39 protein-coding genes and 8 pseudogenes are annotated in these 51,982 nt (G+C 51.4%); 25 read left to right on the forward strand and 22 right to left on the reverse strand.

Annotated features, from left to right (window positions below; all coding sequences use genetic code 11):
* On the forward strand, positions 1 to 270 hold a 270-nt coding region (locus tag DO97_RS10965; protein WP_204368577.1), incomplete at its 5' end, for a transposase.
* A 266-nt stretch (positions 271 to 536) separates the two neighbouring features.
* Here DO97_RS10965 and DO97_RS10970 read toward each other — a convergent pair.
* Together DO97_RS10970 and fmt are read right to left on the reverse strand one after the other, a co-directional pair.
* Positions 537 to 827, reverse strand: coding sequence for a hypothetical protein (locus DO97_RS10970; protein WP_156120534.1), 291 nt, complete (start codon positions 825 to 827; stop codon positions 537 to 539).
* A gap of 409 nt (positions 828 to 1,236) precedes the next feature.
* Positions 1,237 to 2,259 carry a methionyl-tRNA formyltransferase gene (gene fmt / locus DO97_RS10975; protein WP_036533336.1) on the reverse strand — a complete coding sequence of 341 codons (1,023 nt, stop codon included), beginning with the start codon at positions 2,257 to 2,259 and terminating at the stop codon, positions 1,237 to 1,239.
* A 159-nt stretch (positions 2,260 to 2,418) separates the two neighbouring features.
* Here fmt and DO97_RS10980 point away from each other — a divergent pair, with 159 nt between their 5' ends.
* Positions 2,419 to 3,105, forward strand: coding sequence for a hypothetical protein (locus DO97_RS10980; protein ID WP_036533384.1), 687 nt, complete (start codon positions 2,419 to 2,421; stop codon positions 3,103 to 3,105).
* Here the strand turns inward: DO97_RS10980 and DO97_RS23160 are convergent, their stop codons facing one another.
* From DO97_RS23160 to DO97_RS31115, 4 genes and pseudogenes are all read right to left on the reverse strand, one after another.
* On the reverse strand, positions 3,106 to 3,423 hold the full coding sequence (locus DO97_RS23160; RefSeq protein ID WP_036533338.1) for a hypothetical protein: 318 nt from the start codon (positions 3,421 to 3,423) through the stop codon (positions 3,106 to 3,108).
* Positions 3,424 to 3,492: 69 nt separating this feature from the next.
* Positions 3,493 to 4,269: pseudogene (locus tag DO97_RS25070) on the reverse strand (DUF4335 domain-containing protein).
* The gene (locus DO97_RS25075; RefSeq protein WP_052128638.1) at positions 4,266 to 4,448 is read right to left on the reverse strand and encodes a DUF4335 domain-containing protein; all 183 of its coding nucleotides are present in this window, start codon (positions 4,446 to 4,448) and stop codon (positions 4,266 to 4,268) included. Before DO97_RS25075 ends, DO97_RS25070 begins: the two are co-directional and overlap by 4 nt.
* Positions 4,445 to 5,051, reverse strand: a pseudogene (locus DO97_RS31115) (DUF3038 domain-containing protein). The gene DO97_RS25075 and the pseudogene DO97_RS31115 overlap by 4 nt, the downstream one beginning before the upstream one ends.
* A gap of 545 nt (positions 5,052 to 5,596) precedes the next feature.
* Between DO97_RS31115 and DO97_RS11000 the strand changes: the two are divergent.
* The gene (locus DO97_RS11000) at positions 5,597 to 6,109 is read left to right on the forward strand and encodes an adenine phosphoribosyltransferase (RefSeq protein WP_036533340.1); all 513 of its coding nucleotides are present in this window, start codon (positions 5,597 to 5,599) and stop codon (positions 6,107 to 6,109) included.
* 9 nt (positions 6,110 to 6,118) lie between these two features.
* Positions 6,119 to 7,181, forward strand: a pseudogene (locus tag DO97_RS11005) (ABC transporter permease).
* 93 nt (positions 7,182 to 7,274) lie between these two features.
* On the opposite strand, the gene ispF reads toward DO97_RS11005, so the two are convergent.
* Positions 7,275 to 7,763 (reverse strand): 2-C-methyl-D-erythritol 2,4-cyclodiphosphate synthase, encoded by a 489-nt coding sequence (gene ispF / locus DO97_RS11010; protein ID WP_036533342.1) that lies wholly within the window; start codon positions 7,761 to 7,763, stop codon positions 7,275 to 7,277.
* Between the two features lie 229 nt (positions 7,764 to 7,992).
* Between ispF and DO97_RS11015 the strand changes: the two genes are divergently transcribed.
* Together DO97_RS11015 and DO97_RS21000 are read left to right on the forward strand one after the other, a co-directional pair.
* On the forward strand, positions 7,993 to 8,367 hold the full coding sequence (locus tag DO97_RS11015) for a hypothetical protein (RefSeq protein WP_036533344.1): 375 nt from the start codon (positions 7,993 to 7,995) through the stop codon (positions 8,365 to 8,367).
* A 189-nt stretch (positions 8,368 to 8,556) separates the two neighbouring features.
* Entirely contained in the window at positions 8,557 to 11,526 is a 2,970-nt protein-coding gene (locus DO97_RS21000) for a GAF domain-containing protein (RefSeq protein ID WP_052128639.1), read from the forward strand.
* Here the strand turns inward: DO97_RS21000 and DO97_RS11025 are convergent.
* Positions 11,516 to 12,517: a phosphoribulokinase gene (locus DO97_RS11025; RefSeq protein ID WP_036533346.1), complete on the reverse strand. Its 1,002-nt coding sequence runs from the start codon at positions 12,515 to 12,517 to the stop codon at positions 11,516 to 11,518. The two genes, DO97_RS21000 and DO97_RS11025, sit on opposite strands and share 11 nt — an antisense overlap.
* A 507-nt stretch (positions 12,518 to 13,024) precedes the next feature.
* Between DO97_RS11025 and petH the strand changes: the two genes are divergently transcribed.
* Positions 13,025 to 14,224 (forward strand): ferredoxin--NADP reductase, encoded by a 1,200-nt coding sequence (petH, locus tag DO97_RS11030; protein WP_036533347.1) that lies wholly within the window; start codon positions 13,025 to 13,027, stop codon positions 14,222 to 14,224.
* A gap of 85 nt (positions 14,225 to 14,309) precedes the next feature.
* Here the strand turns inward: petH and DO97_RS11035 are convergent, their stop codons facing one another.
* Entirely contained in the window at positions 14,310 to 15,632 is a 1,323-nt protein-coding gene (locus DO97_RS11035) for a proton extrusion protein PcxA (RefSeq protein WP_036533348.1), read from the reverse strand.
* 139 nt (positions 15,633 to 15,771) lie between these two features.
* On the opposite strand from DO97_RS11035, the pseudogene DO97_RS31120 reads away from it, so the two are divergent.
* Positions 15,772 to 17,831: pseudogene (locus DO97_RS31120) on the forward strand (recombinase family protein).
* A gap of 42 nt (positions 17,832 to 17,873) precedes the next feature.
* Here the strand turns inward: DO97_RS31120 and DO97_RS11045 are convergent.
* Positions 17,874 to 18,566 carry a hypothetical protein gene (locus DO97_RS11045; protein ID WP_052128640.1) on the reverse strand — a complete coding sequence of 231 codons (693 nt, stop codon included), beginning with the start codon at positions 18,564 to 18,566 and terminating at the stop codon, positions 17,874 to 17,876.
* Between the two features lie 134 nt (positions 18,567 to 18,700).
* On the opposite strand from DO97_RS11045, the gene dxs reads away from it, so the two are divergent.
* On the forward strand, positions 18,701 to 20,608 hold the full coding sequence (gene dxs / locus DO97_RS11050) for a 1-deoxy-D-xylulose-5-phosphate synthase (protein WP_036533350.1): 1,908 nt from the start codon (positions 18,701 to 18,703) through the stop codon (positions 20,606 to 20,608).
* 53 nt (positions 20,609 to 20,661) lie between these two features.
* Positions 20,662 to 21,429 carry a photosystem II repair protein Psb32 gene (gene psb32 / locus DO97_RS11055; RefSeq protein ID WP_239651659.1) on the forward strand — a complete coding sequence of 256 codons (768 nt, stop codon included), beginning with the start codon at positions 20,662 to 20,664 and terminating at the stop codon, positions 21,427 to 21,429.
* Positions 21,430 to 21,445: 16 nt separating this feature from the next.
* Here psb32 and DO97_RS11060 read toward each other — a convergent pair whose 3' ends face one another.
* Complete coding sequence (locus tag DO97_RS11060; RefSeq protein WP_036533393.1) at positions 21,446 to 21,841, reverse strand: DUF4346 domain-containing protein; 396 nt, start codon at positions 21,839 to 21,841, stop codon at positions 21,446 to 21,448.
* On the opposite strand from DO97_RS11060, the gene DO97_RS24400 reads away from it, so the two are divergent.
* Positions 21,833 to 22,012 carry a hypothetical protein gene (locus DO97_RS24400; protein ID WP_204368578.1) on the forward strand — a complete coding sequence of 60 codons (180 nt, stop codon included), beginning with the start codon at positions 21,833 to 21,835 and terminating at the stop codon, positions 22,010 to 22,012. The two genes, DO97_RS11060 and DO97_RS24400, sit on opposite strands and share 9 nt — an antisense overlap.
* Here DO97_RS24400 and DO97_RS11065 read toward each other — a convergent pair.
* The 4 genes and pseudogenes from DO97_RS11065 to DO97_RS11080 form a co-directional block, all read right to left on the reverse strand.
* Positions 22,009 to 22,272: a YggT family protein gene (locus DO97_RS11065; RefSeq protein WP_036533353.1), complete on the reverse strand. Its 264-nt coding sequence runs from the start codon at positions 22,270 to 22,272 to the stop codon at positions 22,009 to 22,011. The two genes, DO97_RS24400 and DO97_RS11065, sit on opposite strands and share 4 nt — an antisense overlap.
* A 138-nt stretch (positions 22,273 to 22,410) precedes the next feature.
* Positions 22,411 to 22,782: a ssl2009 family thylakoid membrane protein gene (locus DO97_RS11070; protein ID WP_036533355.1), complete on the reverse strand. Its 372-nt coding sequence runs from the start codon at positions 22,780 to 22,782 to the stop codon at positions 22,411 to 22,413.
* A 150-nt stretch (positions 22,783 to 22,932) separates the two neighbouring features.
* A pseudogene (locus DO97_RS31125) lies at positions 22,933 to 24,655 on the reverse strand (ATP-binding response regulator); the annotation flags it as partial.
* Between the two features lie 7 nt (positions 24,656 to 24,662).
* On the reverse strand, positions 24,663 to 25,751 hold the full coding sequence (locus DO97_RS11080; protein ID WP_204368579.1) for a hypothetical protein: 1,089 nt from the start codon (positions 25,749 to 25,751) through the stop codon (positions 24,663 to 24,665).
* A 560-nt stretch (positions 25,752 to 26,311) separates the two neighbouring features.
* On the opposite strand from DO97_RS11080, the gene DO97_RS26490 reads away from it, so the two are divergent.
* The 7 genes from DO97_RS26490 (at position 26,312) to DO97_RS22180 (ending at position 34,508) form a co-directional block, all read left to right on the forward strand.
* Positions 26,312 to 27,220 carry a circadian clock protein KaiA gene (locus DO97_RS26490; RefSeq protein WP_052128643.1) on the forward strand — a complete coding sequence of 303 codons (909 nt, stop codon included), beginning with the start codon at positions 26,312 to 26,314 and terminating at the stop codon, positions 27,218 to 27,220.
* A 64-nt stretch (positions 27,221 to 27,284) separates the two neighbouring features.
* Positions 27,285 to 27,614, forward strand: a complete 330-nt coding sequence (gene kaiB / locus DO97_RS11090; protein ID WP_036533360.1) for a circadian clock protein KaiB — start codon at positions 27,285 to 27,287, stop codon at positions 27,612 to 27,614.
* Positions 27,615 to 27,796: 182 nt separating this feature from the next.
* Positions 27,797 to 29,332, forward strand: coding sequence for a circadian clock protein KaiC (kaiC, locus tag DO97_RS11095; protein ID WP_338038579.1), 1,536 nt, complete (start codon positions 27,797 to 27,799; stop codon positions 29,330 to 29,332).
* Between the two features lie 157 nt (positions 29,333 to 29,489).
* Positions 29,490 to 31,112 carry a beta-propeller fold lactonase family protein gene (locus tag DO97_RS11100; protein WP_036533363.1) on the forward strand — a complete coding sequence of 541 codons (1,623 nt, stop codon included), beginning with the start codon at positions 29,490 to 29,492 and terminating at the stop codon, positions 31,110 to 31,112.
* Between the two features lie 208 nt (positions 31,113 to 31,320).
* A complete protein-coding gene (locus DO97_RS11105; protein ID WP_036533366.1) occupies positions 31,321 to 31,848 on the forward strand; it encodes a DUF2721 domain-containing protein in 528 nt (175 codons plus the stop codon).
* The gene (locus DO97_RS11110; RefSeq protein WP_204368580.1) at positions 31,817 to 33,058 is read left to right on the forward strand and encodes an ABC transporter permease; all 1,242 of its coding nucleotides are present in this window, start codon (positions 31,817 to 31,819) and stop codon (positions 33,056 to 33,058) included. Before DO97_RS11105 ends, DO97_RS11110 begins: the two co-directional genes overlap by 32 nt.
* A 22-nt stretch (positions 33,059 to 33,080) precedes the next feature.
* Positions 33,081 to 34,508 carry an ABC transporter ATP-binding protein gene (locus DO97_RS22180; protein WP_036533368.1) on the forward strand — a complete coding sequence of 476 codons (1,428 nt, stop codon included), beginning with the start codon at positions 33,081 to 33,083 and terminating at the stop codon, positions 34,506 to 34,508.
* Between the two features lie 131 nt (positions 34,509 to 34,639).
* On the opposite strand, the pseudogene carB reads toward DO97_RS22180, so the two are convergent.
* The 6 genes and pseudogenes from carB to DO97_RS11145 form a co-directional block, all read right to left on the reverse strand.
* Positions 34,640 to 37,937: pseudogene (gene carB / locus DO97_RS11120) on the reverse strand (carbamoyl-phosphate synthase large subunit).
* Positions 37,938 to 38,602: 665 nt separating this feature from the next.
* Positions 38,603 to 39,259: a hypothetical protein gene (locus DO97_RS11125; protein ID WP_036533370.1), complete on the reverse strand. Its 657-nt coding sequence runs from the start codon at positions 39,257 to 39,259 to the stop codon at positions 38,603 to 38,605.
* 322 nt (positions 39,260 to 39,581) lie between these two features.
* On the reverse strand, positions 39,582 to 40,979 hold the full coding sequence (locus DO97_RS11130; protein ID WP_081980721.1) for a TldD/PmbA family protein: 1,398 nt from the start codon (positions 40,977 to 40,979) through the stop codon (positions 39,582 to 39,584).
* Between the two features lie 55 nt (positions 40,980 to 41,034).
* Positions 41,035 to 42,532: pseudogene (locus tag DO97_RS11135) on the reverse strand (TldD/PmbA family protein).
* Positions 42,533 to 42,990: 458 nt separating this feature from the next.
* The gene (locus DO97_RS11140) at positions 42,991 to 43,716 is read right to left on the reverse strand and encodes a response regulator (protein WP_036533372.1); all 726 of its coding nucleotides are present in this window, start codon (positions 43,714 to 43,716) and stop codon (positions 42,991 to 42,993) included.
* Between the two features lie 2 nt (positions 43,717 to 43,718).
* Positions 43,719 to 44,798, reverse strand: a complete 1,080-nt coding sequence (locus DO97_RS11145; RefSeq protein ID WP_204368581.1) for a sensor histidine kinase — start codon at positions 44,796 to 44,798, stop codon at positions 43,719 to 43,721.
* A 592-nt stretch (positions 44,799 to 45,390) separates the two neighbouring features.
* On the opposite strand from DO97_RS11145, the gene kdpA reads away from it, so the two are divergent.
* From kdpA to DO97_RS11170, 7 genes are all read left to right on the forward strand, one after another.
* Positions 45,391 to 47,139: a potassium-transporting ATPase subunit KdpA gene (gene kdpA / locus DO97_RS11150; RefSeq protein WP_036533375.1), complete on the forward strand. Its 1,749-nt coding sequence runs from the start codon at positions 45,391 to 45,393 to the stop codon at positions 47,137 to 47,139.
* Positions 47,140 to 47,141: 2 nt separating this feature from the next.
* Complete coding sequence (kdpB, locus tag DO97_RS11155) at positions 47,142 to 49,283, forward strand: potassium-transporting ATPase subunit KdpB (protein ID WP_072016423.1); 2,142 nt, start codon at positions 47,142 to 47,144, stop codon at positions 49,281 to 49,283.
* Between the two features lie 90 nt (positions 49,284 to 49,373).
* A complete protein-coding gene (locus tag DO97_RS11160) occupies positions 49,374 to 49,634 on the forward strand; it encodes a potassium-transporting ATPase subunit F (protein WP_204368582.1) in 261 nt (86 codons plus the stop codon).
* Positions 49,634 to 50,275 (forward strand): K(+)-transporting ATPase subunit C, encoded by a 642-nt coding sequence (gene kdpC / locus DO97_RS11165; protein ID WP_036533379.1) that lies wholly within the window; start codon positions 49,634 to 49,636, stop codon positions 50,273 to 50,275. The genes DO97_RS11160 and kdpC overlap by 1 nt, the downstream gene beginning before the upstream one ends.
* 229 nt (positions 50,276 to 50,504) lie before the next feature.
* Entirely contained in the window at positions 50,505 to 50,666 is a 162-nt protein-coding gene (locus DO97_RS23910) for a hypothetical protein (RefSeq protein WP_156120536.1), read from the forward strand.
* Positions 50,667 to 50,832: 166 nt separating this feature from the next.
* Positions 50,833 to 50,976, forward strand: coding sequence for a hypothetical protein (locus DO97_RS23915; protein ID WP_156120537.1), 144 nt, complete (start codon positions 50,833 to 50,835; stop codon positions 50,974 to 50,976).
* 344 nt (positions 50,977 to 51,320) lie between these two features.
* Positions 51,321 to 51,500, forward strand: a complete 180-nt coding sequence (locus DO97_RS11170; protein WP_036533381.1) for a hypothetical protein — start codon at positions 51,321 to 51,323, stop codon at positions 51,498 to 51,500.
* 20 nt (positions 51,501 to 51,520) lie between these two features.
* Here DO97_RS11170 and DO97_RS11175 read toward each other — a convergent pair.
* Positions 51,521 to 51,982 (reverse strand): annotated as a pseudogene (locus tag DO97_RS11175) (transposase); the annotation flags it as partial.

Below are 51,982 nucleotides of genomic sequence, written 5' to 3' on the forward strand. Positions count from 1 at the left end.
GTCTCTACAATCAGTGCAATCAGCCTCAAAACCGTTGTCACTAACGTAAGTATCGTCGGTTCAACCGATGGTTTGACCTTTGAAGCCTTCATTGCTCGCCACCTGGTTCCGAAACTTTGGAAAGGAGCTTGTGTGATTATGGATAACTACTCGATACACAACCATGACACGATCAGAAAGCTGATTGAGGACGTGGGTGCTAAGTTGATTTATTTACCTCCCTATTCTCCAGACTTTTCACCGATAGAAAATTGCTTCTCAAAGATTTAAAAATATTTTGCGGACGATTGGGGCACGCAGCTATCCCGATCTCGCTAATGCCATTGAAGACGCTTTTTCTCAAGTATCTTTGGAAAACCTCAAAAATTGGTTCACTCACTGTTGCTACTACGCCTCACAAGAGTGAAAAATGCTATAGTTCTCAGGTGTAAATAGCGGAAGAAGCGGAAAAAGTCGGCATACAACATGCGTCAGATGGGGATGCCCTTCTGGGTAAGGTGATCACCGGTCGCTAGACCGCTCTCCGAAAAGCTTACCTATGGGGCGCGGCTGACTCGGTCAGATACAACACCTGGTTTGGCAAAGGAGCAGCGAATGCCTGATCGAACGCTCGCCAGCACGATCTCCACTACCGCCACAACGATAGCCCTCCCCGATCGAAAGAGATGCTTGCCTTCAGAACTCTCTCCAACCTGAAACTCCTTGAGAGACTGGGCAATTGCAGCCACTTCATCCGGCATCAGATCCGATCCCTGTTCCCAGGGAATCTCTACCAGGAATTTCGCATTCGATTCAAAATACAACCGCCATTCCAGCGACGATGGCATCCGTTCCTCCTTCCAACCCGAACTGCCCCTCAACCAGAGAGTAAAATGTTTTTGGAATCTTCCCATGGAAGATATGAAGATATTCAGTTAGCAGTCAAGTCTGCACTTACCTCGTGGGTAAGCATAACATGCCATTTTAAAAGGCTTGCCTTCCATTCATCACCGCAAGTACATAAGTCGTATAGCAGTTACTGAGCTGAGGATATACCCATAAGGCCTTGAAAACCTTACTATACAAAGCCTTAAAAAATAGCGTTGTACTTCACCGAGAACAGAAACACTATACTCGTGATCAAATATCTTTCCTGCAATTGCATGACTTTTCGGTTGATGCCAGTGGGTTTCAATGGGATTCATTCATCTCAGGTCAATGTTTGAACCACAGGGATCACTGGAGAGGACTGGAGTCTCAAGTCACCTGCTGACCATTCCCAAAAGCTTCGCCGATGGAGAGGCGTAGCCCATTGGCGAAATCCCAGCCAGTCTGAGGACGTTTGCCTGCGAGTTGGAGGGTTTGGAGTAACAAGTATCCCCCTCCGGCTTGTAGCACTGGCCCGAGCCCCTTCACGATGTTAATAATGCTGCCCAGGGGTGCCTTCCCACCCATCGCTACTAGCTCTGGTGAGAATTCCAGGAACGCCTCTGGGAGTTGGGATGCAAGGTCAATTGGCAGATCGGGGTGCCATGGTAGGGTTGCCAAAACCTTGACTGCCTGACCGCGAAATTCTGCCACACAATGGGGATAAAACCCTCGGATCTGGTTATGGAGATCCAGTGCTGTCCGAGACCAATCGAGTAAATAGTGTTGCTTTTGAAGCAACGGCGCATAGGTCGCCTGGGAGTTATCCTGGGGGATTGGGTTTAAGACTTGCGCCTTGAGCTGCAACAGAGTCGTTTCTAGGAGGCTAGCACTGAGGGTGGCGAGCTTCGCTGCCAGATCCTGAGCATTGTCCAGAAGCCCGATGGTCGTATAACCTTTCAAGAGCATTGGCCCAGTATCCATCCCAGCATCCATCTGCATCGTAGTCACCCCAGTGGTGGTGAGGCCATCATAAAGGCACCATTGGATCGGAGCAGCCCCGCGATACTGGGGTAGAAGCGAACCATGGGCGTTGATACAGCCGAGGCGGGGTAGATCCAAAATTTCCTGGGAAAGAATTTGACCATAGGCGACCACTACAAAGGCATCGACAGCGGTTTGGCGGAGATAGGTGAGGGTTTCCCGATCTTGCTTCAGGCGTTGGGGTTGCAGAACTGGTAAGTTATAGGTCACGGCTAAGGCTTTTACTGGGGAGGGGATGAGTTCAGTTCCTCGACCCCGGCGTTTATCTGGCTGCGTTACCACCGCCAAAACCTGAAAATCTGGATGCTTTAAACACATTTCCAGACTTGATAGTGCATAGGCAGGTGTCCCAAAAAAGATCAGGTTCATAGGTGCAGTGGAGTCGAAACGTTAAATTATACGAAAATCTACTGAAAATTCTCCAGATTGGGATTTGCGCTGGCTGTAGGGCTTGCTATAGATGGAAGCAGGAGCTTTGACAGCAGGTTCCTGATTGATTATCCCCGGTTTGCCGGAACGGCTTCTGCCATGTATCAAGAATCGGTGCAATTAGATCCCCTCAACAGTCCCCATCCAGTGCCATGGAATTGGGTCCTCGCCAATCAGTCTGAGGCCAGTACCTCTGGGTTGACTCGGCTGTGTTCTTACCGCAGTCCAGCCTTGATGTCTCCGGATAGTCAATATGCAGCCTACAGTCGTATTCAAATGCAGGCTCAGCCTAACTTTACCCAGAGTCGAGTCAATAGCCAACTGTGCCTTGAGCAGCTGAGATCGCGGGATGTCTTGACCCTAGAGCCAACCTCGCCGTTTACGGAGTATCCGGGGCAAAAGCATGTTCAGAATCAGCCAGGAACAGTGGTGATGATGATCCCCATCGCCTGGTCGGCAGCGGGCGATCGCCTGTTGGTGCGCACCTTTGCGGCTCGTTTTGGTTCCGATCTGGCCTCGGACTATGCAGTGATTTGGGAACGCTCAACCCACCGCACCCAAACCCTCTCCCCCACCCAGATTTACTATACCCATGCCATTCTCTTGGGGTGGAGCCGTCGCCATGCCGAGCGCGTCCTTTTTCAGGCTGGAATTCTCGGACAAACCGAATGGCCGCTATGGACAGTGGAGCCGAGTGGTCGGACGCTAGTTGCCTCGGGGGACCAACCCCAGGTGTTTGGGCAGGTGGTGGATCAGCTGTGGTTTGGCTCTCAACTCCAACCGTAATCAGGGAGAGGGCAAACCGGAAGTCCCAAACCCTCGCCAGGGGCTGACCTGAAGCACTCCTTTAGGGGTAAATACCACCTTAAACGGAGCTAGGGGTTCTTGGGAGGTTGCCGCCGTCGGATTCTGGGCCAAGGTGGGTAGGGGCGTCTCTTGCAGATAGTCCGTTGCGGCTGAATTAGTGGGTTCTAGATGGGCGATCGCCCCCGTTGAGGTAACATCTACCCGAAAGATCAGATCCGTCTGGAAGGAGGGACGAATCGTCCACGCTTGGTCAATTTGCTTGTAGAGCTGCTGATTCAGGGTAGCGAGTTGGGTCACATCCGTAATTTCACGACCAACCGGGGCGATCGCCGCAGCCTGGGTGTGACTGGACCAGGGATAAACCCTCTACTCCCGCTGTGGGGTGAAACACCACCTGAAATTGGGCGATCGCCTCCGAGGCAGGAGTCCCCCCCGGTTGGAGGCAGGGTGACGAGATTGAGGAGGGGGGTATGGTTGCGTCTGCGCTAATGCCGCCGCCGAAATGGGTTTGTAGCCAACAATTTCGCCCTTGGGATTCACACTCACTTGGTAGGTCAAGTCTTCCTGCAAATCCGCTGCTGGTTTCCACGCAGCTTGCAGCTTGGTTTGGAGTTGCTGCCCCAGGGTAGCCATCTGCTCAGGGTCAGTGATGGCAGGGACGTTGGCCGGGGTAGCAGTCCCAGTGGCGGTCGGCTGATTGGGCGTCGGCGTGGCAGAACTCTGAGGCTGGGGTGTCAACTGGGAAGGGCGTTGAACCTGGGGGATGGGCACCCAGAACAGGGCGATCGCCGCCAAAGTTAAGCTCGTCACTCCTACGGCAGCAGGCACGACCTGTTGGGTCATGGGTTGACGAGCCTGGGCAAACCGCTTGGGGACAGGTGTCAACTCCAGGGTCAAATCCGGCAAAGTTTGGGTGTCAGCCAAGAACTGATCCACCGCTTCCACCAAGTCAAATAACTGCACCGTCGTCAGGGTCAAAGGCTCTGGGGGGGTGTTTCTGCTGTTGCAGGCAGGACGGTGAGGCGGTGGGTATTGGGATCAATTTTTTTCTAATTGCACCAATCTCTGGGTGCGCAACTGGGGAGCGCGGATGCCGCTGAGAAACTCCTGGGCATAGAAACTCACCGTGCTGCTCAAACTCACGAGAAACTTCCCGCCCCCGTGCCAGGGGGTCTAGGTTGTCCAACCAGACGACATTCGGCATTCAATAATACCGACATCACCGGGCGGACATCCGTCCCATTCAGTCCGCCCCCTATATCAGCCAAGCCCTGCAAGATCAACGTGCAGTTGGGGAGGCTATATTGACGTTGAATGGTCATAGTACCTCTCCATCGAATAAGCTCACCCAGAACCGTTGGGTGCCAGCGGTTCCCGTACAGAACAGCAACTGCCCCAAGAGCCGCAGAGCCAGCTGGTTTAAGTTGTCCTCAGAATTCAGGGCAATAATCTCGGAACGCCGGGGATTCATTCGTTGATTGAAGTGTACCCGGAAGCGCTCTAGGTAGTCATACAACCGAAAGTGATGCTCCAGGGATAAGTCTTTTTTCACTCAATTGTTGATAGGCCAGTAGTAGCTGCCGAATCGAAACGGTTAACCGTCGTGCTAACTGGCAGCTAACCACCACCAGGGCTTGGGCCTCGACCAAAGACAATGTCCGTCGTTGGCTATAACGCCGGAGTGGGTTGGTGCAGCGCAACCGCCAGAGCATCACCCGATTTTTGATGATATCTTGCAGTTCCAGTTCCCGAATCATCGCCAGGATCGCCTCCGATCCCCCCAAATCCAAGGCTTCAATTGCTAACAAGATCAGATCAACTTGTACCCGCACTCGGCGAGGACAGTCATCCGCAGGCAGATTGAGTGTGGGTAAACTCTTGAGAGCCACGGGAATTACTGGAGGGGGTGGACTATTTACTACCATTACACTCACGGAAACATCAGACATGCCAACAGATTGGGAGAAAGAAACAGCAAGCAAGCAGACAGGGGGGAAAGATTCAGGGGAAAAGGGCTGTATCTAGGATGGACAGTTCTGCACAGAATCCGTTCAGGTGGATGAAAGATTCAGCAGCATTCTACCGAAATCAGGATTCCAGCCGTTGAAATTGCCAGGTTAAGCTAACACAATTCATAACGCTTTCCTGAATACCATCAAACCCCTAGCCATGAGTATAGGATACCCGCTGATACTTCATGTCCTGTCCACAGCCGAAGTGAGTCTGTGAATCAGTTCCTGGCTGTCTGCATCTGTTGACCCAAGACCTAAGGTTTTACAGAGGGTTTAGTGTAAGATTGCTGCGATATATAGCAATGACACCCTAGAGTATCACCCCTGAAGGGAATCGTCCTGATGGCGATGGTCATTGACCTCGCTGCTCCTCGGTCCCTAGACCGCTCTCAGAGCATCGCGGCAATCCTCGTCAGTCAAGCTCTTGTTTTGATCGTTTGACATCACTTACCGACGCTATGGATCTTAAGTCTTTCATTCGCGACATTCCAGACTTTCCCAAACCAGGGATTCTCTTTCGGGATGTCACCACGCTGTTGCGCCATCCCCAAGCTCTGCGTTACACCCTGGATACCCTGGCTGAAAAGGTTTCTGAACTCTCGATCGATTATGTTGTGGGCATTGAGTCGCGGGGATTTATCTTTGGTACCCCCCTGGCAGACAAACTCACAGCAGGCTTTGTGCCGGTGCGCAAACCAGGCAAACTCCCAGCCGCGATCTATGCGGCTGAGTATGCCCTGGAATATGGAACCGACCGATTAGAAATTCACCAGGATGCTTTTGAACCCGGTGCCCGGGTGCTGATTGTCGATGACCTGATTGCAACGGGGGGAACTGCCAAGGCAACGGCTCAACTGGTGCAACAGGCAGGAGGAGAACTGGTGGGTTTTGGCTTCATTGTAGAACTGGCAGGATTGGGAGGCCGCCAGCAGCTCCCATCCGTGCCCATTACGACTTTAGTCACCTATTGAGGCCCAGCCATGACCGGAGGGGGGCTGGAGCAACTGTACCATCGATGGCTGGCAAGGGGGCAAGGGGTACTGAGGCTGGCAACGGATGAAACCATTGTCTATGTGCTGAAGCGGCTGGCGCAAGCCCTGCTGACCCTACTGCTGGCCTCCGCCTTGAGCGTTTTTTATCATCCAACTGGCTCCAGGTGATTATCTCGATAGCCTCCGCCAGAACCCTAAAATTTCCCCTGAGAATCTAGAGCAGCTTCGCCAACAGTTCGGCTTAGATCGCCCTTGGTTAGAACAATATGGCCGGTGGTTGTGGCAGATTCTCCGTCATGGCAATTTTGGCAATAGTTTTGTTTATCAACGGTCTGTGGCCTCCCTGCTGTGGGAGCGAGTACCCGCCACCTTATTGATAGCGATCGCCTCCCTGGTGGTCACCTGGGCGATCGCCATTCCCCTAGGGATCGTCGGTGCCGTGAATCAAAATCGCTGGTGCGATCGCACCTTACAAGTGCTGAGTTATCTGGGGCAGGGGTTCCCCAGTTTTGTGACGGCACTGCTGCTCTTGTTCCTGGCTCAAAATCTGTCGCCTTTCCTTCCCGTGGGAGGGATGACGAGCCTCGACCATACAGATTTAACGCCTCTGGGACAAGCCTTGGACATTGGCTGGCACATGATTTTACCCGTATTGGCTCTTAGCATTACTAGCTTTGCGGGCTTACAGCGGATTACCCGGGGGGAGTTACTGGATGTGCTCCGGCAGGACTATATTCAGACCGCTAGAGCCAAAGGATTGCCGGAGCATCGTGTGATTTATGTCCATGCCCTCCGCAATGCGGTGAATCCCCTCGTCACCCTACTGGGGTTTGAGTTCGCCAGTCTCTTGAGTGGGGCGTTTATCACTGAATATTTCTTTAATTGGCCGGGACTAGGGCGGTTAATTTTGCAGGCGGTGACGGCTCAAGATCTGTATCTGGTGATGGCGAGCTTGACCATGGGGGCAGTGCTGTTAATTGTGGGTAACCTCCTCGCAGATTTACTGCTGAAGGCAGTGGATCCACGAATTCGTCTAGAGGATTTGAATTAGCTTGGATTCCTAGTAAACATGCCCACTGTGGGACTGATCTTCAGCCAGATAGGGGAGGTTGGGGATCGCCAGGATGACGGCCAACCCTATTCGTTAGGAATGAACAGCTGCCAGTAATACAACAGCATGGGCTGAGATTCCTTCTTCACGCCCTTCTGGGCCTAATTTCTCATTGGTGGTGGCTTTGATGCCCACCTGATGCGGATGAAGTCGCAAGACTTGGGCAAGGCGATCGCGCATCGCTGGGATGTGGGGCTTGAGTTTCGGTTGTTCTGCCACTACCACGGAGTCAATATTACCAATCTGCCAGCCCTGGGCATTTACCAGCTGATGCACCTGTTCTAGTAATTCCAAGCTATCAGCGCCTGCCCACTGAGGGTCACTAGGGGGAAAGTAATGGCCGATATCCCCCAAACTCAACGCGCCTAACATTGCATCCATAATTGCGTGGGTCAGCACATCGGCATCACTATGACCCAGGAGTCCCAGGGGATAGGGGATGGTGATACCCCCCAAAATCAGGGGACGATCAGGCACAAGACGGTGAATATCGTAGCCATTGCCAATGCGTATCGGATACATGCCTGAATCAGCCAAGTTACTGGAGGATATTTTACCGTCTCCAGTCCATTAGCAGGAGTGTTGAGGGCGCATGACACCTACTAGCATCTCTAAAGTGAAACCTGGGGGAAATTGATCCCGTTGTTCAACAAGGCCGCCTTTTTTAAACCGTCGAAAAACAACTAAAGTAAAGGAGAAGACCCAGCAGGCTTGTCTGAGCTTGCAAAGAAAGCGTTTTGGGATGATCGGAATGAATAGTGTTTTACCCCTCCTAGAATTTTCCCATTCCCACTGCATCGCGCTGTGTGCGGTTCTTGTTCCCTTTAACCTGTTAACAACGCTACAGACGTTGATTGTTGTAGGGCTGGGGCGCCGCGCCGCGATCGTGCGATCGGCAGTGGCGATCGCTACTCTGGGGGCACTGACGTTGATCTTGCATGTGTTGACGTGGTGGCTGGTCGGGGTCGTCATGGCTCCCACGTTTATTCTGCTGACGTTGGCGACGGTCTGCTTAAGCTTGAACTTGGTGGCGCTGTGCTATCCATGGTGGCTCTCCACTTTGCTTCGACAGGGCTGGGATGTGTTATGGCAGCGTTCTCCCTGGGGGCATACCTACGGTCACTAACGGTATTCCTTGACTCCCGACTCCTGACGTTTACCCTTGATTCCCCAGGCATACAGGATATAGTAAGTAGTTACTAGAGAAAGTGCCAGATAAAACCACGGGGGGTTCCTGGTGCCTCCTCTTACTCCCAGATTCCTCTGGGCTAAGTGATTCAGTGATGAGAATGCTACGGTCATCCGGGGGTGTCTAATGCACCAAAACCCTGATCAGTTGAGTGATAGCTCAGCAGCCCTATCACAACCGCTGCTGCGATCTACGGTTGAGCCTGCATCTGATCACCAGACCTTACACACCCATGCTCGATCGCTACAGGCACTGCACCAAATTTTGGAAGTCAGCCTGGGATCAAGCTCCTTAACCGTTGCATTGCAAGAAATTGTTGAAATTATTAGTCATACCACGGGCTTTCCAGTAGTTGCCATCGAACGCTATGACGAAGATCACCAGTTAATGATCTGTGAAGGCATGATTGGGATTCCCGCAGTGCTGGGGTGTCTAGCCGTTCCAGTTATGGATAGCTGGTCAGGAACCGTTGCCCGCACGGGTCAAGCAATCGTCCGAGTCTTTGACCCCGATGATACCCAGCCCTGGGATCGCCATGAACGCTTGCAGTCCCTGGCAATTCAAAGCTTTGTCTGTCTTCCCATTGCCGCCCAACAGCAGGTAATGGGGGTTTTAAGTCTGGCCCATCCCCATGGGGTGAGCATTGATGCCGATCTACTCCAGTGGGCGACCAGTTTAGCCAATCATATTGCCCTGCTGTTGCAGCGCCAGCAAGTGGAAACAGCCCTCCGCCAGCAGGCGGAGCGAGAGCATCTCGTGGGGATGATTGCCCAGCATATTCGTCAGTCCTTAAACCTCGACCAGATTCTCAACACCACGGTCACGGAGGTGAGAACCCTCCTGCAAGCCGATCGGGTTTTAATTTATCAGTTTCAGCCGGATTGGAGTGGCACCATCACCGTGGAATCCGTCAGCAATGATTGGATCTCAGTGCTGGGAGCGACCCTGCGCGATGCCTGTTTTACCGATAAATATGTGGAATCCTACGCCAAGGGACGGATTCAGGTCATTGAAGATATCTACACCGCTAATCTCCAATCCTGTTATGCGGAATTCTTGGCGTGTTTTCAGGTGCGGGCGAATTTGGTGGTGCCCATTCTTCGTGAGCAGCAGCTCTGGGGACTTTTACTGGTGCATCACTGTCGGGATGCGCGACGGTGGCAATTGGTGGAAGTCAACCTGGTACAACACTTGGCGACCCAGGTGGGTATTGCCATTCAACAGAGTCAGTTCTATGAACAAACCCTCCGGCAGGCTCAGCGAGAAAGTCTCCTGAATGAGATTGTGGAGGCGATTCGCAACAGCCTCGATCGCGACGAAATTTTGTACCAGACAGTGCAACGGGTGCTCACTGCCTTTGGGGGGAGTCGGAGTATAGTCGGGCTATGTTCCGAAACCGACACCTGGTTCGATCACACGATGACAGCGGTTGTCCCTGGGGTGCAAGATACCCACGGACAGCCAATCCCGATTGTGGGGAATCCCCATGCCCAGGCCGTCTTAGCCCAGGAAGACCCGATTGCAATTGACGATGTCTATACGTCACCAATCATGGCTCCGATCCTATCCCTGGCGCAGTCGCTAAAGATTCACGCCATTTTGGCGGTCTCGATCCGGTTTGAAGGCAAGGTCTGCGGCATTCTTTGCATTCAACAGTGCGATCGCCCCCGGACTTGGAGTGGCGACGAACAACTGCTCCTGAAGCAGGTGGCGGATCAATTGGCCGTTGCCATTCAGCAAGCAGAGTTATACCAGCAGGTGCAGCAACTGAATGTCACCCTGGAGCAGCAGGTGCTGGAACGCACCCGTCAACTCCAGCAGGCGTTAGATTTTGAAGCCTTCCTCAAAACCATTACAGATAAGGTGCGAGATAGTCTGGATGAGCGACAAATCCTGCAAACAGCCGTTCAGGAACTAGCCCTGGTTCTGGGTTTAGAGCGTTGTGAAGCCGCACTATACAACGATGATCACACCCTGGCGCAGATTCATTATGAGTATAAAGCCTGGTGGTTGCCCTCCTTGCTGGACACCCTGGTACCCCTGGATACCTTCCCTGAAATTTATCAACCCCTCTTAAAGGGTGAGTCCCTACAGTTCTGTGAGCTAGCAACGACTGAAACCACCTGGAGTGGCAAGCACTATACGGTGCTGTGTTGTCCCATTTTCGTCGATCGACGACAAGGACTGGATCGCACTGTCCAGGGAGATCTTTGGCTCTACCGCGTTCAAAACCAGGCTTTTGGGGAACTAGAAGTGCGGTTAGTCAAGCAAGTTGCCAATCAGTGCGCGATCGCCATGCGCCAAGCTCGCCTATATCAATCTGCCCAAGCCCAGGTACAGGAACTAGAAAAACTGCATCAACTCAAAGACGACTTTCTCAGCACCGTCTCCCACGAACTACGGACACCGATGTCTAACATTAAGTTAGCAGCAGACATGGTAGAGATGAGCTTGAAGAAGACGGATATAGCAGCAGCAGTGGCCAATAAAATCTGGCGCTACTTTGAAATTCTCCACGAGGAATGCCAGCGAGAGATTGGTTTAATCAATGACCTGCTGGATTTATCCCGTCTCGAAGCGGGGGTCGAACCCTTGATCTTGAAAACCATCCAACCCCATGCCTGGATTGCCCACATTGTCGAGTCTTTTCGAGAGCGAGCAGCCAGTCAGCAACAACAACTGATCATTCGCCTTCCTGCTAGCCTCCCTAACATCACAACCGATCTGTCGCTGTTAGAGCGAGTGGTTGTCGAGCTAATGAATAATGCCTGTAAATATACGCCTGCGGGGGGGCAGATTGTAGTCAGTGGCCAGCTAGAAACCCACGACTTGCAACTTCAGATCTGTAACTCTGGGGTTGAAATTGCTCCCCAAGAACTACCAAAGATTTTTGATAAGTTTTACCGCATTCCTAACAACGATCCCTGGAAGCACGGCGGTACTGGCTTAGGCTTAGCCCTGGTCAAACAGCTGGTGAATCATATTGGAGCAACGATTCAAGCTCAAAGTAGTGGTGGGCAAACCAGCTTCTTAATTCGGATCCCCAGGTTCCCTGCGGTTAGTGGAGATCCGACGGATACTGCCCTCACACCGTAGCAGCCACCTTGGCTTCGGGGGCGGCTAACCGTTCATAGGTCGCCCGCATTTTCAATCCGGCCAGCACCTGGAACAAGCCCGTGCCATTCGTAGAGCCAGGATACTCTCGGTGTTGCAGCAACAGATGGGTCAACTCCCCCTGATACTTGGCAGAGGTATTGCTCAAGTGGCTCTCGATGTAAATCACCTCTTCGAGATTATCAAACTGTCCATCGACTTCCAGCACCGAAACACTATGCCCATAATAGCTATCGGGGCCATAATACATCTTGATCCCAGGATAGGAGCAGGTTAGCTTGCGGCCACAAGGCGTCCAGTAAATGGTGGAGCCTTCATCGAAGAGATAGGCGGGTTCCAAGCCTTCCACCCCATCCCGTTGGATCATTCTCACCCGCAAAATTTTCCCCTGATCGTCCTTGAGTAGCTCCGTGGGCAGTACCTGAATCACGACATCTGCAAACTCTTTCTGAGGATCAATATAAGCCTTGAAGTCAGGGCGACGGGCATTGATGGCTGCGAGAACATCCTCATAGGTGTGACCCCGCTCTGACATGTCCCGCTGAATTTTCCAAGCGATCTTGACTTCATCGCTGATATCGAGGTAGACGCTAAAATCCAGCAGCTTCCGAACCCGCTCGTCGTATAGGGGATGCAACCCTTCCACCACAATGATGTGATTCGGCTCAATTTGCTCCGGCGGATCGATCATGCCGGTTTCGTGGTTGTAGATTGGCTTTAGGACGGAATGGCCGCTCTTCAAGGTCTTAATCTGCTCGTACATCAGATCAAAGTTATTCGCCCTCGGATCTAAGGCTGTAATCCCAGTTTCCTTGCGCTGCTTTCGATCCAGACAGTGGTAGTCGTCCAGACAGATCACCGTAATGAATTCTTCTCCAAACAGGTCTGCCAACCGACGCAGAAATGTGGATTTTCCACACCCAGAGTCTCCGGCAACGCCGATGATAACCACGCGGTCTGGCTTAATGGTCATAGGTTCCCTCTAACAACAAAAAAGTCCTTCACAATAAATCTTCAACAAGCTGGGGGTAGTTTTTCTCGGTCGCAGACCCCCACCGCTACCAACGCTGGGAATATTCAGGCGGTTTTGGTAAGTATTTAATACTACAATTCACCAATAAATTTTATCAGAACCAGATCCCTCCTTACAAGGCAGCCACCACAGCCGAAAAAATAGTCATAGTTCCTATGCTAAGGTCATTTGCATATTTTTAAAAAATAAAATTGACTTGAAGTTGACAGTCTCAGGTTCCGCCTCCTTGCTATGGTGATGTCAGCCTGGGACATTGCGATCGCCCAGGCAACGAATCCCTTTTGTGGTTTGTATGTACTAAATTCCTGGCGATCGTCGTCCTGTAGACGACCAGGATTTGGTTGCAATTGTTCTACAGTGTTCTGGATAGAGCTAGAAGGTGTGTGAGGAAAAGCCACCTTGTAGCAAAATGTTGAGTAAGGTAAGGTTTCGGAGTTAGTTATAGCAATGTACAATCCAAGCGCAGCTAACGGCGCTGCCAACACTGTATCTGGAAGCCGTGTCTTCCTTTACGAAGTGGTGGGTTTGCGTCAAAACATGGAATCTGACAGATTAAGCTACCCCATTCGTCGCAGTGGCAGTGTATTTTTCACCGTGCCTTACAACCGCATGGGTGAGATGGTGCAGCGGATTACCCGGTTGGGGGGCAAAATTATCGGTATCCGACCGTTGACAATGGAAGGAACTGGCAACGCCACCCCGGCAGCTAGTTCTCCAGCCAGCGAAGGGGCTCCCAAGAGCCAACCGCAACCTGCTGCCAAGGCGGAGCTAGAAATTCCGGTGAATATCTATCGCCCTAATAAACCCTATGTGGGTAAGTGCCTTTCAAACCAAGAAATGGTGCGGGAAGGAGGGGAAGGTACAGTGCGGCACTTGACGTTTGATCTTTCCGGTGGAGACTTGCGGTACCTCGAAGGCCAGAGCATTGGCATTATTCCCCCCGGAACCGATAGCAAGGGCAAACCCCAAAAACTGCGGCTTTATTCCATTGCCTCGACCCGCCATGGTGATCACCTTGACGACAAAACCGTCTCTCTGTGCGTCCGACGGTTGGAATATAAGCATCCTGAGACAGGTGAGCAGGTCTTTGGAGTGTGCTCAAGCTTTCTCTGCGGCCTGCAACCTGGGGATGATGTGAAGATCACAGGGCCAGTGGGTAAAGAGATGTTGCTCCCCAATGATCCAGAAGCCACCATTATCATGATGGCAACGGGAACTGGAATTGCCCCCTTCCGTGCTTTCCTATGGCGCATGTTTAAGGAAAACAATCCAGACTATCAGTTTAAGGGTCTTGCTTGGTTGTTCTTTGGGGTTGCCTATACTCCCAATGTTCTTTACAAGGATGAACTGGAGGAATTACAACGCCAGTTCCCGGATAACCTCCGTCTCACCTATGCCATCAGTCGTGAGCAGAAAAATGCTTCTGGTGGCAAGATGTACATCCAAGACCGGATTGCCGAAAATGCCGACGAACTATGGCAGTTGGTGCAGAAACCAAATACCCATACCTATATCTGCGGCTTGAAGGGCATGGAAGGAGGGATTGATGCTGGAATGTCTGCTGCTGCCTCTCAGTCTGGAGCCAACTGGTCAGAGTACCAGAAGATTCTGAAGAAGCAAGAACGCTGGCACGTTGAGACCTACTAACCCCCAGCTCATTGCCAATTCATCTCTGCTTGGTAGCGGTTGCCAGGAGCGTCTGAGGATGCTCCTGTTTTTTATGGGCAACTCTCTATTCGTTCATATTTCTCAGTGTCGCAACTGCCGAAGGAGACACCCGATTCAGATAGCGGAATATCCAATATTTGAAGACCGTGTCTAGGATCACGGGGAATGTAGCAATAAAAATAAAGATAAAGTCACGATTCTCTGGTAAACCCAGATGTTTAGCAGCACCTTCCAAAATAACTTCCCATCCATGGGTGGAGTGAAAGCCTACAAAAATATCCGTGAATAAAATAATGATAAAAGCTTTAGCACTGTCACTGAGACCATAGACAATTTCGTCGATAAAAGACTTGAGCGTTGCCACATCACGCTTGTTAAAAACAATAAAGGCACCAAAGGCAATCACCGAGGCAAGGTCGGAAAAGATGTTCTTCACAGCTCCCCCCCCCTGCTGCCGGAACTCTTGGGCAATTTCAGTGGCCTTGGCTGCGAGCTTGTCCTCCAACTCTTCAGGTGTCAGCTTTGGCAGTTGACCAATTAAACTGCGAAATTTCAAATCTGCTTCAAACTGCTGTAATTCCTCTAGTGCTTCGGCTTCCATCTGTTGATTTAAAAAGACCTCAACCTGCTGATCGGGGCGCAAGCGATCAACAATGGGGCCAGCAATTAGGGTTTTGGTGACAACCTGAGCCCCGATCGTGACTAAAATTAGGAACAGAATAAAGCGAATGGCAACAAAGGTTTTGGTTTGATCGGCACGGAAACTTTGAACCACCTCGGCCTCTGCTTTGGGGTCTAAGTTGCGTTGAATTCTCGAGAGGGTTCCTAAAATAGACCTGGGTAAAACTCCGGTTTGATCCGAAATACTTTCCGCACTCTCAAAGGCATCATCCACCGCAGACTTTCCGTTGCCTTTCCAGGAATTCTCTGTGTTGATGGTTTTGGGAATCAGCGCCAGGGATTTCGGAGACCTGGAAGGGGTGTACTTAGCAACCACACCATCAATGAACTGTAGTTTCTCTAAAACGATGGTGAACCCATCTTTGGTGTCGACCATCCGACCATGACTGTCAGGAGTATGACCATTTTGCCCTCGACCTGAACTAAAGAAACTGACAATGGGATGACTCAGCTTGAATTCTGCCAGTCGGACTTTGACAGTGGTTAAATGCTGTTGCAACTCTGTCTGAAAATAGGCTAGAACCGTCTCACTATGGGTTGCAGTATCCGCAGATATCTTTTGACTATGAAAGTGCTCATCCTCAATGGCTTTAATCATCAGAGCCGCTTCATATGCCTGGTCTAGGGAGCGGTCTGGAGTCTGTCGCAGCCATTGGTCTGCATGGCGAAGACTGCCACCAATTTGTCTCAAGAGTGATGGTTTCATGGTCAAAAAATGCTCGGTATCGAAGGAGAATTACGGTAAGAATACCCGAGGTTGAGTTTGGTTATCATTACCATAATTCTGGACAAACTTTATGCTAGGAAAACATAAGACTTTCTGGTATGTGGGATCGTAACAAATTATGCAAACACCTACTGGAGTTCCTCCTGCCACCTGGATTGTAGGTGGAACCCGAAGTGGCAAAACAACAGCGCTTGTGACAGCATTGAGCCACTGGCAGCCGCGCAATTGTCTGGATGCGACAGTTTTGGTGTTTGCAGCCAACAGTGATAATCGGGCCATCCTCCTAGAGCAATTGCTGAAAGCCACTGAAGGGGAATATCAAGTCCGCTCCACGACCCCCCTAGGGTTTTTTCAAGATGAGGTGATGTTGTTCTGGCCCCTGCTGCTGCAATCCTTGCAACTGACGGCGCAGTTTCCCCTGCCCTTGCGTCCGGAAAATGAGCAAGAGTTGGCAACTCGCCTGTGGCGATCGCAGCTAGACCAAGGGCAGTTGCGGCTAGAAGGGGTGGCTGAAAGCCGCTTAGTTCGTCGGACACTCGATCTGATGCAGTTGGCGGCTCTCAGTGGGGTTGAGATCGGTGATATTGCCAATCTTTTATCGACGGGATTCCTTGGACAGGAGGCGAGGGTGGGTGCTGACATGGGGGCAGCCCTCACCTGTTGGCGAGACTGGTGTTTGCAGCGAGGACTCCTAACCTATGGTCTGGTTGCCGATCTCTATGGCCATTATCTCTTGCCCCATCCTACGTACCAGCAACACTTGATACGGCGGTTTCAAGGGGTGTTGGCAGATGATGTGGACGAGTATCCGGCGATCGCCCGACAGCTCTTTGAATATTTTCTGGATCAGCAGGTTCCGATGGTTTTTACTTACAACCCAGAGGGGGCGGTACGCCTTGGGTTAGGAGCCGATCCTCACTACTTAGCAGCCCTAGCGGCACGGTGCCAGGTCATAGCTCTCACCCCGCGTCCCATGTCCAGCCTTGGCGATCAGGTCGGTCAGCTGCTCCTAGAGGCGCTAGGAGATTTTACCCCCCCGTGACGACACTCCCCTTAACTGTCCAGTCGATTCAGACTACCTCACGGGCACAACTGCTGCGACGGGTGGCGGCGGTGATCATCCAGGCGGTGCAGGCCCAAGAGGTTCAACCCCAGGAAATTGCCGTGATTGGCCCAGGTTTAGACGCGATCGCCCGATATACCCTGCGGGAAATTTTGACCCATGCCGGGATTCCAGTGATATCTTTGCAGGAACAGCGATCGCTAGCCAGTGTGCCGATGATTCGTGGGTTCCTCACCCTATTGGCGCTGGTATATCCGGGGTTGGGGCGCTTAGCAGACCGAGATAGCGTCGCCGAGATGCTAGTTGTGCTCAGCCCTGAGATTGACCCAGTCCGGGCGGGGCTACTGGCCGATCATTGTTTTCAGCCAGATTTAGAACTCCCGAGTCTGTTACCAGTAAGGGCTTTCCCCCGGTGGGATCGTCTGGGATATGCAGCGACTACTGCCTATGACACCTTAGTGGCATGGTTAGAAAATCAGCGGCAACAGTATCACCAACATCTGATCCCCACCCCTGTCGCCGTGCTGGATCGGGTTGTGCAGCTGCAATTAAGCAACAGGGGCACCCTATCTGCCGATCAAATGGCAGCACTCCGCGAGTTATTGGAAACTGCCCAACACTACTGGGAAGTTGATAGCCGCCTCCAACAGTGGGAGGTCAACCCATCAACCCCGACCCATAGGATTGCTGCCTTCATTCAGTTACTGCGCAATGGGACAGTGACAGCTAACCCCTACCCAGTCAGCCCCCTGGATGCTGGGCGAGGGGCTGTCACCCTGGCAACGGTGTTTCAGTACCGCTCGAGTCGAGTTGCCCATTCCTGGCAGTTTTGGCTGGATGCCGGATCTCAACGCTGGTTAACGGGCACCGATGCGCTGTTTGGCTCAGCCCTCTTCCTCCAAGAGCGTTTGGGTCAGCCCTGGACCGCGACAGAGGCTGAAGCTGCCTATCTCCAGCGGCTGCGACGGATTGTATTGGACTTACTGGGTCGGGCTGGTGAACAAATCTTCCTCTGCCATAGCGACCTAGCAACCAATGGGCAGGAGCAAACGGGACCCCTGTTACCCCTGGTGAATGTCTCCATGCCGATGGCGGTGGAGGGAACCCCTGCTTAGAACTGCCAGAAGTTGACCCCAAGGTCAGGGGTACCAGGGAGTTTAGGGGGATACCGGCAGAAAGGGGGTAGGCGGTGGGGTTCCTCCAGGCTCCGTGAAGCCCGCTGAGGGCACCAAGGGGGTGGGAGCAATGTCGCTAGGCGTGCCGTCGCCATCCAAACAAGTGGTCATGGCCTTGGCTGCGGGGAGACTGGTGCTGCGACTCAGACCTGTGACACAGGCGGCATAGCGTTTGGGCAGGAGACTCCGGCGGCAATTGTCCATAACGTCGGTGGCATCGGGACTACCGAGTTGATTTAACTCGACGACACAGGTGGCTAGCTCCCTGGGCCGACGCACCTGACTACAGGAACTCAGCGCCGAAACGCCTTTAATGCTGGTTTTCTTGGTGATGTCTACCACGCAGCGAGATAACTCCTTCGGACGCAGGGCGGCAGCGCAGGCAGCGGCGGCTTGCTCTGCGGATACATCGGTGGCCAGTATGTCTGCCCCACAATTTTTGTAGTCATGGGTAGTGGCTCGAAAGGTGCTGGCACCATAATCCCCAGCCTGGGCAGGTGAACCAGCCAGTCCCAGCCCGATGACACCTGCGATCGCCAGGAAGGTTGTCGAGCCGCGCCGCCCAATTTGGGAAGCCGAGATTCGCATCAGACGCGGACTTACGGAATGACCCATTGGAAACATAAACGCTAACAGGGTGAAGGATGGAGAAAAGCTAGGTTGATTTTCCCACATCTGTCAATGCTGGTTAAAACCTTAGGGGACAGTTTTAGGAACCATTTTTTTTCTGTCTCAGAAATTACGACGGTTCCTCAACTACAGTGATAAGAGGTAGATTAATCCAAAAATAACCCCGCGAGTGTCCCAGTATGCACCTGAGTGAAATCACCCACCCCAACCAGTTGCACGGTTTGTCCATTCAGCAACTGGAGCAGATTGCCCGCCAAATTCGGGAAAAGCATCTGCAAACCGTTGCTGCGAGTGGCGGCCATTTGGGTCCTGGGTTAGGGGTTGTGGAGTTAACCTTGGCCCTCTACCAAACCCTGGATCTCGATCGCGATCGGGTGACGTGGGATGTGGGGCACCAAGCCTATCCCCACAAATTGATTACGGGTCGCTATCACCAGTTTCACACCCTGCGCCAAAAAGATGGGGTGGCTGGCTATCTCAAGCGCAGTGAAAGTCCCTTTGATCACTTTGGGGCCGGCCATGCTTCCACCAGTATTTCCGCAGCCCTGGGCATGGCCTTGGCCAGAGATGCGAGGGGAGAAACCTTTAAAGTGGCGGCGATCATTGGCGATGGTGCCCTCACGGGTGGCATGGCGCTAGAAGCCATCAACCATGCGGGACATTTACCAAAAACCAACCTCCTGGTGGTTCTCAATGACAATGAGATGTCGATTTCACCGAATGTGGGGGCGATTCCTCGCTATTTAAATAAACTGCGCCTCAGCCCCCCGGTGCAGTTCCTCGCCGATAACCTCGAGGAGCAGTTCAAACACCTGCCCTTTGTTGGCGATTCCCTGTCCCCTGAGTTGGGTCGGATCAAGGAGGGGATGAAACGCTTAGCCGTGCCCAAAGTTGGGGCGGTGTTTGAAGAATTAGGGTTTACCTACATGGGGCCTGTCGATGGTCACAACATTGAGGAATTAATCACCACCTTCCGGCAAGCCCACCAGCAAACAGGGCCAGTGTTGGTGCATGTCGCCACCGTTAAAGGCAAGGGATACGAGATCGCCGAGCGCGACCAGGTGGGCTACCATGCCCAATCGCCGTTCAATCTAGCTACCGGGAAAGCCATTCCCTCCAGCAAACCGAAACCCCCCAGCTACGCCAAGGTCTTTGGCGAAACCCTGCTAAGTCTGGCTCGAGAAAATCCCAAGATCATGGGAATTACCGCCGCCATGGCAACCGGAACCGGGCTGGACATCTTACAAGCCAAATTACCCCAGCAGTACATTGACGTTGGCATTGCGGAGCAGCACGCTGTCACCTTAGCAGCGGGAATGACCTGTGAAGGCATGCGTCCGGTGGTGACAATCTATTCCACTTTTTTGCAACGGGCCTATGACCAGGTGGTTCACGATGTTTGCATTCAAAAGCTGCCCGTCTTTTTCTGTATGGATCGAGCCGGGATTGTGGGAGCGGATGGCCCAACCCATCAAGGCATGTACGACATTGCCTATCTGCGCTGCCTACCCAACATGGTGCTCATGGCCCCCAAGGACGAGGCGGAACTCCAACAAATGATCGTCACGGGGATTGAATACACGGATGGGCCGATTGCCCTCCGCTATCCTCGGGGCAACGGCTATGGGGTGCCCCTGATGGATGAAGGTTGGCAGCCCCTGCCGATTGGCAAGGGGGAAATCCTACGTCATGGCGACGATCTCCTGCTGGTAGCCTACGGCTCCATGGTCTATCCTGCCCTCCAGGTTGCTGAACTTCTGGGTGAGCATGGCATTGCCGCCACCGTCGTCAATGCCCGATTTGCCAAGCCCCTGGATACGGAGTTGATTCTCCCCTTGGCTCAACGGATTGGGCGAGTGGTCACTCTGGAAGAAGGGTGCTTGATCGGTGGCTTTGGCACGGCGATCGCAGAGGCATTGCTAGACAACAATATTTTGGTGCCTGTGACTCGTCTGGGCATTCCCGACCAATTGGTGGAACATGCGACCCCCGAACAATCAAAGGCAACTCTGGGTCTAACGAGTGCCCAAATTGCTGAACAACTGTTGAAATTGCAGATTGTGCAGCCTGCTGAAGTCAGCTGTTAAACAGGGTTCAGCGATGATCCCCTGGCTCTTGCAAAAGAGAACCCTCCCTCCCTATGGTGGTAAAAGCTCCTCTAACAGGCATGGTGATGAAACCGCATTGCTCCCGACAACCCTCTTGGAAAACCTGGCTCCAGTCGTGCTTACGCTCCATGGTGTTGCTGGCATTTGCGGCACAAATGTTTCTGATGACACCTGCCCATGCCACCAGTGTGAGTGAGATCGGGCCCCTGCCCGCCGATGATGCCAACTGGGTGGTAGATCAAGGAGAGGTGTTGAGCCGGATTACCGAGGGAAGTCTCAGTCAAGAGCTGAGGGATCTGGCGCAGCGAACCGGTTATCAAGTGCGGGTGGTCACAATTCACCGCCTTGACTATGGTGAAACCCCCGCCAGTTTTGCCCGCCAATTATTGACCCAATGGTTCCCCACCGCCGATGCCCAAGGGAAACAGGCCGTGTTGGTGTTGGACACAGTGACCAATGGAGCAGCCCTGCAAACCGGGACAGCAGTACAGTCAATCTTGCCAGCGGCGATCGCCCAGAGCATCGTTTCAGAAAACCTGGCCGTACCTCTGAGGCAAAGTCGTTACAATCAGGGACTTCAGGATGCTAGTCACCGTTTGGTTGCGATTCTATCGGGGCAACCCGATCCCGGCCCGCCCCAGGTACAGGAAATCGTCCAGGTGGAAGGTACCTTTGCCAAGGCAGAAGACACTAAATCCCATGCCATCAGTGCCACGATTTGGGTGGTGGGACTGTTAATTGCAGCAACGGTAATTCCTATGGCGACCTACTATTTTTACCTGTTTCTCCAGTCCCGCTAGGGGGTAGGTTCAAGGCTTAGTCCTGGATATAGCTCTCACCCTTGCACAGTGCCTGTTCAGCCCGAACAAACTCCCGTCCTAGATAGGCCGCATGATCGAGTCGGGTCACGGGGCTGGGCTGAGGCTGCTCAAACAGCTGCACACAGATTTCCTTAGCAGTTCTGCCCGTATAAACCGCCGTGGGCGTGCGCTCAACTTTTTTGCGCGCTGGAATTGGCTTGCGAGTCTCTGGATCCAGAGCCAGCCCCCGCTCATCAATAATGTTGGTATAGTGTTTGGCACAGATCAGCTGCGCCGCAGTGTCTAGATAAATAATCAGATAGCCACCGGGGTCAAGGTCGATGTGGCGATGGGAGAGTCTTTGATCGAGAGCAGCCAAGTGCTCAAAGCTTTGCTCAACAGTTTGGCTCATAACATGGGCACGGTTAAATTGCAGTGGGAATCCCTGATACCAGTTTGGCGCATCCATCGCCTTCAGGGGCGATCGCTCCTCTGGAGATCCGCCAGTGTCTGCTGCCTGGGGGCGATGCTACCTTCCTTAGGTTTGGGGTCATGGGTTTTCCAGACCGTCGGGACGACCTAGCCAATTTGTCCGAACAGTTGAGCCACCACTTGTAGCAGGAAAATCGCCAGAATCGGGGAAAAATCCATCCCTCCCAGGGGAGGAATTAACGCCCGGAAAATATTTAAATAGGGATCCGTTAACTGGCTCAAGACTGAGAAGGGCGGGTTATACCAGTTCACATTGGGGAACCAGCTCAATAGAATGCGAATTAACAACAGCACCAGATAGATTTGCAGGAAGGTGGCAAAGGAGTTGGCAAATAATTCTACCGTAGGCATGGGATGGCGCTTTCTCTAAGTGTGTTGGAGGGAATGGAACTTAGTCTAACCAAGATTGTTTGCGACTGGTATGGGTACCGTCAAACCCGAGGGGCTGACGGGGTGAAGCTTAGATTCCCCAAACTTCCTAGCCACGGGCTACAACTCTTCTGGAGCGATCGCCGAACCGCCACCTTCCAAGGAGGGGGAGCGGCGCGGCTCCAATCCACTATTGTGAACCCCACTCAATTGCTGACGGACTTCATCAATGGCATCATTGAGCTGGGCAATTTTGTCTTCTAAACCCCGTCGGGCGACTTCAATTTCAGGCTGGGAGGCTGTGGCCAGCGATCGCTTCTTGCCCTTCTCCGAACGACCATCTGGGAGATTGGAGCTACTCCGTAATTCGCTCACGGGGGGACTACCCCCCACGTACCGCGAAGCTAAGAGCACTCCCAGAACGCCACCAATGGCTCCACCGACAATGGTGCCAACCAGAAACCCACCTGCAAAGTTATCTCGCTCACTCATGGAAATACGATCTGATTTTCCAACATCATAGAATTTTTCCGGGATGACCAGGGTGGGTTATCGGCAGATGGATGGAGAAGTGGCTGCCCTCTGAAGAGTTGAAAGCAGTGAGGATTCCCCTACGTCTGCCATTGGCACCTCTGATCCATGGGGAAACACCAATAATCCTGGAATTTGCTGGGCTGCCAATGTCATCTCGGGGGTGAGGGTTACCAGGGGCAGGGTTGACAAGAGGGGTTGTTGACTCAGGTACTGCAAGTATTGCAGGGGTTCATGGGAGCCTGTACCATCCAGTAACACGACTTGAGGCTTCCAGACCCGCGCCAACAGTTCTGCCTGTTCCAGATCATCGGCTTCCAAAATTCGGCAGGGCTGGATGTACATGAGGCTGTCTAAATCGCGGAAAAACTCCGTGCTGGCAGGGCTGGTTCCCAGGGAGCTGATCAAGGGGTTCGTGCCAACAAGATGGAGCAAAATCAGGCTTTTGACGACAGGTTGCTGTCTGGGGATCGCCTGAGGCAGGTTGAACAAAGAGCTGAGGCATTTTTGGAGGTCGGCCTTATCCACTGGTAAATTCAAAAAACCATCCGCTTGATTTTGCATTGCCTGTGCTTTTTCAGCTCGGGTGGCCGTCACAATAATTGGAATTCGCCGGGTAGAGAGATGGGATTTGATCAAGGTCAGGACATCCCAACCGGAGAGCTGAGGGAGGAGGGGATTGAGAAAAATCACACAGGGTTGCAGTCGTCGGGCTTTTTCCAGTGCCTCTGTCCCTGACCGGGCAATCACTACCCAGTAACCCAACTCGGTTAATTGCTGATGTAAACTTTCCACAAAGTGAGGAGCAGCCTCCACCAACAAGGCCAGACGGCTGCCTGAGGTTGTAGATTCGGGAGACGGCTCGGTTACCTGTTCTCCAGCCAGGGATGAGACGATATCCTGATCTCCTGTGTCCGTAAAGCAGGTGGTATCTCCTGGGGGGAGTAACAGGGTAAATTCACTGCCCTTGCCTTCCTTGGAAATAAACGTCACATCCCCCCCATGGAGGCGAGCAAGGCGCTGGGTGAGGACCAGCCCTAAGCCTGTGCCTTCAAATCTACGGGTGAGTGGATTTTCCAGTTGTTGAAATTTCTGAAAGATCAGGTGTTGCTTGTCTTCTGGAATGCCGATGCCAGTGTCCCAAACAGTGAAGGCAACCCACCCTTGCCAGCGATTCACCCGGAGGCCAATCTCTCCCCCCGGGCTCCGTGAATTTAATGGCATTGGAGAGTAAGTTGGCCAGCATTTGCCGCAGTCGCAGTTCATCGGCCACCAGCATTTCGAGTCCCATGTCCATCTCCACTGTCAGGTGCTGTCCCTCTAGGAGGATACAAACGGGAGCCTGGGCGATGGATAGGAGGGGTATATCTCCGGCATCATGTCCCTCTGTCTGCTGTGATCGTCCCTGGGCTGAGGTTGCCGATGGCTGGGAATCCGCGACTTCTGATGTCCAGGACTGATGCTGCTGGGCTTGCTTGAGGGCGCGATCGCAGACCTGGACAATGTTGACAGGTGCCAGGTTCAACTCCAGTTGAGCCGTTTCAATGCGGGTGAGGTCAAGGATATCGTTGACCACATCCATCAATTGCCGACCACTCTGATAAATTAAATGGGCATAGCGTAACTGTCGTGGATTCAAAGCCCCGAGCATTTGCTCTTTGAGCAGCGTTGATAGCCCTAAAACAGCGGTCAATGGAGACTTTAATTCATGGCTAATACAGGCTAAGAATTCATCTTTGAGTCGGTTCATCTGCAGCAGATCGACATTTTTGGCCGCCAGCTCTTTGACAAATTGCTGTTGCTCGGTACGATCCTGGGCGAATACCAGCCATAGGGTCTCCTCAGTGGCGAGACAAGACGTTTGATTGCTGTCCTGGAACACTGACTCCGGGAGCGGCTGTAGGGTTGCCAGTTGAAAGAACCGGGGGGGGTGTCCTCCCAGACTTCCCGGTTGGGAACCCTACAGTCATCGATGCTTTGGCCGTGAATTGGCTGGTATCCCAGGGACTAGGTGTGGGCTGAAGCTCTAAGGCTGAGACTAAGCCTAGAGGAATTTTGATAAACTGCCAAACCCGCTCATGCCCGTCTTGCATGGGACAGATGCAAGTACAGGTTTCTGGATCGGGGCCAGATTGACAGAGGATGGGGTGGGGAGAATTGGTAGTGCGCCCCAATAGGGAAGCAGCCTCCCGTTGTACCCAGATCGGATCGAGTAACCCCCCCACCTGTTGCCGCCAACTGCGATTTTGTGCCAAAACCTGCCCCATCCCGGTCTGAAGCATCAGGGGCATTGGCAACTGTTCGAGGAGGCGAATCATGGCGGGTAGCCCAGACCGTTGAGGCGGGAGTTGCTCTACCGTGCGAGGACTCTGAAAGTGGTAGGTGACCTCGGTCGATAGCCTGTCTAACAGACCGGGCATAGGAACTTCCGGCCCTGGTTCCACCAGATTCAGCGTCAGAAATTTGAGAATGCGCAGATTGTCCAATAAACCGAGGAACTTCCCCTCTGCGTCCACCAATGCCCAAGGCAGACCGGGCACTGTTGTTCCCTGCTGCTGGTGCGCCCAATACTGAGCCACCGTGAGATGAACCGGGAGGGTTGCCAAGGTCTCGAGAATCGGTAAGTCCAGAATGGTGAGCGGTACTTCTAGGTGAGGGGTTCCCCTAGGGCTAGCAGTCAGTCGCTCCTCCGTCCGCCCTTGCACCGGGGGGTGATACTCAGAGAGGTTTTTTTGACCATCACCTAATAAGTAGGGCATCAGTCGATGGAGGTTAATCAGACCTAGGGGCTGGTACTGTGCTCCGACGACTACCACGCGATCGCAATTTTCCCGTCGTAAAACTTCCAGCATCTGTGACATGGTAACTGTTTGACCACAGATAGGAACAGGTTCAAGAAATGCTTGTAGAGAGACAGTCGGCAGTGACATAGCAACCTGACTGGAATTGGGGGACAATCAGCACACCGCTCCATCCACGGCAGTGTGGCTGAAACTGAGTTGGTCAGAATAGTTTCAGGTGTAAGTCTTTCAGACAGAATGATACCTTAAGTATCCCCTGACCTTGATGATGATCAGAATTTACTAACGATTTCTGCAGACTTAACCCGACGTTGATCAGGTTGGGTGAGGGTCATTGGCGTTACCGTTCCTCGGTTACTGGATGAGTTTCCGGCGATCTCGGCCAGGGAATGCCAGGCGCTTCAACCCTGGCTCCTCACTCACCTCTTGCCATTCCTGAGGCTGGTTACCATGGGTAGACGTTGCTTTATTTAAAGCAGTAAGGGCGGTATAATAAATTTTGCAACAAAACTCCAACGGTTTTGTTACAAGAAATTGTCTGCGGCATCAGCTTCTAGAGGCAAACCTGGTAAGGTGGACTCAATGTTTCACGATGGTAATCGTGAACTGGCAACGGCAGTTAGTTGATCATGGATGCTCCGGCTAAGTTTATCTCTCCAAATTCAGTCCATCTCAATTCTTGAGCAGCTTTGCGTTCTCCTCTCTGTATTGGTATTTGTGATGTTTCCGATACTTTGACTTTAGCTCTTTCCCAGCTTTTGGCAGAGGGTTTCTATGTGGTGAAATTGTTTCAGGGGACTGGGGATCTGCTGAATTTCCTAGGACAAGGACAGCAACACCTCGACTGCTTAATCGTGGAACATAGCCCCGACCTCCCTCAGTTAGGAGAACGGTTGCGATCTCACTCGATTCTCCTGCCCACAATAATTGTGGGCATCTCGATTGAAAAGCCATCTGACTCACCCAAACCCCCACAAACGACCCCGGACGAAACCACAAATCTTTGCCTTCAAGATGCTGGGACGGTTTGGTATCATACCGCGGAAGTGCAAACCTCCCCGACCCAGCTGAGTCAAATTCGTAGCCTGATCGATCAGGCGATTAGCCAGTTCCTCCAGCTTTCTCTGACAAGCGATTCCCAGAAAGGAAACGGTGAACTTGCTTGTGAGTTAACAACTCAAGCCTTTGTGATGACCCAGCAACAGCGACTGGCAGCAAAGTTAAAAGAGCGGCTAGGGTACCTTGGTGTGTATTACAAACGCAACCCGGAGAACTTTTTTCGTTACCTCTCCCAAGGGCAACGCCAGGAGTTACTCGATCAGCTCAAGATGGAGTATCGACAGATTGTTCTGACCTATTTTTCCAGGGATAGCAGCTTGAATCAGCAAATTGATCACTTTGTGGATCTGGCGTTCTTCTCTGATATTTCTGTATCCAAGGTTGTTGAAATTCACATGGAGTTGATGGATGAGTTTGCCAAACAGCTAAAATTAGAGGGACGCAGTGAGGAAATATTACTAGACTATCGCCTGACACTCATTGATGTTATTGCACATCTGGGTGAGATGTATCGACGTTCAATTCCTAGAGAATCTTAGAACTCAACCATAAGCAATTGAAGATGCTGCACCCTGATCCACCTGAGACCTGCAATACCAATCTATGACTCCTCTAAAGAAAACCTATGTCCTTAAGCTCTATGTGGCTGGCAATACTCCCAACTCCATGCGTGCCTTAAAGACCCTCAACAACATCCTTGAGACAGAATTTCAGGGTGTTTACGCACTCAAAGTCATTGATGTCCTCAAAAGCCCTCAACTGGCAGAGGAAGACAAAATTCTCGCAACACCAACCCTCGCCAAAATTTTACCGCCTCCGGTGCGTAAAATTATTGGTGACCTCTCGGATCGAGAGAAGGTCTTGATTGGCCTAGATCTACTCTATGAAGAGTTGCGTGATGATGACTTGTGTGATCCCAAAATGTCTTCTTGATATTTCTATTCGGCATCAGGCTGATGAGCGGTGTTCGAGTAAAGCTAGTCTCAAATTAGAAAAGCTAGTCTCAAATTAGACTCGATCTATCGCCTGTGGTACTTTACTGATCAATCTAGAATTTTTACCAAAACCTTTAGTCAATGAGTTCTATTCATCAATCTAGCAATCAAGAACAGCCCATGAGTGCGAGTGTCCAAAAAATTCGCACCATGATTGAGGGGTTCGATGACATCAGTCACGGTGGCTTACCCGTTGGCAGATCGACCCTGGTGAGTGGCACATCAGGAACTGGCAAAACTTTGTTTGCAACCCAGTTTTTATATAACGGCATCACCTACTTTAACGAGCCAGGTATTTTCATCACCTTTGAGGAATCACCGACCGACATTATTAAGAATGCCGTTAGTTTTGGGTGGGATCTGGCCAAGTTTATCGATGAAGGAAAATTATTCATTCTGGATGCTTCCCCGGACCCAGAAGGGCAAGATGTAATTGGGAATTTTGACCTTTCGGCACTGATTGAACGAATTCAATATGCCATTCGTAAATATCGAGCCAAGCGCGTCTCGATTGACTCCGTCACAGCGGTCTTCCAGCAGTATGATGCCGCCTCGGTCGTACGGCGAGAAATTTTCCGTTTAGTCGCCCGCCTAAAGCAGATTGGGGCAACAACAATCATGACCACCGAACGGATTGAAGAATATGGCCCGGTTGCTCGCTTTGGTGTCGAAGAATTTGTTTCGGACAATGTGGTGATTGTGCGCAATGTTCTAGAAGGGGAGCGTCGTCGCCGCACCCTGGAGGTCTTGAAATTGCGGGGAACAACCCACATGAAGGGGGAATATCCCTTCACTATTACCAATCAGGGCATCAATATATTTCCCCTGGGTGCGATGCGGCTTACCCAACGATCCTCGAATGTCCGGGTCTCTTCTGGGGTTAACACCCTGGATACGATGTGTGGAGGTGGTTTTTTCAAAGACTCCATTATTCTGGCCACGGGAGCCACGGGGACAGGTAAGACCCTCCTAGTGAGCAAATTTTTAGAAGAGGCCTGCCGTTGTGGCGATCGCGCCATGCTATTTGCCTATGAAGAGTCCCGGGCTCAACTTTCACGCAATGCCTCTTCCTGGGGTATTGACTTTGAGGATCTGGAACAACAGGGCTTACTGAAGATTATCTGCGCCTATCCTGAGTCGGCTGGGTTAGAAGATCACCTGCAAATTATTAAGTCTGAAATTTCGGACTTTAAGCCCTCGCGAATTGCCATTGACTCCCTGTCCGCCCTTGCCAGGGGGGTGAGTAATAATGCTTTCCGTCAATTTGTGATTGGGGTAACCGGCTTCGCTAAACAGGAAGAAATCACCGGATTCTTTACCAATACCTCTGATCAATTTATGGGGTCGCACTCCATCACTGACTCCCATATTTCAACCATTACGGACACCATCTTAATGTTGCAGTATGTGGAAATTCGGGGGGAGATGTCTCGGGCAATCAATGTCTTCAAAATGCGCGGTTCCTGGCACGACAAGGGAATTCGAGAGTACTCCATCAGCGCTAAAGGGCCAGAAATCAAGGATTCCTTCCGTAATTTTGAGCGGGTGATCAGCGGTTCACCCTCACGAATTGCGGTGGATGAAAAAAGCGAACTATCCCGGATTGTGAAAGGTGTTCAGGGACTCTCCAGCAGTGATGACCCGGAAAAGAGATAAATCCGATAGTCAGGGAGGGGGTGCTGGATGGCGGAGGCATGAGCGTAGTTTTGTGATCTACCCCTCGTGAGATCATCTGATCTCGGTCAGGCAAGAGCTAAACTCAAAGTCACATCAGTTGAATTAAAACAATTCAGAATCCTCAATCCTGAAGCTCATGAAACACAATCATCCCATCAACCGCAGATCACTGCTGAAGATGCTGACGACTGGAACACTAGGGGTGGGCGTTGCCGGCCCGGTAATGCTCCAGAAAAGTAGTACCGCCTATGCGGCCTCTATTAAATCTGCTCTACCGGCCCAGGGAGTGATCCTAGAGCCGGGATTTACCCCAAATCAGCCGATTGAACGAAAGGTCAGTAATATTGATGATTATGTCTTTCGATTACCCAATGGCGAGGTGATCGGAGATCACATCTTGGTTTGCCCACAGAAAATGGGTGGCGGCACCCATGCTCTAGACCTTAAAACCGGCACTGTCATGGCCTCCATTTGGTATTGGAACTACGGCGACTACTGCCCAATTTCTCACCATATTCAAGCCTTTCCCTCCTCCAATCCCTACGAAGAGTTTGAATTCATCAACAGTTGTCAGGGTGGCAAAGATGCCCTGATTTTTGGGATTCCTACGCCAGTTTCCAAGCCAGCGGAAGGCTTCAACATGTACAAGGTCAGGTTTGATGGCAGCCAGATGGTATTAGAAGATAATGTTGCTGCCAGCTCTGGGCTAGGGTTGGGGGTTCATACCTGCATTAAACCCGATGATGCTCAGTCCTATTGGATCACAGACGGGCAAAAGGATATTGCCGCTTGGTTCGATCGCGGCAGTTCCCAAGTCAAAGTCGCTCTCAAGTACGACTGGGTGCCCAATGTCCCGGAATTGTCAGCCGCTTGGCGGCAGGGCGGCACCCTAAAAATTCAGCGTCTCTATCCCGATCCCACCACGGGTTTGTTTGACTACCGGGGCACAAAGGGGATCAAAATTGATTGGGAAATGGTTCCTTCTGGCGAATTATTGGTGGAAGAAGGCAAAATCCCTGGCAGTAATGTCATGGGTTTGTGTGGCGCGGATGGGACGATCTGGCATCCCAGCGGCAAATGGTCAGCAACGCTGATTCGTCTCTGCGGTGGACTGGTGGTTCTGGATACCCAGAAAAATATGCTACCCGTGACCTTTTGCTCCTTTAACTCTCAAACCCCAGATCACTATGATGTTGTCACCACAGGCAAGGATAGCTGGGAGATCAAGATCGATAAAGTGATTTCCCCTGGTCATGAATCTGGATTCTCCCCAGATGGTAAGTATTTTTGCTTTATGAATAATGGACGGGAAAATGCCCTGGGTGTGTTTGACAGCAGCGATCCCGATCCTCGCAAGTGGAAGAAGTTTGCCGAAATCCGCGATCCGCTGTGGGCGGGACGCTATCCTGAACCCTTTCACATGGTCTTTACCCCCAATGCCAAGAAGCTCTATTTGGTGATTCTTTATCCGGCTCCAGCTAAGTCTGGAGTCATGGTGATCGATACTGAAACTTGGAAAATTCGCAAAGAAATCCAGAATATTGCCCCGGATGTGGAAAGTATCACAATTACGCCGGATGGTCGCTATGTGGTGGGGATCACGGGAGGCTTTCAACGATACCGCAGCATGGTTTATTTCATCGATACTCGAACAGATGAGTTAGTCGGCTTTATGCCCAGCCCCGGCGGTCACCATGATCTAACCCTAGTGCCCCGCAGCCTTGATGAGTTGCGCTGGTCTCGTTCCTGTATGTTGTGACTTCCCTCAATTTAATGGCAATTTAACGCAGCAATAAGTCGATACATTCTGACCATGAAGGGACACATTATGAAGAGCCAGAGGATTGAGATTCGCGAATCTCAATCCTCTGCTGGTCTTGATTCAGGTTCTGTTGGGGTGAATCCAAGTATATTGGACAGATATAACCATAGCATTAAGTATGATTTAATGACGATTAGAAACCATCATGGATGATAGTTCAACGAGTACATTAATTGTCATTAAAGACTTAATTTTGCCTACAACAATGCTGATGTCTCAGGCTTTATTTTTATTGGGACTTGGGGGGAGAAGGGCATTATTATTCAATAACATTAGTGCTTTAGAGAAAAAAAGAGTCGTCCTGCAAACCGCTGAACAACGATTAAAGTATGCTGATAATACTACTGACATCACATTAGAAAATATCTCCTCTTTGCTACTCCAAAAAAATCGCTATGTCCTGTTGTCGATATGGAGCCATATCGCATCGATCGCTTGCTTTATTTTTACATCTCTAGCGATTGGTATTGATGTCTATATATCCAACCAATTAACTCATTATCTGTCCTGGATTCTATTCGTTATCGGTCTGTTTTTTATCCTCTCTGGTATCATTATGCTTGGGATTGAGGAATGGTTTTCTTATCGCCTAATTGCAGCCGAAATTCAAGCCAGTAAATTAATTACTACTCATCTTCACCATGCAATGGATCAAACAGATGAAATGGTTTGATTTTTCGGCTGCTTGGATCTTCAGTCGTCTGGCTCTGCAAAATTTAGGACGACACAAAGCCCGAACCCTGCTGCTGATCCTGGCTGTGGCGATGGCCAGTGGAGCCATTTTTTCCTCAATCACCCTACACTGGGGGATTCAAACGAGTATGGCTGTTGGCTTTGCTCGTCTGGGAGCCGATCTGTTAATCGTGCCCCAGGGAACGCTGGTGAATCTGACCTCAGCCCTGCTGACCGCCGAACCCAATGATTTGAGCTTAGACGCAACTATCGTTACTCAAATTGCAGCCCTGAACGGCATCAAACGGCTTGCCCCGCAGTTAATTTATCGCACCCTTGAGTCTGGTTACCGTTCGCCGGGGCAAGCCGATCGCTGGGTTGATTTAGTGGGCTTTGATCCCGAGCAGGATTTGACTGTAATGCCCTGGTTAGTGGAAAAATTGCCGCGGCCTTTCCAGTCCGGAGATGTCATTGTCGGGGGACAACGAAATCACAAGCTCAATCAAGACATTTACCTGTATGGTCAGCGGCTGATTGTTTATGGGCGGCTCGATCGCACCGGGGTTGGAACCCATGAGCGGGGGCTATTCATGGGGTTTGACACCTTGAAACAATTGGCAGCAGCCAGTCAGGGGTTGGGAGTGGTCCCGCTTCCCGATCCGGTAGGGCGATACTCTGGCTTGTTGGTCGAATTGCAACCAGATGCCACCTTGCAACAGGTACAGTTTGCAATTCTTGCCCAAGTGCCCCAGATCAAAGTCATTGTGGGTGGCTCAATGTTGACATCAGTCAGGCAAGGCTTAAAAGCACTGTTCAGAGGAATATTGCTGCTAATGTTAGGCATGCTATTGGGAACGGCATTGCTGGTGAGTGTGATCTTTTCGGCGATCGTCAGTGAACGACGGCATGAACTGGGGCTACTGTCGGCGATCGGCACCCAGCAAACCCAGATACTGCAATTAATGTTGCTGGAGTCTGCCTTAACGACTGGATTGGGCGGTGTTAGTGGGGTAATGCTGGGGCTGTTGCTACTGCGCCTGTACCAAAGATTCCTAGTCTTTTATCTGAACAGCCTAGGCATTGCGTTTTTTCTGGCCGGGGCTAGGATTCATCACTTTCCTAGGAGTCAGTTGCCTGGTCTTAACAGTTGCGATTGGTCTAGCTGGGGCGCTATACCCTGCCTGGAAAGCCAGCCGCCAAGATCCTTTTGAGTTGATAGGTTAACCTCCGACCATGACCCTCCTCAGCACTGGCCTTGAAGCCCACAACCTCTGGAAAATCTACCGGACGGAGGGGGGAGAGGTGGCAGCCCTTAAAGATGTCAGTTTGGCAATTCCTGCGGGTCAATTTGCAACCATTATCGGCCGCTCGGGGTCAGGCAAATCCACCTTGATGGGCATCATCGGTGGGTTGAGTCGGCCGAGCAACGGCACCGTCAGAATTGGTGATATTGACCTCTGGTCGCTATCCGCCAACCAGCGTGCGGAATTGCGGAATCGCAGTATTGGAATTATTTTTCAGTTTGCCAGTCTCTTGCCGACCTTGCGAGCGGTGGATAATGTGGCCTTGCCTAGGTTACTCAGAACAGAGAAGAATCCAACCGCTGCCTATGAGCGAGCCGAATTGTTGCTCACTCAAGTGGGATTGAGCGATCGCCGGGATGCCTACCCCAACCAACTATCAGGGGGAGAACAACGACGGGTTGCGATCGCCAGAGCCTTGATCAATGCCCCACCCTTGCTCTTAGCAGATGAACCCACGGGGGATTTAGATCAGGAAACCGAAGCCGAAATCATGACCCTGTTGCTCCACCTCTGTCGCTCCACCGGAACCACCCTGGTGATGGTGACCCATCGTTTGTCCCTAACCCGGAGCGCGGATCAAGTTTTAACCTTACAAGCAGGAAAACTAGAAGCAACACAGCCGCAGATCGAGGATGACAGGCTGGCGGCGGCACTCATGCCATTCCAGCCCATGGAAAAGCTGCCCATTCCTTCCCCTGTATCTCTTCCCCCCTCTGCAGAGGCATCCAAACCTATCATCCCCCTGGGCAGTGGTCTGGGTCGCCGCCAGCTCTTATGGTTTTTACCCGTTCTACCTGCCCTTTGGGCGATCGACCTGGGTGTGGCTGCCTATCAACGACAGGGGGTTGCGGACAGAAGGCGAGTTTTAGCCCAACTCGATCAAGCGGCCCATGGTTATCTCTACATCGATGTCCAGACGGTAGAATCTGAACCCGATGGCCTGTCCTATCGAGTGACGATGGTGATGCAGAACCTCAACTCGGATCATCCACTGTATATCCAGATCTCACCGATGCGGGCCTTTGTTCAATCCGGGTTTATCTGGCGGGAAGTACCTGCTCGGTTCCCCACCGGAGAAGCAACCAGAATCGTGAAATTAATCTCCCAGGCAACCTTTCAAGCCATCTTGACCCCCGATGTGGAGAAACCGACGGAGTTGATTCCTGGCTATATGCACGTTCGACTGGACACTGACCTGCTGATTAGTCAGCGCAGCCAACCAGAGGCGGATATTGTCAATCGCCGGGATCCTTACTATATCTATCTCAAGCCCCAGAATGCCGATGATCAGGCAATCCTGCGTCAGAGCCACTATCCAGGCAAACCACCCTTATACATGCCCATGCCTCCCCATTAAACTTGCCTCGGGAAGAGGCGGCTGGACTTTCTTGGCTCAATGGGCATATTGCATTCCAGATACTGCTGGAGAGAGGCTCCGCCCATCTCCCCATGCCTCATGCTCAGGAAACGGAGGGCTAATCGGGTCGATTAGCTCGGCAGGATATATTCCTGGAGCGCCTTGACCTCAAGGCGAATCGACTGGGATTCCTCCGGTGAAGTTGCTTTCAAAGAGCGAATGGCAGCAGCAGTAGCCCTGGCTCCCGCAAGGGTGGTAATGATGGGGATCTTGTAAGCCAAGGCAGTGCGTCGAATCAGGCGACCATCGGCTCTAGCTTCTTCACTGGAGGGTGTGTTCAGGATCAGTTGAATTTGGGCATTCTTAACGGCATCTAGAACGTGGGGGCGACCTTCATGGAGTTTGAGGATCAAATCCACGGAGAGCCCCTGTTCCTGGAGCACCCGTCGGGTGCCCTCGGTGGCTACCACCTGGAATCCCAGATCGATCAGATCTTGGACGATGGGAACCACGGGCAGTTTGTCGCGATCGCTCATGGACACAAACACAGTTCCGGTTAACGGTAACCGCTGACCCGCTGCCAGTGCGGCTTTGGCAAAGGCGCGCCCAAAGTCCGTATCAATCCCCATGACTTCTCCGGTGGAGCGCATTTCTGGCCCCAAAATCGGGTCAGTGCCGGGAAATTTCTCAAAGGGCAGCACCGCTTCTTTGATGGAAATATGGCTGGGAATCCGTTCACTGGTGAAGTCCAGGGAGGCGAGGGTGACCCCTGACATTAACTGCGCCGCCACCTTGGCAAGGGGGACTCCGATCGCCTTCGAGACAAAGGGTACAGTGCGGGAAGCGCGGGGATTGGCCTCAATCATAAAGACTTGATCCCCTTGAACCGCAAACTGAATGTTCATCAGGCCAATCACTTGCAGGGACTTGGCCAGTTCCACCGTCCAGGTACGAATCGTTGCCAGGGCAACGGGGGAGAGGGAAAACGAAGGCAGGGCACAGGCAGAGTCCCCGGAATGAATGCCTGCCTGTTCAATGTGCTCCATAATGCCGCCAATGACCACCTGTCCCGTCTGATCTGCGATCGCATCGACATCGACTTCTATGGCATTTTCTAAAAAGCGATCGATGAGAATCGGGTGTTCGGGTTCCACTTGAACCGCATGGGTCATGTAATACTCCAATTCGCTATCGGAGTAGACAATTTCCATCGCCCGTCCCCCCAAAACGTAGCTGGGACGCACCACCACTGGATAGCCAATGCGGCGGGCAATCTCGAGGGCTTCACCAAAGCTACGCGCCAACCCGTTGGGAGGTTGCTGGATCTGCAATTCTCGCAGCACCTTCTCGAAGCGCTCCCGGTCTTCGGCAATGTCGATCGAGTCGGGGGAAGTGCCCCAAATTCGAGGCACGGTTTCTTCGGAGAGACCCGCCGCCGCACAGGACTGGAGACGCTGATCTAGATAGCCCTGGAGAGGCATGGCTAATTTCAAGGGGGTTTGGCCACCAAACTGAATGATGATACCCACCGGGTTCTCGGCTTCGATAATATTCAGTACATCTTCTTTGGTCAGGGGCTCAAAATAGAGGCGATCGCTGGTGTCATAGTCGGTGGAAACGGTTTCGGGATTAGAGTTGACCATGATAGTTTCATAGTCCAACGCTTGCAGGGCATAGGAGGCATGGCAGCAGCAGTAGTCAAACTCAATCCCCTGGCCAATACGGTTGGGGCCACTGCCTAAAATCATCACCTTCGGGCGATCGCTGGGTAGCACCTCGGTTTCGGATTCGTAGGTGGAGTAGTAATAGGGGGTGAAGGCTTCAAACTCGGCGGCACAGGTGTCCACGGTTTTGTAAACGGGGATTACACCCAGCCCCTTGCGATAGGCGCGGACTTCATCTTCCGTGGTTTTAGCAGCATAGGCAATCTGGCGATCGCTAAAGCCCTCCTGTTTAATGGCAAACAACTGCTCAGAGGTAAGACTTTTAAGCGGCGTGCGTTTAAGGAATTTCTCGGTATCCAGGAGGGCTTGGAGTTTATCCAGGAACCACGGATCAATCCCCGTCAGTTCATAAATTTCCTCCACCGTCATCCCCATGAGCAAGGCGTGACGGACGGTGAAAATTCGCTCAGGATTGGGGGTTCGTAACCCAGCGCGGATCTGTTCTAAACTGGGCAATTTCTCGTTCCGATCACAGCCCCACCCGGCGCGACCCGTTTCCAGCGATCGCAGGGCTTTTTGAAACGACTCCTGAAAGGTACGACCCATAGCCATGGCTTCCCCGACTGACTTCATCTGGGTGGTCAGGGTGGTGCTAGAACCGGGAAATTTTTCAAAGGCAAACCGGGGAATCTTAGTGACAACGTAATCAATGGTCGGTTCAAAGGAAGCAGGGGTTTTTTTGGTAATGTCGTTGGGAATTTCATTCAAGGTATAGCCCACCGCTAACTTGGCCGCAAATTTGGCGATGGGAAACCCCGTGGCCTTGGAGGCTAGGGCAGAACTGCGAGAAACCCGAGGATTCATCTCAATCACAATGACTGCGCCCGTGTTGGGGTTGACGGCAAATTGAATATTAGAGCCGCCGGTCTCCACCCCAATTTCCCGGATAATCTTAATCGAGGCATCCCGTAACTGCTGGTACTCCTTGTCCGTCAGCGTCTGAGCCGGAGCCACCGTGATCGAGTCTCCGGTGTGAATTCCCATCGGGTCAATATTTTCGATGGAGCAGATAATCACCACGTTATCAGCCAGATCCCGCATGACTTCAAGTTCATACTCTTTCCAGCCCAGCAGCGATTGCTCCACTAAAATTTGCGACACTGGACTGGCATCCAGCCCAGACTGGGAAATTTCTTCAAACTCCTCCTGGTTATAAGCAATGACCCCCCCCGGTGCCTCCCAAGGTATAGGCAGGTCGAATGATTAAGGGGTAGCTGCCAATTTGCTGGGCGATCGCCTTGGCCTCTGCCATGGTGTGAGCCAACCCAGAGGGACAAACCCCCACCCCAATCCGCTCCATGGCTTCCTTAAACAGCTTGCGGTCTTCCGCCATCTCAATAGCGGGGAGCTTAGCACCAATCAATTCCACTCCGTAGCGATCGAGCACACCCGTTTTCGCCAGGGTGACCGCTAGGTTCAAGGCAGTCTGCCCCCCCATGGTGGGGAGAATAGCATCGGGACGTTCCTTGGCGATCACCTTCTCCAGCAGTTCGGGGGTCAGGGGTTCAATATAGGTGCGATCTGCGGTTTCCGGATCCGTCATGATGGTGGCCGGATTAGAATTTACCAGCACCACTTCATATCCTTCATCTCGCAGCGCCTTGCAAGCTTGGGTGCCTGAGTAGTCGAATTCACAGGCTTGTCCAATCACGATCGGGCCAGAGCCGATCAGCATAATCTTGTGGAGGTCAGTGCGACGGGGCATAGGGCTATTACGTGATGGGTCTGTTAAGTCCAAACCATTTTAGAAGCTTTCACTCACGAGTTGCTGTGCAATTTACTCCAGTTTTCCAGGTTTGATGACTTATCGCAGTAGGTTGCCACATCCCTGCCTGCTCTCGGGAAGATCCCGGAGACAACCTGGCTAGATGTAGATCTAGATTTCGTTGACTTCGTGAATAATCATGAATTCTGGGGGTGTATCCCCAGGCACTGGGTAGATACCCTACTTATGGGGGCGGATAAAGTCTCATATTCTAATTGCAAAGGAAAACAAAATAAAACAATGGTTTCGTTAAGCTTTGTTTTTTAAATCACTTTTAAACCATCATGAGTAACTGTCCTCTTTGTTCTAACCAACTCCTCCGCCAGATTCGGCACAATCAGACCTATTGGTTTTGTCACCACTGTTGGCAAGAAGCGCCTGATCTCTTTGCATTGCTGACTTGTCCGATTCACCCCTTAGAAATCACTAAAAACACACCTGCATTCAGTACTGGGAGCCTTTAACTCATCAAGTGTGCTGCTGGTTCTAAGGCCATCAGTGCTGATGTACGACTCTCCATTTATACTCAAATAAATAGGGTGGGTTACCTGATAGGTAACCCACCCTTGATCTTGACCCACTTACTTTAACTCAGCAAATCACAATCACAGACTGGTAGGCGTATCAGTGGTCGGCAAGGCAACGCCAATAATGTCGTCATAGGCAGCCGCAACAGCACAGATGGTAATGGGGATCGTAAACAGCAGACCCACCCCGAGTAAGAGCGCACCGACAAAGTTAATGAGACCTAAGACAATCGCGAGTCCGAAGATGGAGAACCATTCCTTGGTGACAATTTTACGACTGGCTTCCATTGCGGGCCAGAAATCCATCTTTTTATCGAGAATCAAAGGAATAATAAAGAAATAAGCAACCCCGAGATAAATGCCAGGGATGATCAGGCAGACGAGACCAAGCACTACAAAGATGTTACTGATCAGGGTTCCCAGAAACAGGGGGAGAAAATAGTTAAAACCTTTGAAAAAGTCTTCAAAGGTTGTCGTTTGCCTTTTGAAGATCTTAAAAGCCACGAAAAAAAAGCCTGCATTTAAGGGGCCGCTAATTACCGTACTGGCAATAGTGCCGAGAACAGGTAGAAATGCCAACCCAATATTAATGAGCACAAGAATAACAACAAAACCAATAAATCCACCGAGGTTTTGCCGGGTTGTCTCCCATCCCCGTGAGATGTAGTCACCAATTTTAACGGAATAGCCTTGCTGGATAATACTCTCAATGCTTTTTGGATTACTGCTATACATAGGTGATGTATCCTCAAAAACACAAAACAAAGATCCTAAATCAATTGCTAGGGAGGCTGATAGCTCTGTGAATACAGGGACTCAAGCCCATTGCCAAACCCTTCCCCCAGCAAGACATCGGTATAATATCACGGCTGAATCAACCCCACGTTAAATATTAATGGAGCCAGCGTCGAGTAGTTTTTTAACTTTCTTAAGCTTTTCCAGGAAGATTTTGCCGATGATGATCCAAAAGCCTCGCTTCATCGATCCTTAGACTGACTGCCCTGTAAATAGGTCAATCATGGATTCCGAAAAAACAGACCCTTAACACCTCCCAAGGTCAAGGGCACGGATCATGGCTGCTCACTGATGCAAAAAACCATGGCACTTGAAAACTTAATACCCCCGTGATTGCCAAGCTCTCCACCCAGATTCTGGGGCATATCCCCGAGGGGGTTAACTCAGCGATCGGCTCTACATAAATAATCGACTGTAACAATGCTCGGAAATCTCCGGCAACCGTTGCTGACTCAATACTGATCCGTTCCCCCCCTGTGACTAACCAGCCATCAAAGGGCAGGGAGAAGGAACCCTGAAGTGCCTGGACTCCAGCGTGGAGGGCTTGGAGATCGTCAATCCAAATCACCTTCTCAGCGGTTGCCACGGCATAGGTCTCGGCAGCAGCGATGCCAGGGAACACATGGTAAAAGTGGGGACTGACGGTGACCTTGGCACCCATATTGGCATGGCCTGTGGGTTGGGCCTGCATCCGCTTCGCGGTGCCGGCACTATGGAGAAACCCGGTTAAAATGCCCTGGTCGATCAGGGAGATGCGACGAGTAGGGGTGCCTTCCCCATCAAAAGTTTCAGCACCGACATTAGAGCGGTGGAGCGCATCGTCACACACCGACAATAAGGGGGAAGCAATCTGAGTCCCCAGGGATTGCGGTGTGGATAGACTTTGTTTATCGAGGATACTTTGAGCATTAAAGAGATTGGAAAATGCACCCAGCAAGCTCAAAAATGCCTCCGGTGAAAAGACTACCCGATAATTGCCGGAAGCAATTTTCTGGTAGTTGAGGTGGCTGATGGTTTTCTCGGCTGCTTCCTTCAGACACCCCTGGATGTCCAGTTGGTCAACGGAGCGACTGATGCGGAAGGCTCCAGCACTGCGAGGTTTTTTCCCCACTTCCTCAGTTTTGCTGTACAGATAGACCGAAGCGACGGAGCGGCTTTCACTTCTGCGCGCACCTTCACTATTGAGGTAAAACCGCTCCAGATCGCGCTGGGCGAGACCGTTATAGGGCACTCCCTTAATGGCTGGGTGAGCGGATAGGAGTGCTTTCTCGGCGGCGACTAGGTTTTCAATCAGGGTGGAAACAGGTGCTGGTGCTGTTGGCTCTGCGGCAATATCCGTCTTGGGCAGGGTTGCTTCGGGGCTGAAATCTGGTGTATGTTCCTTAACACCAAACAAGCTAGCTTCGTACGCAGTTTTCAGTGCCAGTTCTACACCATTGGGGTCAACATCGGTTGTGGAGGTAATCCCCATGGTGTGGTTGGAGTTCCAGACTCGAACAGTAATGCTAGAACGATTTGAGGCTTTAACTTGCTTGGGTTCACCCTGATCAACTTGCACACTGGTTTCATCAACGGTGGCACCATAGAGGTCAAATTTGTGGATACCCAATTTTTCGGCACGTTCTTGAGCGTAGGTTGCCAGTTGATCAATTTTGGCCATCGGTGATCCTGAAGCTGCAATAAAGTAAGTGAAGAAGACAAAAAATCCGAGTGATTTAGCGACCACCGACGGTGATTGCGTCTACTTTGATGTGGGGTTGTCCCACGGTGACATAGATGCTACCGCTGACAGAACCACAGAACCCTGCTGCCAGACTTAAATCCTGAGAACACATGGAAATCTTATGCATGATTTCGGTGGCTTCCCCGATCAAGGTGGCTCCCTTCAGGGGCTTGGTAATCTGACCCTGTTCAATCAGATAGGCTTCATCGACGGCGAAGTTAAACTGTCCGGTGGGGCCAACACTGCCACCTCCCATTTTTTTGCAGTAAATGCCTCGCTCCACCGAGGCAAACAGATCGGCGACGGTATAGTCTCCTGGGGCAATGTAGGTGTTACGCATCCGAGAGGCTGCTGCATAGGTGTAATTCTGACGCCGACCGCTGCCAGTTCTGGGGTGCCCGGTGCGCTGATTGCCTGCGCGATCGCTGAGGAAGTTTTTCAGAATTCCATTCTCAATCAGTAGGGTATGCTGGGCAGGCATCCCTTCATCATCCATATCAATGGTGCCAAAGGCGTGGGAGGATAGGCCCTCATCCCAGGCTGTGAGACTGGAATGGGCAATTTTCTCACCTTTTTTCTCGGCAAAGGGGGTCGTTTGGCGTTCAATCTGGGTGGTTTCGAGCAGGTGACCACAGGCTTCATGGAAAATCACCCCGCCAAATTCATTCGCCATAATAATGGGATAAGTTCCGGACTCCACAAAGTCGGCATAGAGCATGCGTCCAGCGGAGGCAGCAATTTCCTCGACCATGGCAGTAGCGTTCCAGGTTTGCAAAAACCCTGGATTTCCCGTATCCCCAGCCCGTAACCCAATGGCAGACCGATGCATTCCTTCAGCACACAGGAGGTTACAGCCCACGGATTGGGTGAGGCGAATATCCCTGGCAAAGGTACCATCGCTGGCCGCTACCATCACTTCTTGCCAGTCGCGAAAATACACTGCTCGACGGGACTGGATATGACTGGCCTGTTTTTGCAGTGCTGCCGTTGTACCCAACAGCACGTCCCCCATATCCTGCATTGAACTACAGCCAGCTAACCAGGAAGTTTTTACCTTTGGGAGTGGCGTAATCGCGCAGCAATTCTAAGTTGACTTCAGGGACAAACGCTGTGGGTGCGGGCAAGTGCAGCCCCATAATTGCCAGGCCCTTTTCTAGTGCTGCCTTAAGTCCGGTAAAAGATAAATCATTGGTGCTGACATAGCAGTCAGCCTGCCCTCGAAACACCCGGACTCCTGCCCCTGTGGAAAGGCGGGGTGAAATACTGGTGATCGCATCTTCCTCAGCCAAGCAGCTCACAAAGTTGACCCGCTCCAGGAAGAATTCAACAAAGTCAGCCCCCGCTGCCCGGCCCAACCCCAACAGAGACGAAAGGGGTGCTTCCCAGGTTTCATCGAAGCGATGTTCGGAGAGCGATCCTTGACCATTGCCCGTAGCAGTGTAGTGAAGTGTGGGCAATTCTTGGGAGAGAAGCGACCTACTGTGGGGCATGAGTATCCTTGTCTGCTGAGATGATCAACCAACGAATTAACGGGTGTTTTCCCTACAGTAACGTAGCAGCACCGCAATTTGCACTGCCAAGCCTGCCACAGAAACAGGAAACGTAATTCAGGGTTGGCCTTCAACTCAAGGGAGGAGTCTCGGTATCCATCTTAACCCTCACAGGTTCCTGATGAACTTTTCGACTGTGACTTGCGCTTGCTTAAGAATGCCACTCATCAATGTGCCAAGTGCCAACTTTTAATCTGGAACCGATAAATCCCCCGCTACTTGCGGCGTTTACAAAAAGCGGGAGTTCGATCGCAGGGAAAATTTCGTAATGCCCCGTCTGCTTACAGCGGGGATAGGAATTTTAGCGCTTTGCGCCTTTCTTTACTTAACGATTTCTGACTTATGGTTTTGAGTAGTAGGCAATCAGAAACTTACGTTAAGCAGCGTACCAGTTGAACCTACTGCAAATCAGAAGCTTGAAATCCCTGATCTGAATATAATTCTTTAGCAATAAACTTCTTTTGCATTGCTAGGGCTGTTGCTTGAGTCCGATCGCTAACATTTAATTTATTCAAAATCGCATGGACATGAACTCGAACGGTGCCAGCGGTGATATGAAGCATTCCAGCAATTTCCTGATTACTTTTGCCCACCACAATTAGAGCCAAAATTTCTTGTTCACGTCGGGTTAAAGGGTTAGCTTGAAGTACTGGATAGGTTTCTGAAGCTTCGTTTGTAGCGATCACCGTTGGCTGATTTTCAAAGGCTGCCCGAATCTCAGTGGTGGCTGCCGCATCCCACCAAGAGGCACCGGCAGCGACAGAGCGAATCGCTAGGATGAGTGTTTCGGAGGCAATTCCTTTAAGACAATAACCCTGCGCTCCAGCTTCAACCAAACGGGAGACCAAAGATGCCTGAGTACGCGAGGTTAGTACCAGGATCGGTAGATCGGCATGCTGTTGCTTAAGCTGACGGCAGGCTTCAATTCCTCCAATTCCCGGTAACCCAATGTCCAAAACAACGATATCAATGGGAAGCCGTTTTGCCATTTCTACTGCCATTTCACCATCTTCTGCTTCGGCCACGACCTCAAAGTTCGACTCTTGCTGTAGTCGTATGCGCAAGCCGAGGCGGAAGAGTTCATCATCTTCTGCCAGGAGAATTCGTAGGGGATTTGCTGACATTTCTAAGGAGATAGAGATTTTTGGAAGGGGAGTACAGGTAACCGAAAGGCAAAAATTGCCCCATGGGGTTGCCGATTCTCTGCCCAAATTTTACCGCCATGCGCTTCCACAATTTGGCGAGTTAGATATAGCCCTAGTCCTGAGCCTTTCGCCTGACGATCGCTATGCCCTTGATAAAACCGTTTAAACAAGTGAGGTACTTCTTCAGGCGTAATGCCCGCTCCCATATCAACGACTCTAGCAACGTGGTAGGAAGAACCTGGTGCTAAAATCACTTCTACTTTGCTGCCACGCGGTGAATGATTAATGGCATTAGTTAACAGATTGACAAATACGCGATGAAGCTGAAAGGCATCGCCATTCACCCAGAGAAATTGACGAAAATCTGAATTGCCATAGTTAAATGAAATATGAACACGCCGACTAGCGGCTAATCCCATTAAGGTAGCTGCTACGTCTTCAGCCACCTCCACCAGGTCAACTGGAGCAAATTTCAACTTTAACCCTTCTGTGTCATTTCGATAGACATCTAAGAGCGTTTCTACTAGCTGCAAGCTGTTTTTGTGACTCCGAATCATCGTTGTCATCACAGCTTTCTGCGCGGGCAGGATGGGGCCAAAATTCTCTCGTCGAATCGCTTCCAGGGTCTCGATCGCTCCCAGCATGGGTGTTTTGAGGTCATGGGTTAGGGTGGAAGCGAAGTCTTCTCGAATGCTAGCGAGTTTTTCTTGGGCTTGCAGCTTCGCCTGTTGTTGCAACAATGTTTGCTGATAGGAGCGGTTGCGATCGCTAAGAAAGCCAGTCACCACCAATGCCAGAACCGCAATCAGCCGACTGGCAACGGTCGCAGCTTGAACCACATTATGGCTTGGAAGCCACACATTTACCATCGTCAGCAGACAGGCGATCGCCGTTGCTTGCAAGGTTGCAGTGCGATCGAAGCGAGCGTTGACTAGCAAAATAGGACCAATGTATAGGTAGCCGAACACGTAGTCGGGAGGTGTTGAAAACTCCAGTGCTGCAACGATTGCAAACAATCCGACAATCAACCAGAATTTACCAACCCATAATTCTCTATACATTATCAATATCAATCTAAGCGGCATCATCGATGAGAAGCGCAATATTTTGAGTCTATTCCGAAAATCTCTCAGTGTGCTGGATTACAACCGTATACAGCGGCTAGCTCAAGCACTGAACACGGAAGAGAGCCTGTAACCCTTTCTGAGCAATGAATTTTGGAAATATGCTTGTGTCTAATGGACGTGCAATCCGCTGTATTTTTAAGCGGAAAACGTTTAGATTGCGTTTATGATTTAGCTAAACGCAATCTAAACACTTCTATGCCATTTAAGCAAACTTTAGACGGTACTAATATATACAATTCACTAAACGCAAAGTTATATCCCTCTATATCTTGTTAACTGCTGCAAAATCCCCCATCATCAACATTGTTGTTCTTAAAAAATGAACCTGAACTAGCTTTTGGTTGAGTCAGCGAGCAACCACTTTAACAAAGCGGCGTTGCTGATTAGCAGTATAAATCTACCCTTTCTGGCAATCGCAAAATTTACCTGTACCTGGCTCTTGGCATTGTCAAGATCTTCGATTTACACTTAGATTGAGCAACGCCAAAAAAGCTTTGGCCTCACCTTATTGGAGTTTAACGAACCCATGCTTCAAGGATGGATTCAAATTGCATTGACGCTACTGATTCTAGTAGCAATTACTCCGTTCTTTGGTCGATACATGGCTCGCGTGTTTCAGGAGCAAAGAACCATCCTCGACCCCATTCTTAACCCGGTTGAGCAGTTTCTTTATTCAGTGGTCGGCGTGCGAGCCAAGGAAGACATGACGGGCTGGCAGTATGCGCGAGCGATTCTGTACAGCAACGTCGTCATGGGACTCTTGATCTTTTTCATCATCTCAAGTCAGGGTTGGTTACCCCTGAATCCCACAGGTGTAGCTGCTCCCACCTGGGACACCATTGTCCACACCACAATTTCCTTTATTACGAATACCAACCAGCAGCACTATTCGGGTGAAACCTACATGAGCTATGCCAGCCAAATGTGGGGTTTAGGCTACCACATGTTTACTTCAGCCGCGACGGGGCTGGCGGTAGGCATTGCCTTCATTCGCGGTCTGACGGGACGACCCCTGGGTAATTTCTATGTGGATTTAATTCGAGCGATTACCCGTGTGTTGCTGCCAATCAGCGTTATGGGTGCGATCGTTTTGATTGCAGCAGGCATCCCAGAAACGTTAGCTGGTCCAGTGGTGATTCCAACCTTGGAAGATCCAGCCATCAGTCAGGCGATCGCCCGTGGTCCCGTGGCTCACTTCGAGATCATCAAAGAGTTGGGTGAGAACGGCGGCGGCTTCTTTGCCATTAACTCTGCCCATCCCTTTGAGAACCCGAATGGCTTGGTCAATCTGATTCAGCTTGTGGCGATTCTGAGTATTCCCAGCTCGTTAATTTACACCTATGGCATCTTCGCCAATAACCTGAAGCAGGCGTGGCTGGTGTATTCCATTCCGTTCGCGATCCTGGTGGTGTTTATCGTCATCACAGCGATCGGCGAATATAACGGTAATCCAGCCGTGAATGCGCTGTTGGGGGTTAATCACGCACCTAATTTGGAAGGAAAAGAGGTGCGGTTTGGCTGGGCGCAATCCGCTCTCTATGCAGTCATTACGACGGCGAGTATGTGCGGTGCTGTTAACAGTTTCCACGACTCCTTTATGCCCAACGGTGGCTTCTCCACCCTGTCCAACATGTTTTTACAAATTGTTTTTGGTGGACAGGGAACCGGAACCGCCTACTTATTTGCCTACCTGCTGCTAGCGGTGTTTGTCACCGGGCTAATGGTCGGGCGCACGCCAGAGTTTCTGGGACGCAAAATTGAGAAACGGGAAGTGGTGCTGGCTAGCTTTTTGATTCTGCTCGTTCACCCGATCGCGATTCTGATTCCAGGGGCGATCGCCCTTGCCTTTCCGGATCAACTGTCGGGTATTAGCAATCCTGGGTTTCACGGTTTGTCTCAGGTGATTTATGAGTATGCCTCAGCGGCTGCCAATAATGGGTCTGGGTTTGAAGGGTTGGGCGATTCCCAACCGTCTCCCTTTGCGATCGCGGGTGGTGCCACCACCAGCACGACTGCCCTCTGGTGGAACCTGAGTACCTGCTTCAGCTTGTTAGCCGGACGTTATGTACCGATGGTATCTCTGTTATTGCTGGCAGATGGCATGGCTCGGAAGCAACCTGTACCCGCAACCACAGGTACATTGCGCACCGATACGGGCTTGTTCACCGGGGTCACCATTGGCGTGATTCTGATTTTGGGCGCATTGGAATTCTTTCCTATTTTGGCACTGGGTCCGATCGCGGAAGCGTTTCAAATTGCTAGAGGAATTGGGTAACTATGACATCCACAGACAATTCTCCTCGTCCTTATCGCGTACCATCGGGAACGCGAGACACACGCCGCCATACACCCAAGGTAGAAATGAAAGGGTTGTATCAGCGGGCGATTAAGGAATCGTTTGTTAAACTTGACCCTCGGATTCAGGTGAGAAACCCGGTCATGTTTGTGGTCTGGGTAGGCACCCTGGTGACCCTATTGCTCGCTATCGATCCGAATTTGTTTGGGACGCTGCAAGCGGATGTGAACAAGCAGCGGTTGCTGAACGGGTTAATAACCTTCATTCTGCTCTTCACGATCGTCTTTGCCAACTTTGCTGAAGCCGTTGCTGAAGGACGGGGTAAAGCACAGGCGGATGCACTCCGGGCAACGCGCAGCGACACGATCGCCAAGAAAATTTTGCCGACTGGTGCAGTTCAAGAGGTTAGCTCTACTGAGCTTCGCCGAGGCGATCAGGTCAAGGTGGTTGCGGGAGACATGATTCCGGCGGATGGAGAAATCATTGCGGGCATTGGCTCGGTCGATGAATCTGCCATCACTGGCGAGTCAGCTCCCGTACTCAAGCAACCTGGCACGGATATCATGAGTTCGGTTACAGGGGGCACGCGCCTGCTGTCCGATGAACTGACCTTGAGAATTACCGCCGATCCAGGACAGGGCTTTATCGATCGCATGATTGCCCTGGTCGAAGGGGCAGAACGCACTAAAACTCCCAACGAGATTGCCCTAACGGTACTGCTGGCAGTCTTGACGCTGGTATTTCTGATTGTGGTGGCAAACATTCCACCCATTACAGGTTATGTTGCGGGCTTCCTCAGTACCTCAACAGGTGAGCAAGCAGCAGCAGAGTTGCGCAACGGAGCCAGTGTTGCCATCATGATCTCGCTGCTGGTGGCGCTGATTCCCACTACGATCGGCGGCTTGTTGAGCGCGATCGGCATTGCCGGGATGGATCGCGTCGCTCAGTTTAACGTCATTGCCACCTCTGGACGTGCCGTAGAAGCCTGTGGCGATATCAACACCCTGGTTCTGGACAAAACGGGCACCATTACCCTTGGCAACCGGCTCGCTGCCGAATTCATTCCAGTGAATGGGCACAGTCTCCAAGATGTTGCTCAGGTTGCCTTGAATGCCAGTGTGTTTGATGAAACGCCAGAAGGTCGCTCGATCGTGGCATTGGCAACGCAATCGGGTGCAACCGTCAGTTTCGACCCGAAACTCGCTGAGGGTGTGGAGTTTTCTGCCAGAACGCGCATGAGCGGCACCGACTTTGAGGGCAAAGAAATCCGCAAGGGGGCGGTGGATGCGATTAAGGGGTTTGTGCGATCGCGCGGTGGTTATGTTCCCAATAGCTTAGATGAAGCTTATGAGCGAGTTTCCAAATTAGGGGGTACACCGCTTGCCGTTTGTCAGAATGATGACATCTACGGCGTGATTTACCTCAAAGACACAGTTAAACCGGGTCTCCGAGAACGGTTTGATCAACTGCGACGCATGGGTGTTCGCACCATTATGCTCACAGGTGACAACCGCATTACGGCATCGGTGATTGCTGAAGAGGCAGGAGTCGATGACTTTATTGCCGAAGCCACTCCCGAAGACAAGATTGAGGTGATTCGCAGTGAACAGGCGCAGGGCAAGCTGGTTGCCATGACTGGAGACGGCACCAATGATGCTCCGGCACTGGCACAAGCGAATGTCGGGTTAGCAATGAACTCTGGAACGCAAGCGGCAAAAGAAGCTGCCAACATGGTGGACTTGGATTCTGACCCGACGAAGTTGATCGATCTGGTGACGATCGGCAAACAACTGTTGATTACCCGTGGTGCACTCACTACCTTCTCCGTTGCCAACGACATCGCTAAATACTTCGCAATCATTCCCACCATCTTCGCCGCTGCAGGCATTGGCGCACTCAACGTGATGGGGTTGAAGAGCGCTAACTCTGCCATCATTTCAGCCCTGATTTACAATGCGCTAATCATTTTGGTGTTGATTCCGTTGGCACTGAAAGGCGTTCAGTTTAGACCCCTAACCGCCGATCAACTGTTGCGTCGCAACATCCTCATCTACGGTGTGGGCGGTGTAGTTGCCCCATTTATCGCCATCAAGCTGATTGATGTGATTTTGCCCTTCTCCTAACGGTGTATCGGTATCGATGAAACCCTCAGTTCCATCCAAACACCTATCACCTTCACACCCATTCAAATTACTGCTATGAAACCAATTCCCATGCCACGAAACCTGCCTCGATCAATACCTCAGACGCTTGATACTATCTCTGAAATTGGCTCTGAATGGCGCAGACAAAAGTTGCCGCTCTACCTGTTTCTAGGTTTGTGCTTCAACTTAATTTTGGCTCCAGCGGTCTTGGCGGCCACGGGTGGAGACTTGTCACGCACTCAAGCTTACTGGCTCGGAGCGTTAGTGCTTCTGACCGTTGCACTTTCGATTTATCTCTTTTTCGTCATGTTTGTACCGGAGAGGTTCTAATGAGTTTTGCACGTGAAGCGAGTAGAGCCGTTCGTTCTACCCTGGTGCTCTGGGTTCTAACGGCAATCATTTATCCCTTTGTGATACTTGCGGTTGGGCAGCTTGTCTTTCCCTTTCAAGCCAATGGCAGCATTATTACCAACACTCAAGGTCAGCCCGTTGGGTCAGCGTTGATTGGACAACCCTTTACCAGCGATCGGTACTTCAACAGTCGCCCTAGCACGACCAGCTACAGCACCGCCGATCCGAAAAAGGATGAGTCAAAGGTGCTACAAACTGGCGTGTCAGGAGCCAGCAACCTAGCACCCAGTAATCCGGCATTGCTCGATCGCATCAAGGGTAAGCCTGATCCTGATCTAGCAAAGGCGATCGAAGGTGACATTCCTAGATTGCAGAAAGCAGGCGTGAAACCGACGGCTGACTTGGTCTATACCTCTGGTTCCAGCCTTGATCCCCATATCACTCCCGACGGGGCAAGGGCACAGATCGATCGGGTCGCTAAGGCACGGGGACTGCAACCCAAGCAGCTTGAAGCAATGATTAAACAGAACATCGATGGTCGCTTCCTAGGCATCTTTGGTGAACCGGGTGTCAATGTGCTGAAGCTCAACCTGGCGCTTGACGCGCTTAAACCCGCATAGGTGCAATTTTTAGAGAAGGGGAAGTGTGTTCCGTCTCTGGAGCGACAGTTTACCTCCCTTCAACACAAGATTGGTATTACCTGCCTTATAAAGAAATCAATTCAGATTCCGAAGGTCAGACGGCTTTTTTTAAAAAGTCCACTGTTGGCACGGGCAGCAGAGACTCCTCTAGTTCAGGAGGCTCCGCTTTTTTGCCGAGGAAATTGCAGCGATCCAGGCGATCCCCCTGGTGCAGCGAAAGCTAGTTATGACCATCGGTGCAGCGATCGGCAGTGTTGCGATCGCTTGTCTAGTGTTTTGTTTAGGAACCATGCTTTTTGCTCTCATTATGCCTCCTCAATTGAGTATTGCTCCGGTGCAGGAAAACCAATCAGCGATCGCCCCCTTCTAAGAGGATGTTTTAAAAGGGTCGTCTTGAGCCTCAAATACGACTCAGTGGTGCAATCTAAAATCCATAAACCCTGATTCTGTCGTAGCGGTCTCTAGGTGGTCTGAGTGGTTGGATACACCCAGGAAGACTTTTAAAACATCCTCTAAGTATTAGGACATCACCTCAAATGACCAGCTTCACGTCCAAACCCTTTAACAACTTGGTGAAGGCAAGTGGTAAGGGATCGGGGTTGGATGCGGTGGCGGATGAGATGGGTAAGCGGTTTGCGCGGAAGTCTCGGAAGATGCAGCCTGAAGGTGCAACTGTATAGAAAATAGCCTGGTGATTTGACCTCAGAGGGCGAAAGTTGAAGCTCAGAACTTGAATGTTGAAGCAATTTGCTCGACGTTCCGGGTTCTGAGCTTCGTTTTTGGAGCAAAAAGGTCGAAATTTCGAGTTTAAAAGTCGGCGTTTCGGATTCTGAGGTCGGAGCTTCGGGTTAGAGGCTTAAATTTTGTCGATCGGAACGTCACATCTGAGCTTTTAGAGTGCAACATGAAGGCTAGAAAGTAGAGGCTTCGGGTTCTATGCTTAAAGATCGGGGTTTTTAAGGTCGATCGCGGCAGTCTGGAACCGCAGGGAAAGTTGCTGCTTTTAGTTGAGTGAGGTTGCAGTGTGGCTAAAGCAAAGAATGATGCCGTCGGAGTGGCTCAACCTGTAGAGGTGAAGCGTAAGGGTGACAAAATTTGGAGCCATGTGCGGCGGGCGTGGTACGTCGAAACGCCAGAGGAACGGGTACGGCAGGAGTATCTGTGTGTGCTGGTGAACGAGTATGGCTATAAGAGGATGTTTTAAAAGTCTTCCTGGGTCAGATTTTATGCTAACTGCCTCACCATGATTCGTATCATGGCCAGGTAAATAAATGTCTCCGAAGTTTCTGGCCATAACTCATAGTCTCGAACCAATCGACGGTACCCCATGAGCCAGCCAAATGTTCGTTCAACAACCCACCGTTTTTTTCAGCAATACGAACCCTTTGGTTTGCTCTGGTCGCAGCACAACCTCCACAATCCACCGACAAACATCCATCACCCACATCAGGAATGGATTACCGTCAAAACCGCCATCGGCCCAAATCGTATGCAGTCGCGATACCCCTTGACCCATCTGTTTCACCTGTTGGAGTACCTGTTTAGCCCCCTCTCGTTCGGGTACACTCGCGGCAGTCACCAAGACCCGCAACAGCAATCCCAGGGTATCGACCGTCATAAACCGTTTTTGACCTTTAATTTGTTTGCCCGCATCGTAGCCCACCGATTGGCTCACTCCAGCGGCAC

This window comes from Neosynechococcus sphagnicola sy1 (assembly GCF_000775285.1).
Taxonomy (GTDB): domain Bacteria; phylum Cyanobacteriota; class Cyanobacteriia; order Neosynechococcales; family Neosynechococcaceae; genus Neosynechococcus; species Neosynechococcus sphagnicola.

Bases quoted from the DNA above. Each gene is read 5' to 3' on its own strand.
- DO97_RS10970 (WP_156120534.1), bottom strand. From the start codon at position 827: ATGCCATCGTCGCTGGAATGGCGGTTGTATTTTGAATCGAATGCGAAA.
- DO97_RS11080 (WP_204368579.1), bottom strand. From the start codon at position 25,751: ATGTCACTGCCGACTGTCTCTCTACAAGCATTTCTTGAACCTGTTCCT.
- petH (WP_036533347.1), top strand. From the start codon at position 13,025: ATGTACAATCCAAGCGCAGCTAACGGCGCTGCCAACACTGTATCTGGA.
- DO97_RS11130 (WP_081980721.1), bottom strand. From the start codon at position 40,979: ATGGCCAAAATTGATCAACTGGCAACCTACGCTCAAGAACGTGCCGAA.
- fmt (WP_036533336.1), bottom strand. From the start codon at position 2,259: ATGAACCTGATCTTTTTTGGGACACCTGCCTATGCACTATCAAGTCTG.
- DO97_RS10980 (WP_036533384.1), top strand. From the start codon at position 2,419: ATGTATCAAGAATCGGTGCAATTAGATCCCCTCAACAGTCCCCATCCA.
- DO97_RS11060 (WP_036533393.1), bottom strand. From the start codon at position 21,841: ATGAGCCAAACTGTTGAGCAAAGCTTTGAGCACTTGGCTGCTCTCGAT.
- ispF (WP_036533342.1), bottom strand. From the start codon at position 7,763: ATGTATCCGATACGCATTGGCAATGGCTACGATATTCACCGTCTTGTG.
- DO97_RS11145 (WP_204368581.1), bottom strand. From the start codon at position 44,798: ATGTATAGAGAATTATGGGTTGGTAAATTCTGGTTGATTGTCGGATTG.
- kaiB (WP_036533360.1), top strand. From the start codon at position 27,285: ATGACTCCTCTAAAGAAAACCTATGTCCTTAAGCTCTATGTGGCTGGC.
- DO97_RS11035 (WP_036533348.1), bottom strand. From the start codon at position 15,632: ATGAAACCATCACTCTTGAGACAAATTGGTGGCAGTCTTCGCCATGCA.
- DO97_RS11160 (WP_204368582.1), top strand. From the start codon at position 49,374: ATGCCACGAAACCTGCCTCGATCAATACCTCAGACGCTTGATACTATC.
- kdpB (WP_072016423.1), top strand. From the start codon at position 47,142: ATGACATCCACAGACAATTCTCCTCGTCCTTATCGCGTACCATCGGGA.
- DO97_RS22180 (WP_036533368.1), top strand. From the start codon at position 33,081: ATGACCCTCCTCAGCACTGGCCTTGAAGCCCACAACCTCTGGAAAATC.
- DO97_RS11140 (WP_036533372.1), bottom strand. From the start codon at position 43,716: ATGTCAGCAAATCCCCTACGAATTCTCCTGGCAGAAGATGATGAACTC.
- DO97_RS25075 (WP_052128638.1), bottom strand. From the start codon at position 4,448: ATGACCATTCAACGTCAATATAGCCTCCCCAACTGCACGTTGATCTTG.
- kdpC (WP_036533379.1), top strand. From the start codon at position 49,634: ATGAGTTTTGCACGTGAAGCGAGTAGAGCCGTTCGTTCTACCCTGGTG.
- DO97_RS11045 (WP_052128640.1), bottom strand. From the start codon at position 18,566: ATGTGGGAAAATCAACCTAGCTTTTCTCCATCCTTCACCCTGTTAGCG.
- kaiC (WP_338038579.1), top strand. From the start codon at position 27,797: ATGAGTGCGAGTGTCCAAAAAATTCGCACCATGATTGAGGGGTTCGAT.
- DO97_RS23915 (WP_156120537.1), top strand. From the start codon at position 50,833: ATGACCAGCTTCACGTCCAAACCCTTTAACAACTTGGTGAAGGCAAGT.
- DO97_RS11100 (WP_036533363.1), top strand. From the start codon at position 29,490: ATGAAACACAATCATCCCATCAACCGCAGATCACTGCTGAAGATGCTG.
- psb32 (WP_239651659.1), top strand. From the start codon at position 20,662: ATGGTGGTAAAAGCTCCTCTAACAGGCATGGTGATGAAACCGCATTGC.
- DO97_RS11025 (WP_036533346.1), bottom strand. From the start codon at position 12,517: ATGACCATTAAGCCAGACCGCGTGGTTATCATCGGCGTTGCCGGAGAC.
- DO97_RS21000 (WP_052128639.1), top strand. From the start codon at position 8,557: ATGCACCAAAACCCTGATCAGTTGAGTGATAGCTCAGCAGCCCTATCA.
- DO97_RS11070 (WP_036533355.1), bottom strand. From the start codon at position 22,782: ATGAGTGAGCGAGATAACTTTGCAGGTGGGTTTCTGGTTGGCACCATT.
- DO97_RS11000 (WP_036533340.1), top strand. From the start codon at position 5,597: ATGGATCTTAAGTCTTTCATTCGCGACATTCCAGACTTTCCCAAACCA.
- DO97_RS11065 (WP_036533353.1), bottom strand. From the start codon at position 22,272: ATGCCTACGGTAGAATTATTTGCCAACTCCTTTGCCACCTTCCTGCAA.
- DO97_RS11105 (WP_036533366.1), top strand. From the start codon at position 31,321: ATGGATGATAGTTCAACGAGTACATTAATTGTCATTAAAGACTTAATT.
- DO97_RS11015 (WP_036533344.1), top strand. From the start codon at position 7,993: ATGAATAGTGTTTTACCCCTCCTAGAATTTTCCCATTCCCACTGCATC.
- kdpA (WP_036533375.1), top strand. From the start codon at position 45,391: ATGCTTCAAGGATGGATTCAAATTGCATTGACGCTACTGATTCTAGTA.
- DO97_RS11125 (WP_036533370.1), bottom strand. From the start codon at position 39,259: ATGTATAGCAGTAATCCAAAAAGCATTGAGAGTATTATCCAGCAAGGC.
- DO97_RS11110 (WP_204368580.1), top strand. From the start codon at position 31,817: ATGCAATGGATCAAACAGATGAAATGGTTTGATTTTTCGGCTGCTTGG.
- dxs (WP_036533350.1), top strand. From the start codon at position 18,701: ATGCACCTGAGTGAAATCACCCACCCCAACCAGTTGCACGGTTTGTCC.